Source organism: Nostoc sp. NMS4 (genome assembly GCF_017115095.1).
In the GTDB taxonomy this organism is placed as follows: Bacteria; Cyanobacteriota; Cyanobacteriia; order Cyanobacteriales; family Nostocaceae; genus Nostoc.
The window spans coordinates 1-50,659 of record NZ_JABXKI010000229.1 but is presented as its reverse complement, the minus strand read 5'-3'; the positions used below and the strand labels follow the sequence as shown (position 1 = coordinate 50,659).

At 41.2% G+C, this 50,659-nt stretch carries 45 protein-coding genes and 1 pseudogene; 7 read left to right on the top strand and 39 right to left on the bottom strand.

Annotation, left to right across the window (positions count from 1 at the left end):
- The first annotated feature begins 171 nt into the window (after positions 1-171).
- A complete protein-coding gene (gene ppsA / locus HWQ37_RS20445; protein WP_292750278.1) occupies positions 172-2,790 on the top strand; it encodes a phosphoenolpyruvate synthase in 2,619 nt (872 codons plus the stop codon).
- Between the two features lie 45 nt (positions 2,791-2,835).
- Here ppsA and HWQ37_RS20440 read toward each other — a convergent pair whose 3' ends face one another.
- From HWQ37_RS20440 to HWQ37_RS20380, 13 genes are all read right to left on the bottom strand, one after another.
- Entirely contained in the window at positions 2,836-2,994 is a 159-nt protein-coding gene (locus HWQ37_RS20440) for a hypothetical protein (protein WP_292750276.1), read from the bottom strand.
- Between the two features lie 120 nt (positions 2,995-3,114).
- Positions 3,115-5,508, bottom strand: coding sequence for a DUF6519 domain-containing protein (locus HWQ37_RS20435; protein WP_292750274.1), 2,394 nt, complete (start codon positions 5,506-5,508; stop codon positions 3,115-3,117).
- The gene (locus tag HWQ37_RS20430; RefSeq protein ID WP_292750272.1) at positions 5,486-7,990 is read right to left on the bottom strand and encodes a hypothetical protein; all 2,505 of its coding nucleotides are present in this window, start codon (positions 7,988-7,990) and stop codon (positions 5,486-5,488) included. Before HWQ37_RS20430 ends, HWQ37_RS20435 begins: the two co-directional genes overlap by 23 nt.
- Positions 7,987-10,875: a putative baseplate assembly protein gene (locus HWQ37_RS20425; RefSeq protein ID WP_292750270.1), complete on the bottom strand. Its 2,889-nt coding sequence runs from the start codon at positions 10,873-10,875 to the stop codon at positions 7,987-7,989. The genes HWQ37_RS20430 and HWQ37_RS20425 overlap by 4 nt, the downstream gene beginning before the upstream one ends.
- Positions 10,872-13,430, bottom strand: coding sequence for a baseplate J/gp47 family protein (locus tag HWQ37_RS20420; protein ID WP_292750268.1), 2,559 nt, complete (start codon positions 13,428-13,430; stop codon positions 10,872-10,874). Before HWQ37_RS20420 ends, HWQ37_RS20425 begins: the two co-directional genes overlap by 4 nt.
- Positions 13,427-13,831: a GPW/gp25 family protein gene (locus tag HWQ37_RS20415; protein WP_292750266.1), complete on the bottom strand. Its 405-nt coding sequence runs from the start codon at positions 13,829-13,831 to the stop codon at positions 13,427-13,429. The genes HWQ37_RS20420 and HWQ37_RS20415 overlap by 4 nt, the downstream gene beginning before the upstream one ends.
- Positions 13,831-14,382 carry a phage baseplate assembly protein V gene (locus HWQ37_RS20410; protein ID WP_292750264.1) on the bottom strand — a complete coding sequence of 184 codons (552 nt, stop codon included), beginning with the start codon at positions 14,380-14,382 and terminating at the stop codon, positions 13,831-13,833. The genes HWQ37_RS20415 and HWQ37_RS20410 overlap by 1 nt, the downstream gene beginning before the upstream one ends.
- Positions 14,379-15,539 (bottom strand): phage late control D family protein, encoded by a 1,161-nt coding sequence (locus tag HWQ37_RS20405; protein WP_292750262.1) that lies wholly within the window; start codon positions 15,537-15,539, stop codon positions 14,379-14,381. The genes HWQ37_RS20410 and HWQ37_RS20405 overlap by 4 nt, the downstream gene beginning before the upstream one ends.
- A gap of 120 nt (positions 15,540-15,659) precedes the next feature.
- Positions 15,660-15,944 carry a LysM domain-containing protein gene (locus HWQ37_RS20400; RefSeq protein WP_292750259.1) on the bottom strand — a complete coding sequence of 95 codons (285 nt, stop codon included), beginning with the start codon at positions 15,942-15,944 and terminating at the stop codon, positions 15,660-15,662.
- A 95-nt stretch (positions 15,945-16,039) separates the two neighbouring features.
- Positions 16,040-16,696 carry a hypothetical protein gene (locus HWQ37_RS20395; RefSeq protein WP_292750256.1) on the bottom strand — a complete coding sequence of 219 codons (657 nt, stop codon included), beginning with the start codon at positions 16,694-16,696 and terminating at the stop codon, positions 16,040-16,042.
- A 95-nt stretch (positions 16,697-16,791) separates the two neighbouring features.
- Positions 16,792-17,226 carry a hypothetical protein gene (locus HWQ37_RS20390; protein ID WP_292750254.1) on the bottom strand — a complete coding sequence of 145 codons (435 nt, stop codon included), beginning with the start codon at positions 17,224-17,226 and terminating at the stop codon, positions 16,792-16,794.
- Between the two features lie 94 nt (positions 17,227-17,320).
- The gene (locus HWQ37_RS20385) at positions 17,321-17,689 is read right to left on the bottom strand and encodes a hypothetical protein (RefSeq protein WP_292750253.1); all 369 of its coding nucleotides are present in this window, start codon (positions 17,687-17,689) and stop codon (positions 17,321-17,323) included.
- 24 nt (positions 17,690-17,713) lie between these two features.
- Complete coding sequence (locus HWQ37_RS20380; RefSeq protein WP_292750250.1) at positions 17,714-18,097, bottom strand: papain fold toxin domain-containing protein; 384 nt, start codon at positions 18,095-18,097, stop codon at positions 17,714-17,716.
- 120 nt (positions 18,098-18,217) lie between these two features.
- Between HWQ37_RS20380 and HWQ37_RS20375 the strand changes: the two genes are divergently transcribed.
- Positions 18,218-18,412 (top strand): hypothetical protein, encoded by a 195-nt coding sequence (locus tag HWQ37_RS20375; RefSeq protein WP_292750247.1) that lies wholly within the window; start codon positions 18,218-18,220, stop codon positions 18,410-18,412.
- A gap of 165 nt (positions 18,413-18,577) precedes the next feature.
- Here the strand turns inward: HWQ37_RS20375 and HWQ37_RS20370 are convergent, their stop codons facing one another.
- The 13 genes and pseudogenes from HWQ37_RS20370 to thyX form a co-directional block, all read right to left on the bottom strand.
- A complete protein-coding gene (locus HWQ37_RS20370) occupies positions 18,578-20,335 on the bottom strand; it encodes an eCIS core domain-containing protein (protein WP_292750244.1) in 1,758 nt (585 codons plus the stop codon).
- 72 nt (positions 20,336-20,407) lie between these two features.
- The gene (locus HWQ37_RS20365; protein ID WP_292750241.1) at positions 20,408-20,884 is read right to left on the bottom strand and encodes an N-acetylmuramoyl-L-alanine amidase; all 477 of its coding nucleotides are present in this window, start codon (positions 20,882-20,884) and stop codon (positions 20,408-20,410) included.
- A complete protein-coding gene (locus HWQ37_RS20360; RefSeq protein WP_292750239.1) occupies positions 20,881-21,138 on the bottom strand; it encodes a hypothetical protein in 258 nt (85 codons plus the stop codon). The genes HWQ37_RS20365 and HWQ37_RS20360 overlap by 4 nt, the downstream gene beginning before the upstream one ends.
- Complete coding sequence (locus HWQ37_RS20355; RefSeq protein WP_292750236.1) at positions 21,135-23,117, bottom strand: ATP-binding protein; 1,983 nt, start codon at positions 23,115-23,117, stop codon at positions 21,135-21,137. Before HWQ37_RS20355 ends, HWQ37_RS20360 begins: the two co-directional genes overlap by 4 nt.
- Positions 23,114-24,361 (bottom strand): Pvc16 family protein, encoded by a 1,248-nt coding sequence (locus tag HWQ37_RS20350; protein WP_292750233.1) that lies wholly within the window; start codon positions 24,359-24,361, stop codon positions 23,114-23,116. Before HWQ37_RS20350 ends, HWQ37_RS20355 begins: the two co-directional genes overlap by 4 nt.
- A 3-nt stretch (positions 24,362-24,364) precedes the next feature.
- A complete protein-coding gene (locus HWQ37_RS20345) occupies positions 24,365-27,442 on the bottom strand; it encodes a hypothetical protein (protein ID WP_292750230.1) in 3,078 nt (1,025 codons plus the stop codon).
- Complete coding sequence (locus HWQ37_RS20340) at positions 27,442-28,179, bottom strand: T4 family baseplate hub assembly chaperone (RefSeq protein ID WP_292750228.1); 738 nt, start codon at positions 28,177-28,179, stop codon at positions 27,442-27,444. Before HWQ37_RS20340 ends, HWQ37_RS20345 begins: the two co-directional genes overlap by 1 nt.
- Before the next feature lie 127 nt (positions 28,180-28,306).
- Positions 28,307-29,125 carry a hypothetical protein gene (locus tag HWQ37_RS20335; RefSeq protein WP_292750226.1) on the bottom strand — a complete coding sequence of 273 codons (819 nt, stop codon included), beginning with the start codon at positions 29,123-29,125 and terminating at the stop codon, positions 28,307-28,309.
- 278 nt (positions 29,126-29,403) lie between these two features.
- A complete protein-coding gene (locus HWQ37_RS20330; protein WP_292750223.1) occupies positions 29,404-29,883 on the bottom strand; it encodes a phage tail protein in 480 nt (159 codons plus the stop codon).
- Positions 29,884-29,893: 10 nt separating this feature from the next.
- Positions 29,894-31,510: a phage tail sheath family protein gene (locus HWQ37_RS20325; protein ID WP_292750220.1), complete on the bottom strand. Its 1,617-nt coding sequence runs from the start codon at positions 31,508-31,510 to the stop codon at positions 29,894-29,896.
- A 142-nt stretch (positions 31,511-31,652) separates the two neighbouring features.
- Entirely contained in the window at positions 31,653-31,808 is a 156-nt protein-coding gene (locus HWQ37_RS34675; RefSeq protein WP_363318158.1) for a hypothetical protein, read from the bottom strand.
- A gap of 157 nt (positions 31,809-31,965) precedes the next feature.
- Positions 31,966-32,088: pseudogene (locus tag HWQ37_RS20320) on the bottom strand (transposase); the annotation flags it as partial.
- A 90-nt stretch (positions 32,089-32,178) separates the two neighbouring features.
- Positions 32,179-32,901, bottom strand: a complete 723-nt coding sequence (thyX, locus tag HWQ37_RS20315) for an FAD-dependent thymidylate synthase (protein ID WP_292750218.1) — start codon at positions 32,899-32,901, stop codon at positions 32,179-32,181.
- A gap of 237 nt (positions 32,902-33,138) precedes the next feature.
- Between thyX and HWQ37_RS20310 the strand changes: the two genes are divergently transcribed.
- Together HWQ37_RS20310 and HWQ37_RS20305 are read left to right on the top strand one after the other, a co-directional pair.
- Positions 33,139-33,381 carry a high light inducible protein gene (locus HWQ37_RS20310; RefSeq protein WP_292750215.1) on the top strand — a complete coding sequence of 81 codons (243 nt, stop codon included), beginning with the start codon at positions 33,139-33,141 and terminating at the stop codon, positions 33,379-33,381.
- Between the two features lie 145 nt (positions 33,382-33,526).
- Positions 33,527-34,108: a thioredoxin family protein gene (locus HWQ37_RS20305; protein ID WP_292750213.1), complete on the top strand. Its 582-nt coding sequence runs from the start codon at positions 33,527-33,529 to the stop codon at positions 34,106-34,108.
- Positions 34,109-34,200: 92 nt separating this feature from the next.
- Here the strand turns inward: HWQ37_RS20305 and HWQ37_RS20300 are convergent, their stop codons facing one another.
- Positions 34,201-34,713 (bottom strand): hypothetical protein, encoded by a 513-nt coding sequence (locus HWQ37_RS20300; protein WP_292750210.1) that lies wholly within the window; start codon positions 34,711-34,713, stop codon positions 34,201-34,203.
- Positions 34,714-35,636: 923 nt separating this feature from the next.
- Here HWQ37_RS20300 and HWQ37_RS20295 point away from each other — a divergent pair.
- Entirely contained in the window at positions 35,637-36,830 is a 1,194-nt protein-coding gene (locus tag HWQ37_RS20295; protein ID WP_292750207.1) for an NAD(P)/FAD-dependent oxidoreductase, read from the top strand.
- A 179-nt stretch (positions 36,831-37,009) separates the two neighbouring features.
- Positions 37,010-37,657 (top strand): HAD-IA family hydrolase, encoded by a 648-nt coding sequence (locus tag HWQ37_RS20290; RefSeq protein ID WP_292750204.1) that lies wholly within the window; start codon positions 37,010-37,012, stop codon positions 37,655-37,657.
- Between the two features lie 253 nt (positions 37,658-37,910).
- Here the strand turns inward: HWQ37_RS20290 and HWQ37_RS20285 are convergent, their stop codons facing one another.
- From HWQ37_RS20285 to HWQ37_RS20275, 3 genes are all read right to left on the bottom strand, one after another.
- Positions 37,911-38,066 (bottom strand): hypothetical protein, encoded by a 156-nt coding sequence (locus HWQ37_RS20285; protein ID WP_292750201.1) that lies wholly within the window; start codon positions 38,064-38,066, stop codon positions 37,911-37,913.
- A gap of 154 nt (positions 38,067-38,220) precedes the next feature.
- A complete protein-coding gene (locus tag HWQ37_RS20280) occupies positions 38,221-38,391 on the bottom strand; it encodes a hypothetical protein (RefSeq protein WP_292750198.1) in 171 nt (56 codons plus the stop codon).
- Between the two features lie 156 nt (positions 38,392-38,547).
- Positions 38,548-41,568 carry a zinc-dependent metalloprotease gene (locus HWQ37_RS20275; protein ID WP_292750195.1) on the bottom strand — a complete coding sequence of 1,007 codons (3,021 nt, stop codon included), beginning with the start codon at positions 41,566-41,568 and terminating at the stop codon, positions 38,548-38,550.
- Positions 41,569-42,110: 542 nt separating this feature from the next.
- Between HWQ37_RS20275 and HWQ37_RS20270 the strand changes: the two genes are divergently transcribed.
- On the top strand, positions 42,111-43,880 hold the full coding sequence (locus HWQ37_RS20270; RefSeq protein ID WP_292750193.1) for a pentapeptide repeat-containing protein: 1,770 nt from the start codon (positions 42,111-42,113) through the stop codon (positions 43,878-43,880).
- Positions 43,881-44,056: 176 nt separating this feature from the next.
- On the opposite strand, the gene HWQ37_RS20265 is transcribed toward HWQ37_RS20270, so the two are convergent.
- The 9 genes from HWQ37_RS20265 to sixA form a co-directional block, all read right to left on the bottom strand.
- On the bottom strand, positions 44,057-44,239 hold the full coding sequence (locus tag HWQ37_RS20265; protein WP_292750191.1) for a DUF6887 family protein: 183 nt from the start codon (positions 44,237-44,239) through the stop codon (positions 44,057-44,059).
- Positions 44,236-44,412: a DUF6888 family protein gene (locus tag HWQ37_RS20260; protein ID WP_292750189.1), complete on the bottom strand. Its 177-nt coding sequence runs from the start codon at positions 44,410-44,412 to the stop codon at positions 44,236-44,238. Before HWQ37_RS20260 ends, HWQ37_RS20265 begins: the two co-directional genes overlap by 4 nt.
- 321 nt (positions 44,413-44,733) lie before the next feature.
- Positions 44,734-45,654 carry an NAD(+) kinase gene (locus tag HWQ37_RS20255; protein WP_292750186.1) on the bottom strand — a complete coding sequence of 307 codons (921 nt, stop codon included), beginning with the start codon at positions 45,652-45,654 and terminating at the stop codon, positions 44,734-44,736.
- Between the two features lie 6 nt (positions 45,655-45,660).
- The gene (gene nuoK, locus HWQ37_RS20250; RefSeq protein WP_006199065.1) at positions 45,661-45,966 is read right to left on the bottom strand and encodes an NADH-quinone oxidoreductase subunit NuoK; all 306 of its coding nucleotides are present in this window, start codon (positions 45,964-45,966) and stop codon (positions 45,661-45,663) included.
- A 60-nt stretch (positions 45,967-46,026) separates the two neighbouring features.
- Positions 46,027-46,641, bottom strand: a complete 615-nt coding sequence (locus HWQ37_RS20245) for an NADH-quinone oxidoreductase subunit J (protein WP_292750183.1) — start codon at positions 46,639-46,641, stop codon at positions 46,027-46,029.
- A 124-nt stretch (positions 46,642-46,765) separates the two neighbouring features.
- On the bottom strand, positions 46,766-47,350 hold the full coding sequence (ndhI, locus tag HWQ37_RS20240; RefSeq protein ID WP_099102630.1) for an NAD(P)H-quinone oxidoreductase subunit I: 585 nt from the start codon (positions 47,348-47,350) through the stop codon (positions 46,766-46,768).
- An 88-nt stretch (positions 47,351-47,438) separates the two neighbouring features.
- The gene (gene nuoH / locus HWQ37_RS20235; RefSeq protein WP_292750181.1) at positions 47,439-48,557 is read right to left on the bottom strand and encodes an NADH-quinone oxidoreductase subunit NuoH; all 1,119 of its coding nucleotides are present in this window, start codon (positions 48,555-48,557) and stop codon (positions 47,439-47,441) included.
- A 357-nt stretch (positions 48,558-48,914) separates the two neighbouring features.
- Positions 48,915-50,051, bottom strand: coding sequence for a citrate synthase (locus HWQ37_RS20230; RefSeq protein WP_292750179.1), 1,137 nt, complete (start codon positions 50,049-50,051; stop codon positions 48,915-48,917).
- A gap of 108 nt (positions 50,052-50,159) precedes the next feature.
- The gene (gene sixA / locus HWQ37_RS20225; RefSeq protein WP_292750281.1) at positions 50,160-50,654 is read right to left on the bottom strand and encodes a phosphohistidine phosphatase SixA; all 495 of its coding nucleotides are present in this window, start codon (positions 50,652-50,654) and stop codon (positions 50,160-50,162) included.
- Positions 50,655-50,659: the final 5 nt, after the last annotated feature.

Here is a 50,659-nt window from a genome sequence, read left to right as displayed (position 1 = left end):
GAAAATGATGCTACCTGTAGAGGTAGGGGTCTTAAACCCTTTGATTTACGATAAAATTTTAAATACTTTCAGCTTCCGATGTATATGCTCACCTAAAACCCTTTTCACTTTCCGGAAAGTGACACAAGAGGGTTAATTAGCAAAGTATGAATTGCCAAAGGAGCGAAACTGATGAGTTCATTTGTGCTTTGTTTTCAAGATATTGATAAAACAAAACTCAAGCTTATTGGGGGTAAAGGTGCGAACCTGGGGGAACTTTCCAAGATTGAAGGAATCCGCGTACCGGATGGCTTCTGCGTTTCTACTGAAGCCTTTAAAAGAATCATTGGGAAAACATCGTCGATTAACGAATTACTCGAGCAGTTATCGCTTTTAAAGGTGGAAGACAGACATAAAATCGGTGAACTTAGCGGTGAGATTCGCTCTTTCATCGAAGGGATAGCCATTCCTCAAGACATTAATGAAGCGATCGCCCGTCTCCTCTCCAAGCTTGATGAAAAAAATGCCTATGCAGTACGATCCAGCGCAACCGCAGAGGATTTACCAACGGCCTCTTTTGCAGGCCAGCAGGATACATATTTGAACATTATCGGCAAGGAGGCAATCTATCAGCATATCAGCAAGTGCTGGGCATCGCTATTTACCGAGAGGGCAGTAATTTACCGCCTTCAAAACGGCTTCGACCAGCGTAAAGTCCACCTGTCTGTGGTTGTTCAGAAGATGGTATTTCCGCAGGTGGCAGGAATTTTGTTTACTGCCGATCCCGTCACTTCTAATAGGAAGGTGTTATCCATTGATGCCAGCTTCGGACTTGGTGAGGCCATAGTTTCCGGCCTTGTGAATACTGATATCTATAAAGTGTGTAACGGCAAGGTTATCGATAAGAAGATATCCACCAAGAAACTGGCTATTTACGCTTTAAAAGATGGCGGTACGAAAGAACAGGAGATTGAACCTGAGAGACAGAACAAGCAAGCGCTGACGGATGAGCAGATTTTACAGCTTGAGCGCATGGGCAGAAAGATCGAAGAACATTTCGGTCGCCCCCAGGACATCGAATGGTGTTTAGTTGATGATAAATTTTATATTGTCCAGAGCCGGCCAATCACTACTTTATACCCGATCCCGGAAGCGAGCGATCGGGAAAATCACGTCTATGTATCTGTCGGTCATCAACAAATGATGACTGACCCCATCAAACCATTGGGATTGTCTTTATTCCAGTTAACAGCTGCTCGACCCATGTATAAAGCTGGTGGAAGGTTGTTTGTTGATATCACACCTGATCTGGCTTCACCTGTTAGAAGAGAATTTATAGTAGATGTCTTGGGAAAATCCGATCCGCTCATAAAAGACGCACTTATGACCATCATAGAGCGAGAAGATTTTATAAAATCGTTACCAAATGATAAAAAAGAACTGAGTCCTGGTAAAAGCAATAAAGGTATATCGTCTGCGGATTTTCAAACACAAATCGAATACGATCCGACAATCGTTCCCGATCTGATTAAGAGTAGTCAAAAATCGATAGACGATTTAAAACATAACATCCAAACGAAATCAGGATCGGATCTAATTGATTTTATTCTGGAAGATATCCAGCAATTAAAGAAGAGTTTATTTGATCCACAAAGTTTTGGTGTGATTATGACTGCTATGAATGCTTCATCATGGATCAATGAAAAAATGAAGGAATGGTTAGGTGAGAAAAATGCAGCAGACATACTTTCTCAATCTGCGCCAAACAATATTACTTCGTCTATGGGTCTAGCGTTATTGGATGTCGCAGATGTGATTCGTCCTTATCCTGAAGTAATTGATTATTTACAACATGTAAAAGATGATAACTTTTTGGATGAACTAGTTAAGTTTAATGGTGGAAAGGAAACCCAAGACGCTATCTATGCTTATCTCAACAAATATGGAATGCGATGTGCCGGAGAAATCGATATTACTAAAACTCGTTGGAGTGAAAAACCAACTACACTTGTCCCCATGATTCTCAGTAACATCAAAAACTTTGAGCCTAATGCCAGCAATCGGAAATTTGAGCAAGGGCAACAGTCAGCTTTGAAAAAAGAACAAGAGTTATTAGATCGATTGAAGCAATTACCGGATGGTGAACAAAAGGCCGAAGAGACAAAACGAATGATCAGTCTGATCCGGAATTTCATCGGTTATCGTGAATATCCAAAATACGGCATAGTTAATCGCTACTTCGTTTATAAGAAAGCTTTACTGAAAGAAGCCGAACAACTCGTACAAGCGGGCGTTATTCATGAAAAAGAAGATATATACTATCTCACTTTTGAAGAACTTCGTGAAGTCGTATGCACAAATAAACTTGATTACCAGATTATCAGCGAACGAAAAGACGAGTACAAATTATATGAAAAACTAACTCCCCCACGTGTTATCACCTCTGACGGTGAAATCATTGCAGGTGAGTACAAACGAGAAAATCTCCCAGCCGAAGCCATTATAGGTCTACCTGTTTCTTCGGGAGTTATAGAGGGACGAGCACGTGTCATCTTAAACATGGAAGATGCCAATCTAGAAGATGGAGATATATTAGTCACCTCCTTTACTGACCCTAGCTGGACACCATTGTTTGTATCCATCAAAGGTCTAGTGACCGAAGTTGGTGGACTGATGACACATGGAGCAGTTATCGCACGTGAATATGGCTTACCAGCAGTTGTCGGAGTGGAGAATGCTACCAAGCTGATCAAAGACGGACACAGAATCCGGGTGAATGGAACAGAAGGGTATGTAGAAATCCTATATTAAAGCCAAAATTTCAAAATTGGATTTTAAATCAATACCTTTGCTAATTTACGACGGTTCAACGCCCATAGAAACGGGATGAAAATTGATAAGTAGAGGTAGGAAAGAATAAGTGAAATTTACCATTTTTCCCCATTCGTGCAACAACGCCTTCATACAGGCGATCGCTCGATATCTACAGCGATCGCCAATGAAGTACCAAATCATTCAGCAAACCCTAATTAGGGTTTGCTGAAAAAGTCTTTTCGTGAGGGCTAAGAGGCAGGAGGCAGGAGGGGAGTTACAAACTACCTCTAAATCTCTTCAATCCGTTGATTTCGTCTATTATCAAGTTTTTACATGAATAATACTAACCCAGTCTCCTCCTTCTGACCCATTTCCACTAAACCGTTCAGGGACACCAGGCCAAATATTGTTGGCATCCAATGCCTGAATCTTGCTAACTGTTAATTTATTGTTATCCTTGGTAAGGATGTAAACTTTACCTCCATCGACTAAGCGCCATTTTAAATTTTCTTTTTCTGTAACCAAAATAATATTTTGAGAAAGCAAAATTTCCTTTAATTGAAACTGCTGACGTAATGCATCAGTAATAATCCCTTTATTTAAATCTCCTGAAAAATTTAAATTTTCTTCTTCAAATAATGGTTCTTCATTCAGAATCCAGTCACCATGCAATAGTACAGTAAACTGATATATATTGCTTTGGTTAAAAACGGCTTTTTGTGACCAATCATCAGGTGTAATTAATCGAACAGCTTCAGTATAGCCGTTATTTTGATTTGTCAAAGGTTCAACTTCTGTAATTAGATTGACATTACTATCTAATACATCAGTGCCAATTGCCCAACGGATAGATTTTGATTCAACTTTTTTAACTTGAACTGGTTCAACCTTCATGGGCAATATATAAAATACTTCACCTCTAAATACATTGTCTGTATGAGCTAAAACAGATACGCTACTCTTATGTAAGCTATCAATCCGTACTGGCTTTTGAAACTGAATTACTATACCTAGTTTCGTAAATAAATCTTTCAACTTCTGAGATTTTAAATTAAATAATTGATCGTCTGGTATATTACTAGAATTTTCCTCTTCTTTTCCAAGAGTCGCTTCCAAAACTTGATCGTGATGCCAGCTAGCATTGATTATGCAGTTGAATTCTTTAATTGTTTGTGTAGGATTTTGCTTAGTATCAACTGGCGCTGTAGAATTAGCTTTTGTGCTAACAGGTACTGTCGTAGAATCTTTACTACTAATCTTTCTTCGGCAATCATGAACTATTACTTTATCAGGATTACCTAAAATTACTGCTAGAGGTGCATAATAATGAGCTATACCATGCGGTGGTTGAGGTTGAGGCTCTAATTTTCCTTCTTTATTTTTTCGTTTAGGCCATTCTACATTGCCTGTAGCTGTCCGCACAGGAATTAACCAATAATCACCGACTTGATAAAAGTTATTTTGAGTATCTGCTGGAAATTGAATCTCAATTCCATCCTCAAGCGGAAACCATTTATTATTCACCTCAGATAAATTTACCTTGACTTCTCCAGAGTCCCAACGGCGTAATAGAGGGTGCTTTTCTGGAAGCAATGTGTTGCTTTTGCTATCTCCTGAGAGAATTACTTGATTCTCAATGCGATCTATTTGTTCAAGTTTTAGTAATTGGCGATCGCTATTTCCCAATACATAATCATCATCGATGATTTCCACCCAATCACCTGCTGATAAACTAGAATTTTTGTCCTTGCCTAAATGTTCTAGCTTGAATACAAGGACTGAGGAATTGTTCTCAGTAGATGTCACAATCGGAAAAACAATTGAGCTATTTTCGCGTGACCAAACAAATGATAGTTGATTATTATTATTAGCAGGGGAAACTCTAAAAATTTCTGCCCGATAAAGATGGTTTTCAGCACCACGAAATTTGGAATTAAACGGAATTACACATGGATCGTTCATGCCTGTAGAACTAGGCTTTGTAATTCTGGCAATAAGTTCGCCTTTTCCCGGCTTCAATAATTCTTGACCTAACACACTCTGAAAATAATCGCTATCCTTGGTAACTTGCTTGGCAACCGTTTCAATATCTTGATTATCTTTTAATTGTTTCAGCTTGACTTGCCAAACTAACTTAGATCGAGTTGCAGTATCCGCTCCCCCTAAAGCAACTTCACGAATATTAATTTTGCGATCGTCACGATCTTCAATCGGGGTTATATGTCGTTCCCAAACATCAAGATAAGCAAGATATGTGGCTCCATTTAATTGCACTTTACAAGGATCTACAACTTCCCGCGCAAAATCTGGCTGGTGAAAATAAGATACAAATTCCTCATTTTCACAAAGTATGCCATCTACATAATAGTTGCCTTTGCCAATTAAATACTTTTCAGATTGGAGCAGTTGCTTTAATTTCTGTTTTTCTTGCTCATTGATATTATTAATATTATTAATCTGCTCCTCAGTGGCAATAAATTCAAAACCACAATTCTGTTCTGGCCCACCTTGTAGTCCAAATACATCTTTGGCTAAAGTTTGCAGACGATTCAATAAAATCGATGTTTGTTCGTTAAAGTCTGCATCTAATTGCACTCGACCTTGTTGCATTAATACCCGCAAGAAATGCTTGCTCTTGTCGTAGGTATCACGAGTAAAATCGCCTCTAAATTCTCCTTGCATAAAATCCTCTTTAGCTAGTGTAAATAATGCCAATTTCAGTATTAGCAGGTGTATATTCGTCTAGACGGATGCGTAAGTTAGCCTCTTTTTGAGACTGATATAAATTATGAAAAGCACCCATTTCTGATTCATCATCAGCACCACGTTTGATTTCCTCAGCACAGGTTGAGGCTAACTGACAGTAAGTAGGTGTGCCATAGCGTGTACTGTTGAATTGAGGTTGTACGCGATTAGGGAAAAGTTGTTCCGCGTCTATCAGTTCTGTTTTTTGTCTAACCATCTGCTCGACTAAATCCGGTTGACAATTATATCGACGTGGTGTGCGTGAGTTGGGCATCACATAGCAGAAACGGATACAACCTTGTTGGCGACGAGCAACGAATATAATGCCGTTAAAAATACTGTTTTCTGCTAAATCAATTGCATGTACTTGAATCTGACCAATGACTGTACAACGTGCAATAGTCAACCGCACATGGGCTATAGAATAACCCACTGCACCGATCGCTTCACCTTCTATACTGATAGCATCTATAATGCTATCGCTAATATTTATGGGTAAAGGGTCAGCCTCTAGCTCATCTTGGTTAACCTGAATGGAGCCAATAATACTGTGTGCGATCGCTACACATCCATTGATATTAAATAACTCCAAACTTGGCTCGCTAGAACGTCTGGGTTCGCAGTCACAATGTAATGACCAACCAGGTACTAATGTAGAATGACGGATAATAATCGCAACTGGTTTTTGCACAATAGAATCAGTGAGATTACCTTCTATATGCACTCCCCGACCAGTAATCAATAAACCATCGAGAACAAAGCAACTTCCTGACTCGACTGTAACATTTAAAGCATCACCTAAAGAAGTTCTCCAATCGAGAATGCGTATCACTGGACGCTTGTGGTTAGCTGCGCGTAATTGCAGACTTTGATTTTTCTCCAGTTCAATATTAATTCGTTCTACATAAACACCACTATCAATAATTTCAATTACAGCATTATGGGGTTTATCTCGCTGCCACTGTGAGATTGCTTCAGTAATAGTTTGATAATACCCTCGTGAAGTTTGACTGACGCTGTAATGAGCATAATGCTTTCTGATTTGAGATGGAAAAGCTTCTTCTAATAGCAACCGATTACAGCGAATCAGTTCTTTCCCTTGGAGATTTTGCTGAACCAAACGTTTAGTTTTGGCACTCAAGGTGATAGATGCAAAACGTTGTTTATTATAAAGGCTTTCACCTAAAAGTAGTTGATTTAGCTCTGGGAGTAAAGCTGCAATTAAAGCCGGTTCGGGAGGAGGACTGGTGTAGGCATCCAAAAGCCTTTGGGTATTACTGGAAAATTGCGATCGCAAAAACTCAGATAATGCAGAAGCATCTTGCTGAGAGTTAAAAATTGCTGGCTCTTGAATATCACCAACATCAAGTAAAAAATGTGCCGTAGAATCTAACAAAGTTCGGTCATATTCGCCACCACCAATATCAGCACTGAAACCATAATGATAAGAAACCCAAACACCATTTTTTGGTAACTGGCGAATCGGAAAAATCATTCGCCCTAATTCTGGGTCAACTGCTATGTAGTCTTGCTCTGGTTGATAATTCCAATCGCTAAGATTGGTAATAATAATTTGCTCTGGAGAGATTGGATGCTGTTTTAAACCAACACCTTTCCAAATTTGCAAACTTTTGGTAAATTCTTCGGGATTTGGGTTTGAATCAAAATAATCGCTTTTGTGAGATTGCAAAACTTGCCGTTGAATGGGAATAGGTAAATTTAATTCACAATCAATTTTGGTTGCATCTTTTGCTAATTGGGGACGAGTGTAAAGCGGAGTGTCGTTACCCGTAATACTAAATGTATAACAGTTAGAACTAACTTCTTCCAAACAAAAAGCTGGCGTGAAAGTCATGGAATAAGCTTTTAATCGCCAAACAAAAATACCAATATTTGGAGTATTATACTTTCCCGGTTGATCTTGTGAGGAAATCTTGTGGATATCTACTGTATGAGCTAATTCATCGAATGGGCTATTTAACTTTGCAACTTCATCCACCTGACGCAGATTTACTGTTGTTGAAATTGACGAATGTAGGTGATTAATATGCTGTGTTTTACTAACTAGCCGATCAAATTCTATAACTCGTACCGGCCAGCCAGCGACTTTATCAGCCAGCAATTCCAACAAAGCTAGCGTCCCCTTGCGCCGTCGATAGCGAATAGTATTTGCTACTTCCCGACGGGGATTTAAAATCTTGTTATCTTGCTGTTTTGTACCAGAACCGCGAACGCTTTGATAACCAATTAAATCACCAATGTATGGTACTACCCAATCTTGGCAAGTTTCAATAAACCAGTTTTCATAAAGTTGAGTAATATCTGTTTCAACAATATCTACTTGTTCGGCAATGACACGTAATAAATCCCGTAGAGGATAGCCAAGTTCTGCATCGCGTATGCGGTAAACGGCTGGCAACAGTTCATAAAGACGGTCTGGGGAATTGCTCATGATTTCAACTCCTTTAGAATTAGTGTATCTGGCACTTTCGGGCTGAGAATAGCTAATTGAGCCGGAAAAAGTTGGTTTGTTGTTGAATCAAAAACAGCCAAGTTTACAGGAATCCATTGTTTTGGTTGTCCATTTCCACCAGTGCTGCCTACTTTTGCCAGTTCTTTAAGTTTGGTATTTAAAATGTCTGGATTTTGGGCTTCAGTTTCGGAAACGCTATCTAAAATATCTACATCCACGTAGTCTACGCCAGGTACTTGTTGAATCGTGCTGATAACTCCACTGAGGACAATATCTTCTCCTAGTTCCTGATTTTCAAAGCTAAATTTATCAAACAAAGCAGTGCGAATTTCTAATGCTACAGATGACCATTGATAATTTGCTAAAATTCGCACATTGGCGCTGATAATTAACAGCATTAGTTCCCGCATATCTATTTTTAGTGACTGATATGGGTCGCCAAACTGGTATAATGCTTGTACGAAACTACGATATAAATCTGAATTTCTATCAATATGGATATCATCAGCCCCAGCGATGGTAATATGCAGAATTTGATCCGAACCATTTGAAAGACGTTGAGCATTTGATTTGCCAATTCCAGTAAAGGTACGGGCAAAATTGGCATAATCCTGTACGGAAACTGCACGGTTGAGAGATGTTATGCTAACGGGTGCATTGCGGCGTATTTCATAATCGCTTTCTGGGTCTGCGCCTCCTGTTGCTGCTATTGGGTTGAGTACGCCACTCAAACCTAGAGGTTGCATTGCTAGCTGGTTAATTTTTTCTGCTGCAACGTTACCACTTTTGCCAGTGCCAGTGCGGTAGATTGCTTTGACATTTTCAATCCCACTAGGCAATCTAGCTCCATGTTCACCATTGCCAAAGATAATAGTTGTATTGCCATCACTATCAGTGTGGGTGATATAGGCGCGGTCTGTTGGACTTAAGTCAATCAAATTTTCTACTTTTTGCCAACGGACATCATTAACATATACTTCTAAGGTTAAGGTGCTAGCAACGCCACTAGGGATAGGTGCTGGTAGATAGGTAAGGGGCGATAGTGATAGAGTAAATTGTTGATTTGCTTTAGTACCATCACCACTGCCCAGTATTTCAGTATGAGTCTCGCCATGAGTGGCTTTGACTACGTTGCCATAGATAGTAACAGTCTCTCGTTTGTAAGAATAAGCTAAAGGTCTAGCAAATTTCAGGAATGTATGGGGTTTGTCATTGGATAAATTCGCACATATATCTTGTCTCACCCCGGCCAGCATGACAACTTCGCTAGCCCACACATCATCGACATCGGATATATCACTGCGTTCGCCAGAGATAATTAACCAACGTCCCGGTTGGAGATTTTCGTAGAGGTTGTCTAGTTCAATTTCCATCTGGTCAGATATATAATTTTGATCGCTTGGTGCATCTTTTAGGTCAACTGGTTTTTCCACCAAATTCAAATCTTCACTCTTGAGATACACTGTGGTTTTACGCATGACATCTAAAGATATATCCTGTTCTTTTAACCAAGGTTTATCTAAAGTTAGTTGGGTAATTCTTCCTACTATGCTATAGGCAATTTTAGAGACATTTTCAACTTTTATTACTTGATAAACCTCAATTTTATTAACATCCACCCGTTCAATCGCTAGGCGACTCCCAGGTGTAATTTCATCATATTGGGCATCTAAGGCTAAGATATTTCGTAATTCAGATGGTAGTGTGCTAGAGGAGCTTGATGTTGCCTCATTTACATCTGCAATTTGCCATTCTTCGTATTTTTCAATTCGCCCTTGCTGGTCAAAAATCGGCTTCAAAGCTACGTCGTGTCCGAAAGGTGCAGCTTTGATTCCTAAAACCTCAATTCGATTTAATTGATTAGTAGAATTAACTTGATTACTGGTTAAAATTTGATATATTGCTGTGTTTGAAGCAGGATTTAAAGTATTATTAATTAACCGAAAATTCATATCAATATTTTCGGGATCGAAGATTTGTTGTTTTGTCCGCTCCAGTTCTAGAGCATTCGCAGGTTGTAAGGATGGCAGTTTAATTAATTGTTTTATTCTTTGTTCTATTGTATTTACTGAATCTTTATTAGTTAATTTTTGTGTAACTTTTGCTGGTAATTGTAATGTAACTTTTGTCCGGTTTTCATCTGGTTGAGGCTCAATAATTTGAACTTTGTGAATGACTTGTTTAGCATCACCAAAGATCAGTAAAAGTGGATCGTTAGGTTTGAGATTCGCATTTATACCATCTAAATAAAGCTGATCAATTTCAGTAACGGTTGTTGAATTAACTTGTTGCGGTTGACTCATCCGGGGCTTAAGTTGATTCAACTGGGCATAAGCTCGCAGTTTTTCGGATGTTTCAAAAAATTCCGGCGATTCGTCAGAATCAGGTATACTCTGGCTACTCAAACCAACAGGAATTTCCAAATTGTAACCATCTTCTAGGGTAAAAGCTAAATAAACGCTGGCGCTGACACCGGGACTATGTGCATAGTCTACTAATCGAGCTAATTCTACTAAAGAACGTCGCTCGATCGCAGTGCGTAAGTAACCTTCATTGGCTATGCGTTCCTGATAAAATGTTAGAACGTCTGCGACAGTAGCCCAAGCATCTAGTAGAGCTAAAGACGTGTCTTGAGGATCACGGGTTTTTAAATGTTTGAGTGAGGGAAATTTGCTATCACCCAGACGCGCTTTCATTGTCTCGTAAAAGCTAGCATGAGTTCCAACTCGATAAGCTAGGGTATACAAACCAGGTTGATTAACTACCGATGTGGGAGTGAGAATTTCGACACCTTCACAGCAACCACAGCTAGAGCGATCGCTTGATTTATAGTTATGACAGTTACAGCTACAACTTAATTTCATCTACCACCTCGCAAATCGAGTGTAAATTTACCGTTTTCAGGGAAGTTTGGGTTGTTGTCGAGTCGGGCAATTTCCGAAGAACCAATGGGTAAAAAACCTGCTTCAATCTCCTGATTGGAATTTGCAAAAAGACGTTCTAACTTAGTTATAGAGACACTTTCAACGCCTGGAATAGTAGAAGCGATCGCTACAATCTGACTTAATGCAATTCCTTGCCCAAAAGTCAAGTTATCGGGATGGAAAAAACCACGCCGACCATCAGGTAAAATGCGGTTACTGAAAATATCCAGCAAAGCAGCTTTGATATGACCGCGTAAATAGTCAGATTTGACATTAACTCTCATCGCTATATTTAAACAAACGTAGGCTGCTTGTTGAACGATGACATCATGACCAATGCGACGATATTTTTTGAGGTCTGTGGTAATATTTTGCAGTAATTTGCGATCTACCGTTTCTTTGTTGAAGGGATCTACTGTAACCCAGACTTCATACCCACTACCTGTCCAGCGTAAGACGGCGGTGGCTTGTTGCACTTTTGTCGGGAAATGTTGCATTACTAATTCTGCATAATCATCAGGAGTAATAGCACGCTCTAATTTTTCATGAGATAGATGTGGTGCATATAATTTCACCTGAGATAGAGGTTCGGGTGCTGTCCCACCGATAGCGGGGAAAGGCTGGTGTGGCTGCAATGTCGAACCACTATTGAAAACATCATGAAAAACGATATAAGAAATCGCTTCAGCACTAATATTACCTGCAAGTCCATTACCGACTCGATAGGTTGCGTGAAAGTTAGTATTGGCTGCTGGTTTAATTCCTAATTCACCATCTCCAAAACGCAAATGAGCTTGTCCATCGTTGTCCATTTCTACAACAAAATGTCGATCTTCGTTGTTGCTGTCTATGAGGTCGTATTGGGGAGTCCAAGTAGAGTGATTTCCAGTACTCCTAAGTTGGATTTGCGGTAATGCTTGCTGGGGGTCTTGAATTAGGAGACTCTTAGCATCTTGGGTGAGGTTTTTTGTGGACAGAGGTTGACTGAAAATTAAAGGCGTTTTTTGCAAGGTAGGACGAAAGCGATCGCCAACTACTAAAATTTCTCTAGGTTCGCCTTCCTCTTCGCACTCGTGAATTATCTCTTTTCCCGGTACAGTTCCTAAATCTTCCTCCCGTTCAATAGTCCGTCCATGATCGACTAGAATCACATTGCCTCTGGCAACACTAATATCAACTAGCTGACAATCTGGTGGTACTATTGCCGAAATACAAAGAGGAAAAGTCAATGCGTCTTCTTCTCCCCACTCAATTTCTACAATTGGCTGATTGTAAAGTTCGTCTACACTTGCCTTGACATTTATCAAGCGTACTGCATGGCGATTTTTCATCGCCGCATCTTCGGAGATACCTGTTTTCGGGCTTCTAATTTCTTCAAAAATTAGGATGTCACCAATTTTCAGATGCAATTTTCGCTGATGTTCAAGTTGGGAAGAGGAATTTGCCTTCTCTGGTTGTGTGGGTATAAATTCATCCACTAATGTAGCGGTTGTAGAACCAGGAGGAAGACAGCATGAAGCATCGCCCCAAGTATAAAATAGGATTTTGTTATGAGCGTTGTAGAGATGAATCGGTAAGGACGTTAGCGGTTCAAAAACTTCATAACTGTTAGGAGGAACATCATCTAGGTGGCGAATATCTTCTAGGATAGTGCCAAGGGGAGGCGCGTTTTTATAATTAGTAATAAAGTAGAAATTTTTTGTTTCCAGGGAAGTATCAATACTTGTCTCCAGCCACAACCAAGTACGTGCATTACAACCTTCATGCATGGGATAATCGATCAGGCGGGCATGACGGCGGACAGAAATCCGTTGACGGGCAGTTTCTAGATAAGCTTCGGTGGCTACAGCGTCCTGATAGTAGCTGAGATAATCGCCAACATAAGCGAGAACTTCTACTAAAGTAATTCCTAAATCGGGAACGTGACGTTCTTCCCAATCCGGCATGACTAGGGAGAGGCGATCTAAAATTAAGTGACGAAAACTCGCATAATCTTTCGCCAAATAGTTGATAGCTGGTTCAACTAATTGTGTTGGCGGACGAGTTTGCTGTTCCAAGCAATCCATGTCAGTGTTACATATCCCATCTCGGAATTTAAATTCTACTTGGGAGTAGCGCGGGTCAAAATTGGGATATGGTTGCTTTGTGGGTTTGCCCTGTTCATTTAATGACACCAAGCGCAAAGTATACACAGAGAAATCGCCAGTTTGGTCAAGATTAACTGTTAAGTAACCTTCACAATTTTGGGGACTTTCTACCTGTAAACTAGTCACATGAAGATGGCGGATGCGCTGGCCGCCTTCAATACACAGATTTTCTTTTTTTAGGTTTTCTGGAATTGAACCTAAAAAGTAGACATATAGCGATGCTCCAAAGGAGCCGCTACGCGATCGCAAATCATCGCTAACTTCTACATAATCTAGCCCGTTTTTTCTTTGCCTACGAATTTCTTGGCGGCGCTGTTCGTTTTGAAAAGTAAGGGTGTGGCTGTTCATGGTACAGTCGTCCTAAAACTAGCTGTTTGTGTCTCCCCAGAACTCTGCACAAAATACTCCACTACTATATAAAGGCTGGAATCAACACTTGTTACTTGCAAAGCTTGCAGATCGATTAAATCACCCAACCATTGCTCAATAGATGCTTGAATACTAATTTCCATAGCTGTTGCTAGTTCCGCGCTATTGGGTGCAAAAATCAAAGACAATACACCACTACCAAAATCTGGGCGGTTGACTCGTTCGCCAGGAGTAGTAAACAGTAGTTGTTCAATTAAGTCGCGGATATGTTGATTTTCATCGCTGGTGCTGGCAGTGTGATGATATCTATCAAAGTGGAAGGGAAAATCGATGTTGATGACATTCCTCTGCCTGGGAAGATTTACGAGATATTCTGGCATTAAGTCACCTCCAAATCAAAGTTATTAATCGATACCTTCTTACCATTCAGATTCACAGTGGCATTGCTTCCGTTGTTGATTTCAATTCCCGAACTATTCATCACAATTGTCATAGTTTGCTTCCCAATCTTGGCTTCAATAGTTATGCTTTGCTTACCTTGTTTATCATTGATTTCAATCTTACCAATATCGGTTTTAAGTACCTTAGTTTCTGGGTCATAAGGATTAGCTGGTACTATATTTGGAACCTTTTCATCTGCCCAAAAGCAGCCACTCCAAATTGGGTAATCTGGATCTCCGTTTTCAAACTCCATCCACACTAAAGCACCTTTGGGTGGAATCAAGAATAACCCAACTCCTTGACCTGCATAGGGAACGCAAGGCAATGCCCAACCGCTAGGATCATTGCCAAAAATTTCTTCCACTTTTGCCTGTACGCGACCGAGCTTCCACGGGTCATTATTGTCAAATACTACGCCTCGGTATTTGCCGTAAAAAGAAAGTCTTTGTTGATTAATACTTCCACAAATATCAAGTTTTGATTGGTTCATACTTTTAACATTTGAATTGTTGCTCCTTGTCCTTCACGTTTCAAAGTAAAACTTTGTTTATATTCACCACGTTTGATGCGATGCGTTACCTGTTTGACGTAATAATAACCGCCGTAAGTTTTTCCCACACCCCGCACTCCCACCAATTGACGCACTTCTAAGACATAACCGTAGCGAACAGTATCTACTTCCCCAGAAGCAGTTACAGCATTTTCCTGGGAACGGCTAGCCAATAATTCGGTTTCCTTTTGCGCTAGGATTTTTTCGAGTTTATTGGTGCAACGTAGTATCTCTGTTCGTAATGATTTAGCCGGCTTGTTAGCTAAAGCTTGACCGGGCGATTTAGGAACCTTAATCGAAATTGATGCTCCACTCTTTTCATCGCTAATTGATGCTTCTGGTTTAATAGATTCTAGAGCGTTAAAATTGAAACTTATCGATGAATCTACATTAGTAAACGCCCCCATATTCATTGACAATGCTGGTTGATAAGGAGTAACTTTCTTTTTTTCCTCACCCCAATAAGCAATATTTTTACCAGGAGTTTTATCGGGCTTGATTTCAAAAATAAAACTATTACGTTGAGCTAGTTTCTGAATAAACTGTAAGTCTGTACTCTGCTGAGTGGTAATTTGTTCTTCTTTTTTGAATGAAAAATCTTTAGTAGTATCTTCTACATCTAACGTCAGCCCATATTTAACTTTGTATTTATTTAAAATTTGCTTAACAATTTTAGAATCAGATAAGTTGAGGTAAGTTTCATTTTTATCTTCCAGATCAAGCATCAGACTAACATCTTCACCAGTAACTATTAATCTTGATTCCCCTGGTTGATTACTCGGTGCAATTTGATGATCGGTAATAATGCCGTCAATTAATATAGGGCTTTGAATACTGCGGCTTACACCGACTTTGACATTAACTATAACTTGAATAACAATTCGATTGGGAGGATTCAAAAGACCTTTTCGGATTAACCAATAATCTGAGAAATTTTTTAATTCTTTACTCAAGCTAAAGGTCATTTGAAAGCCACTGCGATCGCGGTCTTGCTGAGTCACTTCTAAGTCTATCAGCGCGTCTATTACTTCATAAGGCGCGGGTTTTGGTATGGTGCTACCAATCATGAGTTTTAGGCGAATATCTGAGTCGGGCATAATACTAATTCGTAATTCGTAATTCGTAATTAATCAAAAATTGGCTATTGGTGGTTTACGATCTGTTACTATGCTGGTGAAATAATAGTTCCTTTTGTAAGTTGGCAGAAGTGAATCTTTTTAGATTAGAGGAATACGCAGTCGCCGACCAATTTGGGCAGTCAATTCGTTAGGGTGCATAGCGTTGTTAGCATCGCATAAATGCCAAAAAACTTCCGGGTCATGAAGATAATTTGCAGTGATATTATCTAGGCGATCGCCTTCGCTGACTTGATGTTCTTGAAGAATTTCAAACCTCTGTGATGACGGTAAAAATCTTCGCCGGAGATAACTGATAGTTTGATTTGATGCTGTTTGCCAGGTGGCAATTTTTGTATCGTAGTAGCGACTGCTTTCATTAAACATTTTACTCTTTTATCTTACAACTAAAAATCTATATTTACTGAGATATTTTTGAGAACCTTACAGGTAAAATAATTCATGGTTGTTAATAGCTAAACTCATAATAAAGAAGCAACTGTCTTGATAACACTTGCAGCCGTGTTAACCTTAGCTAAAATCTCTTTTTGCTTGTGATAAACTTGGAATAACTTACTACCTTTATGGTCGAATCTCAAATCATTTGTGCTTAATACTTGCATACCTAAACTGACTTTGGCACGAATGGGATTTAGTCTGGAATCGAATGCTTCTTCGGTAATGCTGAACTCAGATAGGCGTACTGGCATTACACGATTTAAGCTCCATATAAATACAGTGAGATTGGCCTCAATTGGTAAGATTTCTAAAACACCCGTGCGAGCAAGTTGATTGTTTTTCTTGATTTGGCTGCTTTTAGGATAGATCAGCGTTTCTAGGACTGCTAATTGAGGGTATATGCCAAATAACACTGTATCGGGATTTTTTGCCGGAAATTCCAGTTGGTCTGTAGCGTCAATTTCCGCCTCTAGTTGAATTGTCTCTAGCGGTGGTGCAACTAGACGCAAAGCTTCTAAGCGATCGCTTCCTTCAGTACCCGCACCTCGTACCTGTAAAGTGCGTCTGAGTGTTTCTGGATTGTATTGCAGTATAATCAATCCTTTGGGCAAAAAACTAACAGCATCAAGGACGGCAATTGTTGCTTTTAATAACTTTGGCGCACCGGGAAAGTGAGACATAAAATTATTCCTAAATCATTTCAATTCAGTAACAGATTTAACAACCGAAATATTATGCATTTATACTTCCAATTTCCGACTTCCAACTTCATTTATTAAGTACCTTTTGTTGTTGTATTTGTAGTAGTAAAATATCCCGTGCCAGGATAGAAGCGCATTGGGTCTGGTATTGCTGGTGATACTGGTGTTGGTGGTATCTCAGCTGGCATGATAACTTTAAATCTCGCTACGAAGGCAGTACCTTTAAGCAATACTGCTTTTCGGATAGATTTAACTTTTCTGGCTCTTTGATTGATGGCTAAGGATTGAATGGAAAGTATTCCAATGCCTGGTGTGAGAAAGGGCGGACTCGTATAAGAACAACCAGGAACCATAACTTTTTTCTCGTCACCAACAACGCAAATCTTCTTTTTGTTAACTGTTGCTTTACTAGTACCACTTAAGACACCAGGACGCACTACAACTATTGCTTTGGCAAAGGTAGGGTTGAACATAGCTTGATCGCCAGTGATGAGAATAAAGTCTAACATCAGCTTTTTGGTGAGGGTATATCGTCGAGTTTGTTATCTAGCGATCGCACTTTTATCTATAGTCAGAATGGAGAGGGTGATGCACCTACGCACTTCATGCCACCTTTTCAGTATTTTGTGCGGTTGATTCAGACAAAATTGGATCGATATCTTGGCTTTTGTCTCGTTGAATATACTCATCCAGAAGTTGAAAAAAATAATCAAACGCTGCTTTCTCATCAATACAGGTGAGCAAAATGATTTTGTCCCAAGCGTTAACAGTACGGATTGATAAGCGGTTTTGCAGCCAGGGTTGGAAGTTTTTGTAAAAGTCACTTTCGGCTTCAGTATTAGTGATACCTACTTCCGATCGCGCAAAGCGATAGCCAAGAATAAACATTCGCAGATTTGTAATGGAGGCTGTTCCCAGGAATAACCCTGGTTTGCTTTTGATTTTTTCCAGTAGCTCAAATAACGTACTCATTCTTAGCTCCATCAAATCGCATCTCTAAAACTCTTCAATCACTTCAGCAACAAATTCATTAGATAGAGAGGGAAAATCTTTAACCCAATTTTCTGGTGAAAGTCCAAGCCTTGAAAGGTTGTCAAAGATTTTTCCATAGACTTCAACACCATAGTGAACACCATTTTCAGTAATACTTTCAGAGCAACCTTGTTGTTCGAGGCGATCGCTGAGGATAAAATCTTCATGGTCGTATCGGGTGGAAATTCGCCAAAGTTTTCCCGGTAATCCACGTTTTTTGAGCCATCTTTTGAGCGTACCAGCACATTCCAAACAGTGAAGCAGAGGAAATCGGATGACAATATTGCCTATGGCTTCGTAAAGTTCTGCAATGGCTGCATCGTCTAGGGGTTCTGTCAGGCAAAGCACCTCCTGAACAAAAACTTGGTTTTATTATAGCCTCTGAGCGATCGCACTTTATCAACCATTATCCATGAGCATCGCATTATCTTTTTACACTGTCACTACAAGAGTTTGTCAGATGAGGCGATGTCTACGACGGGCGTAGCTGCGGCACCAAATCAAACCTCCTACATGAGCGATCGCATTTTGAGTGAGAATGGACAGTGTGTTAATATTCATCCGAACATGATATTAGGCGATCGCATTATCTTTTTACACTGTCACTACAAGAACTTTGAATATGACGCGATCGCACGTTCATCAACCTTCATACATGAGTGATCGCTTTGAGGTCAGGTTGAACCAGTAAATAATAGCGCGTTCGCACGTTCATCAATATTTATGCGTGGGCGATCGCTTGACTTTTAAGACAGTCACTACGAGAGTGGAGATATCACTCCTTCCATTCCCCAATTTTGCTCCCTTTTTTGCAGATATCTTATTCATTCACGATTTCAACAAAACAACGCTTTTAACTAGGAGACTAAACAATAAATTAGTTGCGTTTCCGCCAACGCTTAAGGAGAATGACTCACCTCCCCTTTTTTCTGGTTTGACTCCTATGTATCCACTTAACGATCCTTCGTTGTCGTTCGCCTTAGCGTACTCTTCCTGCGATGGCTTTCTCCCTGCTCTTATCAATCTTGTTATGCTTGTATCCATACCCAACGCCATAATTTTAGGATCAAACAGAATTTCTTCCGCTCCTGGCTTTAGTGTGAATTCAAGCATTCTCTGTTTGTTATCATCTCCATTAGGCTTATCATTATCATAAGTCTCCGCCTGTAATTCTCCTCCCAGATGACCCGATATCGGCATAACCACAGGATTTTCTGCGTTATTAAAAATATTGGCCAGTTCTTCTGTAGACTTATTGTCAAACTCTTTTGCTTCAATCCTTTCTCCTAAGCTTTTTCCACTTTTGTTCATCCATTCTATGATACCTAATGCGTTTTTCTCATCCCAACTCTTATATATCTTTAATCTACTTTGAAATTGCTGTTTTGCTTTTGTTTTTAGCTGCTGTATAACATAACTCGGCACACCCTCATCGAACAGGTTTTTGAGAGTCCTTGCCTTTGCTATATTCTTATTATTTTCTTTTTGTGTACGAATATCAGCTATCTCCGTACTGTTTTTTCCCTTTTTTGTCAATTTTGTGATCCAATAGTCTTGTTGAAACTCTGTATGTCTTTCGCCACCATCACCTTCTCTAATAATGTCCCTTGCCCTCTCTAAAAGGTTTTTCTTATTATTAAATTTTCCATAATCTTCATTAGAGATTCTCATAAACTCCAGGACTTCCGATAAATCTTGCTGATCCCTCCACCTTAGATCTAAATCTGCCAACATCAAGGATTTATTGTTATAATTTTTGTCTAAATATGTGAATGTACCCTGGAGCATTTTTCCCTCTACCTTCGCGTCTACTAAGTCGGTCTTTCCTAATGATGCCTGTCCACTCCCTCCTCTACCCTCTTTTCCTCGCCTCCTCGTGCCTTCTTGCTGTACCACATGGGTCAACTCATGCGCCAACAATTCCTGCCCCCCAAGGCTCCCTGGCTCATACGCCCCCTGTCGAAAGAACACTTCCTGCCCCGTGGTAAACGCCTTCGCCTGTATCGATTGATTCAACTGGTCTGCCTGAGTATCTGTGTGAATCTTTACTCCACTAAAATCAGCCCCAAACGCTTGCTCCATAGGGTGACGAATATTGTTAGCGAGGGACTGTCCACCACCTTTTGCCTGATTGATGGAAGTTTCCAGGTTGGGCGTAGCTACAATCCCACCATCACTAGACTTACGCTGTAATATTGGTGATCGCATCAGTCTTGCTTGGTTATCTTTTGTCTCCATCTCCTCTCGCTGAACAGTTCCATCTTCACCTGACTGCACAGACGCAGGTGCATTTATTCGCTGCACCACCTGCGCCGCTACCCGATCCGCTTCCTGTTCGTATTTATCCCCCACTGCGCCAATCATTAGCTTCGCCATAATCGGCTGTGGTTTAGTTGTGTTGATAGGCACTCGGCTAAAGTCTTTTGATAAAGCTGAATTACTTAATGGCTGTGCTTCTAAATCATCTGTTGATTGCACCTCTGTATCTGAAACAGAACGAACGGCAGCACGCTGTAAAATTCCACTCGCCTCGGATGTCTCACTTTTTTGCTGCTGATTAGTTTGGGCAATTCTTTTACTAGTCATGGTTTCATTCCTCAATATTCAACATGCCGTTCATTCTGCTGCTCAGTCGCTTAAGAAATGTCTCGTTAAGTGTCAGGCTATTGTCTCTTTAAACTTTTCAAACGATGCTTCATCAGGCCAAATCCATTTGGGACAATCAGTACCACCAGAGATTGTATCTACTGTACGGTGCGTATGAATGTGAGACTTTTGAATTTTGTACTTATCCACCAAATATCCAATCAGGTTCAACGAACACTGTTGTTGCTCTTGTGTTATACCTAAATTATTTTTGTCAGCAACGTGTTCGATTCCGATAGAACGATGATTCATAGCTCTGTCACCTGCGTGCCAAGCTGTATGATCTTCTAACACCATCTGGATGCACGTACCGTCACGAGCAACAATGTAGTGTGCAGAAACTTGCGCTTCAGGGTCTTGGAACGTGGCTATAGCAGCTTGCAATGAACAGTCGGTGTTGTGACACACAATAGAATCAATTGTCGATTCGCGGTAATCAGTCTGATTTTTAGAGCTTGCAGGAATCCATTTTACGTCTGGTCTACTCATGATTTTTCTCCTAATATTTTGATAACTATTTCTTGTGCAATGTGTTGCCCCATTTGGGTAGAGTTAGTTCCAGGCTTCACTTGAATCGCACCACCAGGCACTACCCCACCTGAGCGCAAGTTGTCTGGTAAACCTTTATTAGCCAGCAACTTCGCCAATTCACTCTCTAGCTCTGCTTGCAATAACCGCGCCTGACTGGGAGAAATCGGCATCCCCTCTAAAATCAGCTTCTCTATATCAATATTGATATTCATACCGTTACACCCGTAAGTACTGAAACCCGAAAATCTGCCTCATTCACTGGTCGATCCAATTTGCGAAACTCAGCCCGCGCCGCCGCTAACATCAACTGCATCGTTACAGGTGTGCCAGCCCCAGCAGCCAGAAACGCCGCATTTAAAGCAATATTGTGAATACTGCCCCCCGTCATATTCAGACGTGCCAAACGGTTAAAATCTAAATTCTGTATTGGTGTCTCTAGTGGAAACACCTTCTCCCACATCACCTGACGTTCAGCCACACCCGGAAAGGGAAAATTCACAATAAACCGCAAGCGACGCATAAAGGCATGGTCTAACGAACTCTTGAGATTCGTTGCTAGAATTGCCAAACCGCGATAATTTTCTAACCTCTGCAACAGGTAATTCACCTCAATATTGGCGTAGCGGTCATGGCTATCCTTCACCTCAGAACGTTTGCCAAATAAGGCATCCGCTTCATCAAAAAATAGAATCGCTCCGCCATCTTCCGCCGCATCAAACAAACGCCGCAGGTTTTTCTCCGTTTCTCCAATGTATTTGTTGACCACAGATGAAAGGTCAATGCGATAAAGATTTAGCTGTAAATCATTGGCTATTACCTCCGCCGCCATCGTTTTCCCTGTGCCGCTTTCCCCGGCAAACAAGGCGCTGATGCCCATTCCCCGATTCATGCGGTTGTGAAAACCCCACTCTTGATAAACTAGGCTGCGCTGCCTTATTTGGTCAGCAATTTGATGCAGCAAGTTTGTCTCTTCTGCTGGTAAGACGATATTATCCCAAGTCGCTTTGGGGTCGAGGCGTTGAGCTAAAGTATCTAACTGCGGACGAGTACTAGCAAGACACGCAAACCATAAACGATTTTGGATTTCAGAGTTGGGTGTTTCAGCTAGCACTTGCTGGGAAATCTGCTCAATCTTGACTAAATTGAGGTTAAACTGAGTCGCTAGAAGCTGCGGACTACTATCTGCGACTGCTCCTAATGCCTCAGCCCAAGTTGCTTTTTGTTCGCCGGGTGTTGGCTTTTCAACATCTACGACAATTGTGGGCAGACCCAAGTTTTGCCTAACTTCACGAGTGCTAAGGAAAAGTAGACCACCACTGCGGGTCAGAAACCGATGCAAGGGAAGTGCTTGTCCTTCTGTAGTTGGTTTAGTGTCAATTTCTTGGGCATCTAAATACAGCGCAAGCGGTAATAGCAAGTTTTCCCGATGCCACAAACGAGCAATTGTCTCTAATTCTCCTGCCTGGGTGGGTAATAATTCCACTGGCAAACGATAGACATATTTATCTAGTTGGGCTGCTACATGTTGGGCTATTAGTTGCTTGCTGAGGGAATCTGCCCCCACTAGCTGAATAATTGGTAAACGTTGTTCTCTGTGCTTTTGATGCAGTTGCAGAATAATTGTTTTGACAACAGCATTTTGAGATGGGGGTAATTTTACATTCCATTCTGCTGTTTCCATCGGCATCAATAATGATACCAAGCGATCGTCTAGAGAATTTAATCCTTTGATATAATTTAATATACGTTCATCTACCCGTAAACCACTCGTAGTCAGTGCTTGAACTCCTGACTGATGAATTTCAATTAATCGCCAGTAACGCAAAGGGCGTTCCCAAGAAAGGGCATCCCAAGCAGGTTGCTCGAATAGTGATAAAGCCAAGGCAAAGGTAGGATAAGGCTGATGAGAATTATCTGAAGCTTTGGCGCAAAGACGAGCCATACTCGGATCTAATTCCATTGCAACGCATAACAGTAAAACCTGTTGTTCAAAGTCAGATAAATCTAATTTTTGACTTAATAGAATTAGCGCTGGCGGAGGATTAATCCCTTCTGCCGTTGTCATTTCTGTGATTTTAGGCTTTTCAATATCAGGTAATTTTGCAAGCTCACATAAACGCCAGCGCAACCAAGCCAGTGCATTCGCTAGGTATTCTTCATTGTTTGCTATCCACAAATCGAGGTTGTTCATAAAATCACCACCTTCTGATTTTGGTCAAAAATAGGCGGTGTCACTGTACGATCCACTAGCAAACTATCTACTCCATCAATCCGCACTCGTACATAATACTCACCCGATGTAACACCTGCAATCCTAAACTCCAGCCTGTCTGTTTGAGTTGGACGTGCTTGAGCCAGCACTTCGCGATCGCCTAACAATAACGCTACTCGCTGTCTTGGTCGCACTTGAGGGCTTAAAATCAGAGTGAGGGTTACTTCGCCATTAGCGTCTGCTGTTACCTCTCGTGGTATAATGTCTAAGATTTTTGGTGCTAAGGCAAAAGATAATTCATTGGTAGTCCGACTTGGTTCGTTAGTCCGCGTTACTTTAACTACGACGGCATAAAAACCCGCCGCCCAGTTTACAGGCTGATCAGGTAATTGAACTCTAATATCTGTTGCTGTCCTCTCTGCTAAAGCTGGCACTTCTAGAGAAATTTCTAAACGATTATTTGTAAAAGATATAACTACATTTTCAGCATCTAAGTGAAAACCATTAAGAATCAGAATATCGCCTAATCTGGCGCTAGCTTGCTGGTTAGGTAATTGCAAAGAAACTAGTGTGGGTAAAGGAGATAATAGATTTGATTGTAGAATGGGGCCGCGATCGCTAGCTTGACGTTTAATAATCGGTAGCGGAGTTTTTGCAGGTAAACTGCTCTCAATCAGCACTACTGACACTTCATAAGCAGCTGAAACTCGATAGGGTGCTTGAAAAGTTGACCAGAGATTAAACGCCTCTTCCACAGATAGCGGTTGGTAAACAATTCGCAACTGTTCTTCTTGTAAGTCAAGGTCGTACTCTTGAGGATCGGTAGTAGGCAAAGCTGCCCTAATATCCGCAGAAGTAATCATCGCATGGTCATTAAAAACACTCATCGCCACACCTAACAACCGATGACTCGTAGGTTCTGGGAAGTCATCATTTTGGGCGTAAGCAGTCAGTAAGTAGTAGAGGTTCAATGGCAAAAGCTGGTTTCCTGTCTCACCAGGCTTCACTTGAGAAGGAATATCCATATTTCGCCAAGTTGGGTTTATTTGAGTATCGTAGAGAAATAAATTAACTTGATCGCCACTACTAACAGTATTATCTCGTACTTTATCTAATGGTCGTGTCGTCACAGTGATTCCCCCCGAGCTCTGAACGTCAAACCTTTGCTGGAGCAAGTGACGCAATGTAATTGTGACAGCCGCAATAGCTAAAGCGTTGCTCATCACTTACCTCCTTCTGGCAGCACGTCGCTGCAAGTATTCATTCAAACTCATCACAGATGTTGCTGGACGGGGCTTTGGTCGAGGCGGAGGTGGTGCTGGAGCTGCATTGCGAATTTCCAGCCGACCAATTGTGACTTGAATAGGAGGTGGTGCGTCATATTTTGGTGGCGATGTCTGCGACGGGCTTCGCCAACGCTTTTGGACTTTTTTGTTACTAGCTGCGATGACTGACAAATTTTTCACAGTCAGGTCATTGATAGACCCAGATAGCGGTCTGAAATCAGATTCCTCTAATTGCCTAAAGTATGAAGACCTTTTCTGGATAGAAATATCTTGGCGCTCTTTGAATTTATCCGCAGACATAGATAAGTTAGGGAATGGGTTCTGAGGTAATATTGAGTTTTCAACTGGGCTGGTCAATATACCTTCATTAGGATTGATTTGCTGGCGTTGCATATTTGCGGGATGATGGGCGTAATTAACGAATTCATCCCACTGTTCTACAACGCCAATTTTCTGGATATGAATATCTTGGCGCTCTTTGAATCTATCCGCAGACATAGATAAGTTAGGGAATGGGTTCTGAGGTAATATTGAGTTTTCAACTGGGCTGGTCAATATACCTTCATTAGGATTGATTTGCTGGCGTTGCATATTTGCGGGATGATGGGCGTAATTAACGAATTCATCCCACTGTTCTACAACGCCAATTTTCTGGATATGAACATCTTGGCGATCGCTCCTATTATAGTTTTTTAAGCCGACTTCCTGAGTAGAAGCTCTTTCCCCACGGAAATAAGACAAGTGAGAGTCAGAAAAGTTGACTTGCGATTGTATGTTATTTTCTGCGGTTGAAGGATATAAAGCAGGAGTTGATATTATATCTGAATTAATAGGAGTTAGCTGAGTTGTCGGTTGTGAAGCGACAGATGATGGTAAATTATTTACGAATGGTGCAGTAAAACTGTTTGTCTGAAGCGAAGATAGTTTAGAAGATGCATTTGCGATAAATGGCTGCATTGATGAAAGATTTTTGTGGACAAACCTCTGCTGATTTTCTGGCACATTAGGGACTTCCAGATAGAAAAACATCCCAGATTTTCTTGTGGGATGGGTGTCCTCACCCGTCCCATTATTAGGGCGGGTAAGATGCCCACCCCACAAGATAGATAATTTATTTCTTGGAAGTCCCTTAGACGTAAGTTTTTCCTGTGGTTCGGCAATTGTTTCTATAGCAATTGTAGGTATTAAGCTCTGTTTGTGTGAATTCGCTAAGGTACTATAAATAGTAGATGCCTTAGCGGAGCTTACCGTACCCCTACGGGGAAGCAAGCTATGCGTAGCGTCTCGCAGAGAAGGTATCGCTCCATGTTTTACTTGTGGTTGAATTACAGAACTTAAAGCGGAATGACTAGTATCTATAGTTGTCACAGGTGTTAAAGGCAAAACTTGAGTAATAGCAGGTGCGATCGCTGTTGGTTGTTCTATAATCTGACTTAATAATATTTCTGAAGTTGAGATATTCTCTGCTTGTAGCGATCGCCCTTGGCGTTGGCGCAGCCATCGCTTTTGTGATAGTTCACTCACAAGTTGTTCCTGTGGTTGAATTACAGTAAAAGCAGGAGTGCTAGTTTCTACTGCTAGCATAGATGTTAAAGGCAAAACTTGATAAATATCAGATGCGTAGGCGTTGGTGTAGCCTCTCGAAGAGTTTCCCGTCGTAGATATTGTTGTTGATTCTGATTGAAGTTGAGGAGGAAAGTCCTCAGAAATTTCGGACTGTGGTAACTGAGAATGGATAAAGACTGGATTAATTTGTATAGGTTGCTTATGTAAGTTTTCAGTTACAGATTTCCCTGGTTTTAGAATGCTAGGAGTTGATAGAGAAGTGCTGGTTTTTGCTTGTATTTGCGGGAGATATTCTCTTAAATACAATACTTTTGGTAAGCAATTAGGAGAAGCTAATTGATTAATTTCACTTGATTGGTTATTTAATGATTGAGTTGTAAGCGCGCCTGATTTTTTATCAAATAGCTTTGAGATATGAGTATTGTTTTTCTTTGCGATCGCAGGTTTTAAAATTGTAGGATTTAGATTTGGTAAAGAAAATGTTTTATCTTGGGGAGTAAATGAAAAAATAACTGGCTTTGTTAGGTTTTCGGTGAAATATGTTTGCACATCTGACTTTAACGGTGATTGCAAAGATAAACCCAAACGATTGATTGTAATTAGTTGCTGGGAGAAAGATTTAGGTGGAATCTGCCTCTGTTCAAAGATGGGGTTTGAGAGAGAAGTATTTGACTCTGTGTTGTGTACATAAACGAGATTATTTGATAGGTAAGTCTTTCTCTGTGGTACAACTATAGACTCTGTATTGGGATTAATTACTGCTTGGTTTGCAGTTGGTAAAAGTATTTCTGATTCTACAAAAGGTTGAGTTATCAATCGTTCCCAATTGACTATATTTGAAGGTTGAACATAAGAAATAACAGGATTGATTTTAGTTAGTTGTTTCTGTGATAATTGATCAGGAATAAGATTCGGTGGGGTAGTGCTTGTTTTTTGCTCTGTGTTTGAAGGTTGAACAGAAGAAACAATAAGATTAATTTTATTTGATTCTTTCTGTAATAATTGAGCAGGAGCAAGATTCGGTGGGGTATTGCTTGTTTTTTGCTCTGGCTTTGAAGTCAATTGCTGATTATCAGTGCTGATTTGAGTCAGTACTGAATCAGAAAAAAGCCAATTGGGGGATAATTCTAAGTTAGGTTTTTGTGCCAAATTAGGAATTAATTTTAGTATTTGTTGGGAAAATTGAATAGGTGTCGAAGTTAAATTAGTTAAGAGGGGGTTAGTTATCTCTTCAGATATTTGCCCTATTGTTACAGGCGATCGCGCAATCTCAAATTTACGAAATCTATCTGTTTGTGATATTGTTTCCAACTCAGTTGAGTCTGTGGCGATCGATGCCTCCCAGTCAACGTTAGACTCTGGTAACGGTTCAAATACTGATAAGATAAGAGGTTGAACTGTATCGATTAAGTTAAAGCTTTTAGCTATCAAATCAAAGAGATAATTGCTCATCAGTCCGTCACCATCTCTAAATATAATTGTCGCCGTCTGGGACTCATCGCCAAAATATCAGCTTCACGCCAACTGTAAGCAGCAGCCAAAGTATGTACCTCTCGCAACACTCGAAATCCCCAAGCGTTAATCTCAGCCCAGAAGAACGACACAATGTCAAATAACGATCGCCATTGGTGGTTGCAAGCCGAACAGGAAATATCAATTGGCACATTTGCTTGAGGATCTGCTTCAGCCATTTGGGTAATAATTGCATCTCTGGCCTCAGATGGCAATTGCTGAAACGGCAGATATTCACCCTTGCACACGGCTTGCAAAATACAGCTTTCTAATAAAATATCTTGAGCAATCTCTGGTTGTTTGTGTTCAGCGATCGCTATCATATCTAAACTGTTTGGTAGACGAAAACTCACCTGATAATCACCAAGCTCAAGACAATATTTCTCAACTGGTTCAAGTGACAGTGATGCTACACGCATATCTGCAATATCAAAATTGAGTTCCAAGACTTCACCACAGCTTGGACAGGTGACTTGACTAAGCATTTGCGAACCAAATGTCCACTCTCGCAATGTCAGCAGCATGGCATCACGCTGACCGAGACTGAGTTGAGTAAGCATATCTATGGAGGTTTCAGGACAAGCACCAGCTAGTAGCTTGATTGCTTTAGACCAAGATGGCTGATTACATCCCCATTCCCAGATATTTAACAGTTCTGAGGCTGATAGCGATCGCATATACAAATCCTACTTGAATCTTGCTGAGTATATTGAGAACTGAACCTTTATATGGTAGATTTTGAACTGGCTTGGATTTTCAAAAATCAAATACGAGTTCTATAACAGCTTTAAGTCTTTCATTGATTTAATTACTACCAACAAAACCACCAGTCTCCTTACCTGCCCAACAATTTTTGTTCATACAGGCTTTAGGTAGTTTTTGGTCAAATAATTTCTTAAAGTAATCTAAACTATCGATTTTTTTTCCTTCATACCCTTTTGGCTCGCAATTTTTTCCCTCATAATGTCCAGGAACCCTTACTTGACCCATAACATAAACATTGCCCCCTACTGAATTAACGCTCATTTTCTTTTGATGTGAATAGGCAGCAATGTAGCAACCTGGAGATCCAGTGAAATCATTAACTGTTGGTAAATAGAAATCGTTAGGGAGAATGGACTGATTAGGATCTAAAATTTGACTTACATAGGACTGTGGAACTTTACGATTTTGTATTAAACTCTCTAACTTGGAAATAATAAAAGGGTCTTTGATTAAGCCAGCATTAATATTGAATTGGAGTAATTCAATTCTTTTTTTCTGATCCTCAGATTTCGTTGCATTGGTTATAAGTTCGGACTGAAACTTAAGTTCTTCAAGTTGGAGATTAGAACTTCCCTGAATAAATGCTACAATACTCGATGTCAAAAACCCAGCTAAAGCAGCAACAACAGCCGTAGTTGTTGGATTACTCAAAATACTGTTGGGAAATCTATTCTGTTTAGCTTTTATTATATTTTCTTCTTTTTTAATCTCCTGCTCATTTTGATTTTTTTGTTCTTCTAAAGCCAGCTTTTTAATTTCAATTAAGTGATTCAAGTGAGTATCATCAATTTTGCCATTATTACTAGCAATAAAGTGATTAATGATTTGATCGATGTTTTGCTTATTTTCGGAATTCATAGCTGATGTACCTCATTACTCTAACTGCCTTGTCTAGGCAATTTCTGTAAGATCCAACTAACAAAGGTTTCCTTCAAGCTAAATTGATTAACAAGAGTTGGCAAGTTAAACGCAGTGACCTATAGGAATCCTATTTTTTAAATCTTGCTAAGTATACTGAGAGCTAAACCTTTATAGAGCATACTTTTAGCTAACTTGGCTTTCTTAAAAATCAAATAGGAGCCCTATAGTTAATTTCCTGCTGATTTAATAAAGCTTGATTAATTCGACTTATTTAATCAACCACTACCCTCGCGCTCCCAACCTTCGTTTTCTATCTTTATGTATTCGATAGCGACAGCATTAGCACTAGCATCCAGGTCTGGTAAAGCCTGATATTCGGAAACCCAGCAACCATAAACGTTATATGAAGTCGCTTTTTTACCAGCTTCATCACGAACCTCAATAGTGATATCTTTACGGAAATCTGCTAGAGACACTTCTGAACCGATCTTACCAAGCGCCCAGACCTTATTTACCCATTCTTCAAAATCAGGATCTTTACTAACACCTCGTTCTAAGGTGATGGGATCGTACTTGCTTTGTCCAGGGGACTTATAGACTGTGCTAGGATCGCCACCTGTGCGGTGTTCTATGACCTCAGTGGTTCGCTTAAGACCACTGACTTTACTTACCCCAGCCACGTCTTTACCAGCGAATTTCACAACAAATTTAAAGTTTTTGTAGAGGTCTAAACGCTTACCTGAAATAGAAGGCATATATTTCTCCTTAAACTGCTATTTGTCCGGCTATTTGCTGAATCTTAAGAATGACAAATTCAGCAGGTTTGAGAGGAGCAAAACCAACAATGATATTGACAATTCCTAAGTTAATATCATTTTGGATTGTTGTTTCTTTATCACATTTTACAAAGTAAGCATCTTCCGACTTACTACCTTGAAAGGCTCCTTGAAGGAAGAGAGTATGCATAAAAGCCCCAAGATTCAAGCGAATTTGCGCCCACAATGGCTCGTCATTCGGCTCAAAGACAACCCATTGGGTACCGCGATAAAGACTTTCTTCTAAGAAAAGTGCGAAACGACGAACCGGAATATACTTCCATTCATCGGTAAGACGATCATCTCCCTTCCGCGTCCGCGATCCCCAAATCACACGACCAAAAGCCGGTAGAGTTCGCAAACAATTGATTCCCAGAGGATTTAATTCCCCATTTTCTGGATCTGTTAGAGGTACACTCAATTGTGGTACACCCGTCAATGTTGCTTCTGTACCTGCTGGAGCCTTCCACACACCGCGTTGAACATCAGTACGAGCAAATACACCCGCGATCGCACCACAAGGAACAAATTCTTCTAGTTGATTTTCCCGTAAAGGATTTGGCTGTTTGATTCTCGGAAAGAAAACAGCAGCATAACTAGTCGGTTCACCAATGCTCTGAATACCATCTTTGGCCTTATTCTTATCAGTCCAATTAGTAGGCGGATCGATGATGAAAAACGCGCGACGGTCTTTACAAAATTCTGCTGCTTGATCGACTAAAGAATCATAATCTATATTGCCATCATTTTTATAAGGTGGAATACAAAGGATATTAAACAGGTCGGCTTTGTTTAATGCATAAAGACCCTGTTTATTTGCTTCCTTATTTACCCCTGTGAAGTCGTTTACATCTAGATCGTCTCCATCCGTACCACTGTTTTCTTCCGCTTTGGTGTTTGTATCGTTGTCATCCCACAATTTTTTATTTGGTGCTGGTTGAGCATGAGCAGCTGGTCTGTCTGCTGGCAGAGATTCATCTCTAAATCGAACAAAATAAGACTCATTCAACAAGACTTTATCTACTCGTCTGGGATGATTTGGTAGCACCGATACGTTGCGAAATAATTCTAGTTGACCTGTATTGTTATCCAGCAGAACTGTAATGTTGAATAGTTTTTGTGAATCTGCATCACGTTTTACTTTATTATCTACGTATTCAATCCGCACTTTTAAAGCATTTCCCCAACTGCCTTCATTTGCTGCTTCTAAATTCAGACCATTAACATTTAGTTGTGCCTTCTTAGCAGTGGCTTCAGTTTGTGCTGGAGCTTGGTCTTGACCTTCTGGCTGTTTAGATTTAGAGTGAATGAGTCGGACAATAATTGCTTGGCTACCACCGTTGAGGTAAAAGTCTCGTAGAGCATAGCCAAGGGTACTATTTAGCCACAAGCCTCCAAAAATACGTTCAAAGTCGCCATAATTGTTGATAGTAATTGGCTCATCTACAGGCCCTCGTAAGGCGCGACCAATAAAGGCAGTAATAGAGGTAGATACGCCTGTAATCGTGCGTACTCCACTAGGGATTTCTTCTACGTAAACGCCTGGATAAGTTGGTTGTATGGGCATTGTTCATTCTCTGATTAAGAATTAAAACCTACAAATTGACAAAATAGTCAACTTTTAAATAAAAAAATTAAGAAGGGTTGTAAATTTTAATGTCATTAATAAGTTATTTGAGCAAGTCAGCTAAATCGCATTAGATATAACATTACAGCGAATTACTTTTAATATTAGTTGTCTCATAGGCTCTGAAACTCATAAAACTCATCCCATAACTCATAGTAAAACTCATGAAAAATAACATCCCTAAATACCTATCAGCACTGCGACTCGCTAAAGTCCGTCCAGCAGGGCTAAAAGTCACTGAGCGCACGGCTTGTGAATGAGCATTCAGGATTTTTAGAACAGCACCATCAATGAGCCGCCAAATTTTGAGTTCACCACCCTCATTTCCACTAGCTAAGGTCTGCCCATCGGGGACTTTCAGCCTGAATTACAACATCGCTTTGTCGGCTAATCTATTGAAATTCTGGATTTAAGATTTCGCCTGTAACAATGTCGGGAATTCCTGTCACCCATTTTGCCCAATTATTTGGTGCAAGGCTGATTAATTTTTGAGTGCTAACATCGGCAGCTTTGTTCATCAAAAAAAATAGATGCGATCGCTCTAAATCAAACCCAATAAATCCGAAGATAGTCGCTTCGCTTTATCCTACCGCAAATTAAGCCATTATCTAAGGTGCTAACCTGGCTTTACCTAGACGCTGCTTTTCATACCATTGTGCGATCGCAGGTGTCCAATCTTCAAAATGAGGCCACATCATTTCACACAACTTTTGAATTTCCAGTTGAGCATCTTTCTTATTTCTCAGATCACAAAAATGCAAGAAAGACCTTAAATTAAAACTAACTACAAAATGCTGGCGATAATCAAAAGGCACTTTGCCTCTAGCGTGTTCTTCAGACATTCCCGCCTCAAAATCAGCTTTATATCGTTTAGCTGCTTCTAGACACCACTCCAAATCTGCTGTTCGTTGCTCTGGTGAATAATGATATTTTTTGCCCTGTCTATCAGTGTAATAACCAACGGGACGTAGGTAAAAAACATCTTCTATGTCTTTCTTACCTTCTACTACATCAATAAATTGGTTGCCTGTGTATCTAAAAGATTGTACATCAAATGATACGGAAACACGATGAGTCCGGGCCTGCTGCATGACACTGTGGGGAAAGTAGCCACAGTTAAAAACAATCTGGGGATGCTCTAAAGGCCCATAGTGTCCCCTCTCACCCGCTAAAAGCCGCTTAACAATAACTTCGCCGCTTTGTGACTCCGACGGCCAAGAGTCGCGCTCATCAAACACAAACCCATCAGTATAGTCCTGGTGCATCGCGGCATAAATCACCTGCTGCGGGTTTGGTGTTTTGGCAATAACCTCTACTCGAAATCGATGCATTAGTTTTTGGGAAATGGATTTGTGAGGTAGTTTCTCATGAAGGTTTCCCCATGAGAAACTACCGTGATTGAAAGTACTTACGCAGAAGGAGCGGAGCCTGTTTGTTAGACATAGCTTTGAACTCGATCCATCATCATATCTCTGGCTTGGACTTCTGCTCGATCGCATGAAGATACTTTACAAAAATTAACAAGCTTGTTACAGTTATTTACATAAAGAGAAGACAGGGGAAAATCCATGCGTACAAGTACTGCTATAATTGACGACCAAGGCAAACTGAACAACTTTGCGATCGAGCCAAAGGTTTATATAGATGAGCAAGGCGATGTCTGGCGACAAGCCGCTACGCGTCTACGCACTGGATTCACCCCTTATGCAGAAATGCTCAACGGTCGTTTAGCAATGATTGGTTTTATCTCTCTGATAGCATTAGAAGTATTCACAGGACACGGTATTATTGGTGTTTTGGCAAGACTGTAAAAATTAATTTCTTTAAAATAACTCTCAAAAAATATAAGAGACAGTAAATTTACTGTCTCTTATTTTATGGAAAACTTAGTGCTAAAGTGAAAATATACTGATAACAAAAGCCGTTAGTTATCAGCGTAAAAATATTGGGTGAACTATGGCTTTAACTGCTTCAACTATGTTGCCACTAGGCACTAAAGCGCCAGATTTTAATCTACCGGAAGTAGTATCTGGAAAGGCAACTTCACTTTCTACTTTTGCAGATAAAAAAGCACTCTTAGTAATGTTTATTTGTCGGCATTGCCCGTTTGTAAAGCACGTCCAAAAAGAATTAGTGCAGTTAGGAAAAGATTATTTTACAAGTGATTTAGCGATCGTTGCCATCAGTGCTAACGATGCAAAGAATTACCCAGATGATGCGCCAGAATCGTTACAAGCATTTTCCACAGAACAAGGGTTAAATTTTACCTTATGCTACGACGAGAGCCAGGAAACGGCGAAGGCTTACACAGCAGCTTGCACACCAGATTTTTTTGTATTTGATCGCCAACGTCAACTTGTTTATCGGGGACAATTAGATGATAGCCGTCCCAGTAATGATAAACCCGTAACAGGTGCAGATTTACGCGCAGCCATTGAAGCAGTGCTGGCGGGTAAACCTGTTACGAGCGAGCAAAAGCCGAGTGTTGGTTGCAATATTAAATGGAAACCTGGAAACCAACCTAGTTATTTTGGTTAAGAGGGATTAGGCATGGGGCATGGAGAAGAGACAAGGTAGACAAGGAAGAAACTTGTCCCCCTTATCCTCCTCATCCCCACCCCCCATAACTATCAATGTTTAATTTCCAAATTGAGTATGTAGCATCCTAATTGGACTTTTTCTGCCCACAATTCATATTCCAGGCGCAAATGCTCTGGTAGGGGATGTCCGTTGAGAGTTAGGCTAGTGGTAAAATTTCGTAACCGAATCGGATCGTTAGGTTGCAATGACTCAGTTGGCAACCAATAGCGACTAATGCCATAAACGCCCTGTTCCCAAAAGTGACGGTAACTCACTTGAGCGTTACCTTGCATAGTCATGATGACTCGGTAAGGGGAAATCTCCAGCCACAAAATTCTGGGACTGTTAGGGGCGTAAGCTTTGCTCTTAGTTTGGGGAAGTGTGTCTTCTGGACTTATGACACTCTCTACTTCGCAGCTAATTAAGGGCGGTGCAGTCATCAGTAAATGGAATCGATTGGTATCTTTTTGATACAAGGTCGCGGCAGTTTCGACAACAGACCAGATCGGTAGGTCAGTGGAAATAAGTGATAAGCACACGGGCTTGCGGTGATGGGTCAGCATGGGAGCGATAAGGGCTAAAAGCTATTGAACAAAATGAAATCAACACTAGGTAGTCTAATAAGTCGGGGTAAGAAACTAAATAGTAAAACAGGCTTAATATTAATGAATCCGTTGATTTGTTAATAAGCTACACAAATCTGGATGAAACAGGTAGAATGTCAGCTTACACAGCAAAAACGGTATTTTTATCTAGAGAAAGCTAATTCGTAAGTAAAGCTTGTAAATATTCTAAGGCTATAGCCTCAAAACAGTGGCAGTCGTTTTAGATGTTAAAAAACCTTCTTGAAGGAGACTTACCGTAGATTGGAGTAAGTTTCATACAGCCAAAACCGATAGGATACAGGGAGGAAGTCACCAGAAGCGACAAACTAAGTCGCTAATGAACTTCCGGTGTATTCAAAAGCCAGTTTATCCTAATGTCGCCTTCTGTTATAACCGTAGAAACTCACGAAAACCTTTCTCACCTAAACAGTGCTGAGTAAATTGTGCGTCTGGCAAAGAAGAAAGAGCAAGAATTTCCATCTTAAAACAGCAAAACATGAGTAACCGTGTGAAGCGAAAGTTTTATGTACGGTTTCCGGTGAGTGAGGTAAACCAGCCTTGAACTGTTGAATCAGAATATTAATTACAAGTTTTCGTGATGAAAACTAAACTTCAAAGTTAATGTAAAACTAATGCGATGCTTGCGGTGGTCACTGAGCGCAGCCGAAGTGCGGGCTACGCCGACGCTAAATTTTGTTAGTTTGCTTTTATCCCGGTTAGGGTAAGTAGTTATACTAGAAATTGTGTAAAGTTGTGTAAATTAATTCCCTGAAGCTAATGTTCAAACCCTTCATCCAAACGAAGGGTTTTGAAACTTAAAGTTTCAGTTACCCTGAAGTTAGTTGCCCAATTAATATTGATTGTTCCATAACATAGAATAGATGACTGAACAAACTTCTAGAATTTGTATCCTTGGCGGAGGCTTTGGTGGTCTATACACAGCCCTGCGGTTAAGCCAATTACCTTGGGAATCTACGCAAAAACCCGAAATTGTTCTGGTAGATCAAAGCGATCGCTTCCTATTCTCTCCTTTACTTTACGAATTACTCACCGGCGAACTGCAAACCTGGGAAATTGCCCCACCCTTTGAAGAACTTTTGCAAGGCACAGGAGTGCGTTTTTATCAAGGGGTTGTGTCTGGAATTGACATCGACCAGCAACGGGTAAATATCCAAGAAGGGCCGGAAATCCCTTATGACCGATTAGTGTTGGCGCTAGGAGGTGAGACACCGCTAGATTTAGTACCCGGTGCAACATCTTACGCCTACACATTCCGCACAATTTCTGATGCCTATCGTTTAGAAGAACGTCTGCGATTTTTAGAAGAATCGGATGTAGATAAAATTCGGGTAGCGATCGTTGGGGCTGGCTACAGTGGTGTAGAGTTAGCCTGTAAGTTAGCCGACAGACTAGGCGAAAGAGGACGCTTTCGGATAATTGAAATTGCTGACCAAATTTTGCGAACTTCCCCAGAGTTTAATCGAGAAGCAGCAAAGAAAGCAATAGATGCCCGTGGTGTGTTTCTTGACTTAGAAACCAAAGTCGAATCAATCGAACAAAATAGCATTTCCCTAGAGTATAAAAACCAGTTAGATACAATTCCCGTAGATTTGGTAATTTGGACTGTGGGAACTAGGGTTGCACCCGTAGTAAAATCTCTTACTCTCAAGCAAAATCAGCGTGGTCAAATCACCACTACATCTAGTCTGCAAGTCCTCGATCGTCCAGAAATCTTTGCCTTGGGAGATTTAGCAGACTGTCATGATGCTGAAGGACAGCAAGTCCCCGCTACCGCACAAGCGGCTTTTCAACAAGCTGATTATACTGCTTGGAATATCTGGGCAACTCTGACTAATCGCCCTCTCCTTCCCTTCCACTACCAGCAGTTAGGAGAAATGATGGCACTAGGAATAGACAATGCTACTCTCACTGGTTTGGGAATTAAACTAGATGGCCCCTTGGCATACATCGCCCGTCGTGCTGCTTATTTATATAGATTGCCAACTTTAGAGCATCAACTTAAAGTTGGTTTTAATTGGCTATTCCGTCCGATTATAGAAACACTTTCTCGATAACTTTCAAGGTTGGGCATTGGGCATTGGGAATTGGGCATTGGGAATTGGTAAAAAAACCAATAGATTTACGATGATTTGTTTAATTTCCGCCAATCTACTTAGCAGATGCTAGACTCTACCCACAGAAGCTCTTAACAAGCCAAAATCTAAAATTCAACATTCAAAATTTTCAAAGTTTAATGGAACAACCGAAAGTTATTTTTTTAGATGCTGTGGGTACACTATTTGATGTCAAAGGTAGTGTGGGCGAAGTTTATAGTCAGATAGCCCAGGAATTTGGTGTTACAGTTTCAGCCGAAACATTAAATACAGCCTTCATCCAAAGCTTTAAAGCAGCGCCACCGCCAATATTTCCAGATGCAGAACTGCAAGATATTCCCCAGCGTGAGTTTGATTGGTGGCGGATAATTGCCCTGAACACTTTTGAAAGCGCAGGTGTTCTCAAGGAATTTTCTGACTTTTCGGCTTTTTTTAGCGAACTTTACATCCACTTTGGCACTGGCGAACCGTGGTTTGTCTATCCTGATGTCTTACCAGCTTTAATTAACTGGCGGCGGTTGGGAGTTAGTTTGGGGGTGCTGTCCAATTTTGATTCTCGAATTTACTCAGTATTGCAAAGTTTGGGATTGAGAGAGTTTTTTACCTCCGTTACTATTTCTACCCAGGTACGTGCAGCCAAACCCGATCCGCAAATTTTTGCCATTGCCTTAGATAAACATAAATGTTCCCCAGAGGCGGCATGGCATATCGGCGATAGCATTGTAGAAGACTATCATGCAGCGAAAGCAGCTGGACTCAGAGGCGTTTGGATCGATCGCGGAAAATGAGGGGATACTTTAGTCAAATGGATGTGATGCTTCTGGTGGGCTATGCCTACATCACTCTTCTAGAATACTGTAATACACTAAAACATAAAGTATCCCCTCAAAATTTCGGGGTAGGAATTATTCTGGTATCCATGAGCAACCAAAGGAATTAAAAGAAGATTTCTCTCGAATAATAGCTCCCAAAGATGGAATATGACCGATTTCCGATACTTTTGCAGCAGTTAATCGTTTTCGCTCATCCAACTGTTCATAACTAACCGATTAATGCTGCTATTTCTTCTTGCGTTCTACCATCATTCATCAATAACAGTATCAAAACTCGCTCTCTCATTTCAGAGCGGACGCTCTGTTTTAACAACTGTTGTAGATGTTGTTTTTGTTCTAAGCTTAGAAAGCCAATAACCGGCATAACAACCTGTACCCGAAGTTATATTTATTTTTATTATATGCAAATTGTAGGCGCAACAGCTTATCTGCGATCGTGGCATCAGTTTCGCCCTCAGAAGAATGTGGGCACGAGTAATAGTTCTTGCTTTACTCTTACCTGTTTTGATTAGCGATGCCTACGGCGGGCTACGCCTACGCAGTTTTTCTACTTCTTCATTACTCAAATTTACTGTATACTTCTTTGCCATGATGCTAACTGTAGCCAATACTTCAATTAGCTTACCAAAAACCTGTCTCACTAAGCATTGTTGCCTTGATGGAGTACTAGCAGTCTTTCTGAAAGTCATTTTTTTAACGTAGACGCTTCTCTACGAGACGCTATGCGTAGCTTGCTTCCACGAAGTGGTACGGCTTGCCGCAGGCTACCGCAGAGGCGCAGAGGACACAGAGAAAAGAAAGAGAAGGAAAAAATTGCTTAACTGAATTATTCACCCTTAACTTTTTTAATTTGTTTGCAAGGGTGCATTCAAAACTTTCTCAATGCGATCGCGCGTTTCTAATAAGTGCGCTTTGGTATATTCATCCTCAGAATTAACCCCCTTGAGTTTCTCATCAAGCTGTTTTAGTTTATACCAAGCTAGAGTCCGAGCATCTTCTGGAACATTTTCTTTTCGCAATACCATACCAGTCAAAATGTCAAGATATTGACGCTGCAAGCCTCGCCGTAAACTGGCAATCTTCATTGGTTTACCTTTGGGTTTGATCACTTCCGTCCAGATATCCGACTGTAAGGTATCAAATAGTTCTGGCAGAGTCAATGCTTTTCCTTCGGGAGTTTTGAGTTCAATATCCTTAAGACGAGAGAGGCGATCGCCTGAGAGTAAATCTCGCAACACAGAACCCTGCATCATTAGCACCAAATTATGAATAGGAAAATCCAAACGGCCAACTTGCGGCGAACTACCCCAATGTCGCCAACGAGAAGGTGCTAATTTATTCAGCAATTCTGGTGAAAAACTTAGGGCATCTTCTGCAAATACATATTTTTGCAGCGTTTCTAAAGCTTGCCGTTGTTCTTCAACTGGTACTGGTTCAAATGGTAAACGGTGTTGGGGGACTCCAGAAACTTTCTCCGAAGGTATCTCGTTAGGGTGAATGCGATAGAAAGATTGTCCCCCGATGTATTTTGTGGTGTAATATATTTGCTGAAAATAGTTACCCAATACTGTACTAAAACGTTCGCTGACATCGCTGTAACTATCACCAGCCAATGGGAAACGCTTATCAAGACGTTCCCACATCACCCGCGCATTATTTAATTGCCACTGAGAATAAAGCAGCACATTACTGCTATTATCCCAAGCATCAGCAGTTGGGTCGAGGTCATACACATCTTCATCGGTGGAATAACTCAACTCTGGCTTGTAGGATTGTGCAGCAATTTCCTCTAAAATTGGCTTTTCCGCGATGGGAGTTGATGTCTGAATTGTTGTGTAGCCGTACTTAATTGCCCATTCATCATAAAGCCCCACCATACTCGGAAAATAATCTCCTTGTTTTGTACCTTGAGGGGCGATATTTGGAGGAATATAGTCCATGACAGAACTTGTCAGACCTTTATTTTTGGTAATTTCTGTATTATTCATCTCCTGTGGTGGTAGCAGTGTACTACCACGGAAGTTATGACGTAAACCAAGAGTATGTCCAACTTCATGAGCGATGATTAAACGTAAATATTGATTGATATATTCTTTCACCTGGTCTGGTGTGGCCATAGTATCAGGCAGCAGTGACATCGCCAGGGAACCAAAGGCAAACTGATTAGCAGCTTCCATCCCATAGCATAAATCGTATTCACCAGCCATTTTCGATAAACGACTCAATAACCCCTGTTGTTGTTGCGTCTTCTGGGGCACACCATTGTTTTTCGCATCTAAACCGTTAGCACAAAGTAGCCGATTTTGCATCAAAGCTGATAAAGTCGTGCGATTTTCTGTTTGGCTGGGTTGGACTATTTTGCGATATTCACTCTTGAGTGCGCGGATAAAACTAGCATCTACGAGAATATCTGCATCCAAAATTTCCCCTGTCAATGGGTTAACGCGGGATGGTCCCATTGCAAAGTAGCCATCGACTGTATTAATCCAGCGAATCGTGTTGTAACGAATATCTGCCGGGTCCCAGGTAGCATCATCTGGCATTTGGCGGACTTCAATTGCATCCTTAAATCCGGCTTTGAGAAAGGCTTTGTTCCACATCAGAACGCCTTCTTTCATGGCATCGCGGTATTCTAAGGGTACAGCGTTATCAATCCAGAAGACAATCGGTTTTTTGGGGCGAGAAATCACTGCTTTCGGGTCTTGTTTTTCTAAATGCCAGCGATTTATGTAGCGGACAAAAGAATCGCCGCGATCGTCGTCTTTGGATAAATCTTGGTAGGCGGTGATGAAATAGCCAACGCGATCGTCAGCAAGGCGCGGTCGATAATCTTGATCGGGTAGTTGGGAGAGACTGTAGTGGACGCGCAGGGTAAAGCCACGGTTGTCAGCTAGGGATGCAAAGCTTGCTACTTCACTGTCACGGTCAAGGCTACCAGAGTAATTCAAAATTGACTCCAGTTCTAAGTTTTGGGGAAAGGCTTTAGCAGTACCAAAATAAGACTGGTCTGTGCTTCCGGGGACTCCTAAACTTGCAGATAATCCAGCTAAATCTGTGAGTAACAAATCTCCCAAGTCAATGAGAAGAGTTTTGCGTTCTGGATGAATGCTTTTAATGGAAATGGTGTAGAGAACAGAGTCACTAAATGATCGCGTCAGCGATCGCACCTGGGGATCTCCCTCACGAGTGCGAAAATTCACATTGCGGATCACAAAATGTAGTTTATCATCCACTCGTTGGAAATAAAACAAAAAATCTTGCAGAGGCATCCCACTGTAAATACCCCGTTCGCCAATACCCGATTCTAGGGTTGCTGTAGCTAAGTAATTTTTATTAAGTTGTTCTGGCTTAATTTCTAGATAAATCTTATTCTTTTCTTTATTGCGATAAAGAGTGAACAATCCCCCTGATTTTTGGGTATTTTTAATTACTTCGTTAAATGGCTCTAAATCGTCCTTTGTTGCTGGTTTAGCACTAGAACTAGGCTTGGCATCCGGTTTCTCTGCGGTTTTTGCAAGTTGCAAAAATGGTTGCTGACCTACTTGTTTCAGGTTTTTTACGATCCAAATAAACGGTTTAGCTTGTGCCTGGTTTTTTGGATTAACTACCCAAACTTGACCTGACCGTAGCTTCTGTTTTTGAGGAATATTAATATTGTTTACTGATAAAGCTGAGATTTTAGTTGCAGAAGTTTTTGTGGATAACTGACTATTAGATTTATCTCCACTTCTGGCTGTCACCACATTTTCTAAAACAATCTGCTTGCCTGTGTCAACATTGTTAACAAACGGTGACTTAGCGTTAGCTGTCGCTATTCCTAAAAACAAACTATGTAACAAAATCATATAAAAGGTTAATCTGTTCATCGCATTCATTCCCTGATAACTATCTCTCGTTAATTTTTAACTTTTGCAAAGCCATATAGCCTGAACTCTGCCAATCTCTTAGCTGCTTTATATTAGGCAACAAACTTTTGGCTTAAACTTTAGTTGCCCTTTTTCAGCTTTGTTGTACGGTTTTAGTGTAGGATTCTTCCTAACAATTGCATCTCCAATAAACAGTAAGTATGATTTTTGCATCAGACTAGTAAGTTTAGGGAAAAAAATCTAAAAAATTAGCTAAAGCATGGAATTTACTTGATTTTTGAAAGGATTTTTAAGTTAACACTTAATTTACATTATGAGAAGAAGCTTAAGGTTACTACAAAAGAGCCAGAAGCTGCCATCCAGGAACGCCGTTGCCAAATTTACAACAAGTCGCCTGTCGTAAACATCGCCAACTGATGATTTTTTTACTATAGTATTTATTTATACTATTGACTATTGGAAATGAAAATCAAACTAGCATAGAAAAATTTCTATTCAGGATTATCAAAAACAGTTATTTAAATGTAACAACGGAAACAAAAATGTCAACATATTTATCTCAAGTTTGGCAGATGCTGAGAAATTATGTCAGGGTTACAAGGTTGCAAAAGATGCCAAAGACCGCATCGCCAGAAACCGAAGCAGTTTTACCTCTAGGAAAAAGTATTAAAGAAGCAGAGAAAAGCGTTAAATTTACTCAAGACAATTTGCAGGAATATTTATACTCTCCAAAACTGCAAAAAAGCTTAGAAAAATGGATAATAACAAAAAGCGGTTTGACTTCTCAGATAGACGATCGCACATTGGGTACTTTACCCACTGGGTTTGACTTTAAAGTATGCGATCGCCAGATGCATGAAGAGATTTATGATTTATTGGGCAATGCTGCCCTGAAACCGGAAATAGTCAACCAACTAATGGAATTGGTTGTTACCGATCAAAAAATTCGCCCAGAATTGCTTTTTTGGCGGCTAGAAGATTTTTATCGTCGCTGGTGTCAGGGAGAATTTATCGATGGCACACCAGATGATAACCTGCCTCAGAAAACAAAGTTACAACTAGCGACACAAAATATTGCGATCGGGTTGAGACAGGTAGATATATATACAGGGTTGAACGTATTGATTTTACTATTAGAGTTACACCGCTACGCCCAAGGGCAAGATCAACTCAAACAAAAAATCATCTTCTATCCATCTGCCCAACCAGACACAGACAATTTTTTCACATCCCAACTACTGCGGATTATCAACTATAGCGATGCTCTGGAAATTGGTAACTTTAGTAATATAGTTGGACAATTCCTCAAAGGGGGCAACTTTCGGGGTGCTTACCTGGGCGATGCCAACCTCACTGGGGCAGACTTTAGCGGCGCTGACCTCAGCCTTGCTTATCTTGGCGATGCCAACTTAACAGGCGTAAACTTCAGTGGTGCCAACCTTAGCGGTGCCAACCTCGGCGATGCCAACCTTAGCGGTGCTAACCTCACTGGTGTTAACCTCAGCAGTGCCGACCTCAGTAGTACCAACCTCAGTGGTGCAAACCTTAGCTGTGCCAACCTTAGCCGCGCCGACCTCAACCGCGCCGACCTTAGCAATACCAACCTTAACCGTGCCGACCTTAGCCGCGCCGACCTCAACCGCGCCGACCTTAGCAGCACTAACCTCAGCCATGCTGACCTAAGTAACGCCATCCTTTTCGGTGCCAATTTGAGTGATGCCAATCTTAGCAGTGTCAGCCTTAGCCATGCCGACCTTTGCCGCGCCGACCTCAGTGGTGCTGATTTGAGTCACGCCATCCTCAACGGTACAAACCTCAGTGACACAATTCTTTTCAGTACCAACCTCAGCGATGCTATCCTTGTGGCCGCAGACCTCAGCTATGCCAAACTTAACGGTGCGAAACTTAATAATGCCAGACTTAACGGTGCAATGTTCTTAGGTGCCGACCTCAGTGGTGTAGATTTGAGTCGCGTGATTCTCAACGAAGCTGACCTCAGTGGCGTGATTCTCAACGATGCCGACCTCAGTGGTGCTGACCTCACCGACGCGATCCTATTTGGCACAGACTTCAGCTATGCCAACCTTAACAGTGCTAACCTCAGTGGCAGTAACCTCAGTGGTGCTATCCTCAATGGCGCGGATCTCAGCCATAGCAACCTCAGTTATGCCATTTTGGTTGGTGCAGACCTCAGTGATGCCAATTTAGAAGAGATGATTTGGGGTAAAAAGCAGCAGTGGGAAGGTGTGCAGGGATTAGAGACAGCAGTTAATATACCGGAGGCGTTGAAGGAAGAACTGGGACTGAATTGAGATGAGGCGAGATTTTATCCTAAACTTTACCCAACTAAGTGCAACCCCTAATTAATTCGTAGCGAATTCTCCGCGTACCTTTGCGCTCCTTTGCGTTTAAATTTCCACCCTCAATTCGCCACAATTTTACGCAAAGCTGTACTAAGTGCAGTCATTCTGTAAACGGGATAGTTTTATCATTCATTACTTATTCCTAACCGTTTTTTAAGTTCGGTTTCTATTTGTTCTCCAGTGCTAACAACCACGCCTGGTTTTGTTCTCATTTGTTTTAAAAAATATTGAAAGGCATCTTCATCTTGGGGATGGGTTTTGATGTATTCTTTTAGTTCTTGATAGGAAAGATTTAAATAATTACTCATCTGATTAATACCTCGCCACTACTAAGGATTTCTACTTCTATTGTTTGACCTACTAAAACTGCTATTCGGTTGTTTCTCTGATCGTATCTAGTCAGTTCGATTGTCTGTAACAATTCACTTGCACGAATACAGAAGTCAAAAAATGCTTTAAGTTGTTCTATTGTAGGTTCCATTTTAAATTCATATTACATAGTCATTTTACTTTTTTGTTTGATTTAAATAAACGTGAGTTCGACAGGACTAAAAAAATTTCTACGATATCTCGCCCGGAGACGTTTCCGTTGCTCCGGGCGAGATACAATGGTAGACTAAGCCCTAACCCTGATTTTTGTTAGATATTTTTAGTCTCGGCTTTTTTTGTGCCTTTTTTGCCGATTTTCAATCAATCTTAGCGTAGGCGTAGCCCGCCACAGGCATCGCCATACCTACCTAGTTTCTCATGGTTCATATCTAGCAAGGTTTTTGGCTTTTTTTAACCGTCGAACTCACGTTAATTAATTACGGTGATTATTGCTGTAGTGAACCCTTGTACCTGCCCATAGCAACTTCTCCCGCAGCGTCTGATAGTAGGAATTGTTCTCGCGCAAAATAATAAATTTAGCCCGACAATCTGCCATCCGCACATCAACGCGGTGTCCCGGCCAAATTGAAGTCCCCAAAACCCCATCTGTCCACAGCTTGGTACTCAAATCGTAATCCCCCAAAGGCCAAATACTCACCACAGAACCAGGGGGTAAAACGAGGGGGCGACTAGAAAGGCTCATTGCACAAATGGGAGTGACAGTAATCGCCTCCATACCATCATGCATAATTGGCCCATTCGCAGAAACGGTATAACCAGTAGAACCTGTGGGAGTAGAAATAATCAACCCATCCCCGACGTATTGATCGACTACCTCACCATCAATTTCCATTTCCAGAATTGAGGTGATCATTCGGTCAGCAGAGGCGGGTTTGACACAGAATTCATTCAAAGAGAGGTAACGTTCACTCACTGGTTCCAAGTTAGATCCGTGACCCTCATACACCGCAGCTTGTAACATCATCCGTCGTTGGATAGCATAGCGATCCTCAAACAGCCGATCCCAAACTTTCTCCGTATCTTGAAACTCTTCCACCGACTCAGTTAAAAACCCCAGATGACCTCCCACATTCACTCCCAGAATTGGGATACCAGCTGGGGCTAAATGTCTGGCACCAGTTAAAACAGTACCATCGCCACCGAGTACCAAAGCGAGATCGATTGGTTGACCCGCCGAAGCCAAAAAGACTGGATAGGGGTTGTCTTTCGGCCCGCTAGGTCCCATCAACACTTGGCAATCGCGGCTTTCTAGTTGTTTCGCACAGATTTCTGCCCATTCTTTACTTCGGGCATCCCGCGCTTTATAAGCAATGATTACCTGCTTTAGTTGCACGCACAATTACCATTTCAGGAGATTAAACTGCTCCATATCGACGGTATCGCGGTTGCGATAAATGGCCAGCACGATCGCTAAACCCACCGCCGCCTCGGCTGCGGCCACGGTAATCACAAATACTGTGAAAACCTGACCCTTAATTAATGTTGAGTCGAGGAAGTTGGAAAATGCCATTAAATTCAGATTAACAGCATTGAGCAGTAACTCAATTGACATCAGCACCCGCACAGCGTTGCGGCTGGTAATTAAACCATAGATGCCAATGCAAAATAAAGCGGCTGCTAGTAATAAAAAGTACTGGAGTTGCATGAATCTGAGTATCCCTCCTGAAAAAATCCGCCTGTTTATCTGCAACTGAAGTCACAAATATTACTCTTTTGTTTCGCTAGTTGTTGATACTAGTTCTCTGGGGCGTTCTGGCAAAGTCAAAACAGTTTGCCCTAGTTCGGATGGTGTCAATAGGTCTGGCAAATACTCGCGGCGTGCCAAAATAATTGCTCCTACCATCGCTATCAGCAGCAAAATGGAAGCCAATTCAAAAGGTAGTAAAAAGTCAGTGAAGAAATGCTCTCCAATCAAAATTATAGAACTTTCACCACCCGCTACAGCAGGAGTTGAGTATGCCCAAGGAGTAGCCAGCACCATCGTACTTAAAAGACCAAACAATCCGACACTGACTACACCCGTAAGTACTTTACGCACCCAAGAGTTGGGAAATGCGACAAAATTCTCCCGCTTGTTCACCAACATAATGGCAAACAAAATCAGCACGTTAACCGCCCCAACGTAAATTAATATTTGTGCAGCTGCAACAAAATCAGCATTTAGCAACAGGTAGATTCCCGCTATGCTGATGAACACACCCCCTAGCAAAAAGGCAGAATAGACGATGTTAGAGAACAGCACCACACCAATGGCTGCCCCAATCATCATCACGCCCAGTATGCCAAGTGATACTAACTGTACTCCTTCTGCTAGATTCACTGTTTTTTGTCCTTAGTCAATTGTCATTGGTCATTGGTCATTAGTCATTGGTCATTGGTCATTGGTCATTAGTTATTGGTCAAATAACAAAGCACAAAGGATAAATGACAATGGACAAATGACATTATTTTTCTGTTTGTTCTACCAAGTCTTCTGGACGCGCACCTGCACGCGGCGCATCCGCAGGTAGTCCGTGGGGTTCGAGTACGCCTTTGGGTAGGTAAACTAATTCGCGCAGTGGTGTAACCATTGGATCATCTGTTACCTTGTAAGGCAGACGACCTAGCGCTACACTGTCATAGTTCAATTCATGGCGATCGTAAGTGGCAAGCTCATACTCTTCTGTCATGGATAGACAGTTAGTGGGGCAAAATTCCACACAATTACCGCAAAAGATACAAACTCCAAAGTCAATGCTGTAGTGGTTGAGTTTTTTCTTTTTGCTGGCTTTGTCGTATTCCCAATCTACTACAGGCAGGTTGATTGGGCAAACGCGAACGCAAACTTCGCAAGCGATGCACTTATCAAATTCAAAGTGAATTCTACCGCGAAACCGTTCGCCAGGAATCAGTTTTTCGTAAGGGTACTGTACAGTAATTGGCCGCCGCCGCATGTGGTCGAAGGTGACAGAAAGTCCCTGACCAATGTAACGCGCAGCTTGTACCGTTTCTTTGGCGTAATCACCAACTTGTTTCAGGAACTTTAGCATTTTGTGTCTCTCTGTTTTGGATTTTGGATTTTTGGATTTTAGATTTCAGATTCAATCTAAAATCTAAAATCTAAAATCTAAAATTGGTTTACCCGCCGAAGGCGAAGGGAAAGGCTAGTTTCAGGGCGGCAGTTAATAGAAGATTAACTAAACCAACTGGTAACAAAAACTTCCATCCTAAATCTAACAGTTGGTCAATCCGTACCCGTGGGACTGTCCAGCGCAACAGGATGGCGACAAACACTAGTAAATAGGCTTTGAAGACGGTCATCGAGATCCCCAAGGCCGCAGTTACTATCTGGAAGATGGGATTTAGTTCACTGACTCCCAGCCAACCAGCGATGAGGTTGAGAGGAATAGGAAAGTCCCAACCGCCCAAGTAGAGAATTGCTACTAGTAAAGAAGAAAGAATCAAGTTAACGTAAGAACCCAGGTAGAACAGCCCGAATTTCATCCCTGAGTATTCAGTCTGATAGCCAGCGACGATTTCTTCTTCTGCTTCTGGTAAGTCAAAGGGCAATCGTTCGCATTCAGCAAGGGCGGCTATCCAAAAAATCAGAAAACCGATTGGTTGTCGCCAAATGTTCCAGCCGAGAATGCCGTAGCCAGACTGTTGATTGACAATATCAACAGTGTCGAGGCTATTAGACATCATAGCGATCGCTAACACCGCCAGTGACAAAGGAATTTCATAACTAATAGATTGCGCTGCTGCCCGCAAGCCCCCTAAGAGGGAGTATTTGTTATTAGATGCGTAGCCAGCCATCAATAAACCAATGGGTTGAATGCTTGACAAGGCAATCCACAAGAATACGCCCATGCCCACATTGCTAATTACGATATTCTGCCCAAAGGGGACAATCAGAAACGACAGAAACACCGGAATTACAACAATAATTGGCCCCAGAGTAAACAGCCAGGGGTCAGACTTGGCTGGTACGATATCTTCTTTAAATACCAGCTTCAGACCATCCGCTACAGGCACCAGCAACCCAAAAGGCCCCTGGTATTCTGGCCCAATTCGCTGCTGTGCTGAGGCAGAAATTTTCCGTTCTAGCCAAGTAGCAACTAATACCCCCACTGTTGCCCCAATCAGCATCAGTATCATTGGCAAGGGCATCCAAATCGCTTTGGCTGTTCCTGCTGGTATACCTAAATCCCGGAGGGATTCAATAAAAGTTCCTTGGAGGTCAATTCCTGAATTCATGTTTCCGCTCTTTAAGACATGGAGTCATGGTGAGTTACAACTATTAGTTGAATTAATAACTGTAAATTCACCCATTTATAATTTTTGCTGTGATAACGCCCGATTGATGATTTGTTGCCAATTCCCATGCCTAGTATATCGTTGGATGGTTTGACCACCCTGAAGCGAGATGAGAAGTTCTACTTATGGTTGGCATTGAGATTGGCTATTGAGGGGACGGGGGGATGAGGGGAGTAAGAATTTTAGATTTTAGATTTTGGATTTTAGATTGAAATTTAATCCAAAAGACGCTCGCGGACTCGCTAACGCTGCGCTATCGTCAATCCAAAATCCAAAATTGAATTGCCCCATGCCCAATTACCGTTGCTCAATCGGTGTATAAGTAATTTCGTGCAGACCGTTGTAAACTTGGGTAGGGCGGAAAATCCGGTTTTCTGCTAGTTGTTCTTTCCAGTGGGCTAACCAACCGGCAACACGTGCGATCGCAAATATTGGCGTAAACAAGTCTGTAGGAATCCCCATTTTCCTATACACTAAACCTGAATAAAAGTCAATGTTGGGATAAATCCCCTTGCTACCGAGTTTTTCCTCTACCACGTGTTCCATCTCTTGAGCAATGTCGTAGAACTTGTCATGCCCAAACTTCTCAAACAGTTGCTCTGCTAGACTTTGTAAAATTATGGCTCGTGGGTCTTTTACTTTATACACACGATGTCCAAAGCCCATAATCTTAGATTTAGTTTCTAGACAATGCTCTATGTAGGGACGGACATTTTCTACAGAGCCAATTTTCTCCAACATCTGAATTACTTCTTCATTGGCTCCCCCATGCAGAGGCCCACCCAAAGTTCCGACGGCACTAGCAACCACAGCATAAGGATCGGTTAAGGTGGAAGCTGTCACCCTAGCACTGAAAGTAGAAGCATTCATTGTATGCTCAACTTGAAGTATCAAGCAGATATCAAAAATCCGCGCCATCAGAGGATCGGGTTCTCGCTCATCAAGCATGTATAGAAAGTTGGCGGAGTAATCTAAGTCATCACGGGGACGTACTGGGTCATTGCCTTTTCGCATCAGTTGGAACGCCGCCACCATCGTCGGAATGGTTGCTATCAGGCGCACCACCGAATCTCGAATGTAGACAGGATTGTGTAAATCGCGGAGCGAATAAAATAAGCCTAAAGCAGCAGCAGAAGCTTGCAAGGCATCCATTGGGTGGCCGCTTTCTGGAAAGCATTTCATCATGTCCCGAATGCGGTATTTTATCCGCCGGTGGTAACGAACTTCATGCTCAAATGTTTCCAGTTCTTCCTTGCTTGGCAGTTTACCCCAGATTAAGAGATAAGCAGTTTCCAAGAATGTACTTTTTTCTGCTAGTTCTTCAATCCGAATGCCACGATATTCTAGTATTCCCTTTTGCCCATCAACATAACTGATACTTGATTGAGCGGCGGGAATGCCTTCTAGACCAGGCTTGTATTCGCACACCATCATGGCAACACCATTCGCTTTGTGAAATATCTGATCAAGCTAACTTACCAGAAATTTATTGTCGCCATAACAGTAGCCGTTCTAACAACAATCGAAAATGTTGAAAAACTGTTATAGCAGGTACTTGGGTGGTGTCAACCAAAACATCTGACTCCGACCCAGAGGAGAACCTGTTTCTGGTAGTTTTATCCCAATCATACCTGCTTTTTTCAAGACTAAGCTTTCTTTGACTTCTCCCCACAGGAGAATTTCTGCCCAATTGGTCAAATCAGGTTCGTGTCCAACCAGCGCCAGTTGGGTATTTTGGGAATAATTTTTTGGTTCTAACCAGTCTTTGAGCCAACTAGAAATTTGACCATCGGGCGCGAGGTGGCTTGATTCCTCTAATTTTGAGCTTAGTTTTTCTGCTATGAGGATTTCAGCCGTTTGGCGGGCCCGCACTAAGGGACTGGTGAGAATTAAATCAAAACTTAAACCTAATTTAACAAGTTTTTGGGCAACTTTCTCAGTTTTTTGCCTTCCTTCTTTGGTTAGGCTGCGTTCCTCATCCTTGATACCTAATCCCTGGTCTTCGGCGATGCCATGACGAATTAAGTATAGTTCCATATTTT

Coding starts and splice junctions, on each gene's coding strand:
- ppsA (WP_292750278.1), top strand. CDS start 172: ATGAGTTCATTTGTGCTTTGTTTTCAAGATATTGATAAAACAAAACTC.
- HWQ37_RS20440 (WP_292750276.1), bottom strand. CDS start 2,994: ATGATTTGGTACTTCATTGGCGATCGCTGTAGATATCGAGCGATCGCC.
- HWQ37_RS20430 (WP_292750272.1), bottom strand. CDS start 7,990: ATGAGCAATTCCCCAGACCGTCTTTATGAACTGTTGCCAGCCGTTTAC.
- HWQ37_RS20425 (WP_292750270.1), bottom strand. CDS start 10,875: ATGAAATTAAGTTGTAGCTGTAACTGTCATAACTATAAATCAAGCGAT.
- HWQ37_RS20420 (WP_292750268.1), bottom strand. CDS start 13,430: ATGAACAGCCACACCCTTACTTTTCAAAACGAACAGCGCCGCCAAGAA.
- HWQ37_RS20415 (WP_292750266.1), bottom strand. CDS start 13,831: ATGCCAGAATATCTCGTAAATCTTCCCAGGCAGAGGAATGTCATCAAC.
- HWQ37_RS20410 (WP_292750264.1), bottom strand. CDS start 14,382: ATGAACCAATCAAAACTTGATATTTGTGGAAGTATTAATCAACAAAGA.
- HWQ37_RS20405 (WP_292750262.1), bottom strand. CDS start 15,539: ATGCCCGACTCAGATATTCGCCTAAAACTCATGATTGGTAGCACCATA.
- HWQ37_RS20400 (WP_292750259.1), bottom strand. CDS start 15,944: ATGTTTAATGAAAGCAGTCGCTACTACGATACAAAAATTGCCACCTGG.
- HWQ37_RS20395 (WP_292750256.1), bottom strand. CDS start 16,696: ATGTCTCACTTTCCCGGTGCGCCAAAGTTATTAAAAGCAACAATTGCC.
- HWQ37_RS20390 (WP_292750254.1), bottom strand. CDS start 17,226: ATGTTAGACTTTATTCTCATCACTGGCGATCAAGCTATGTTCAACCCT.
- HWQ37_RS20385 (WP_292750253.1), bottom strand. CDS start 17,689: ATGAGTACGTTATTTGAGCTACTGGAAAAAATCAAAAGCAAACCAGGG.
- HWQ37_RS20375 (WP_292750247.1), top strand. CDS start 18,218: ATGTCTACGACGGGCGTAGCTGCGGCACCAAATCAAACCTCCTACATG.
- HWQ37_RS20370 (WP_292750244.1), bottom strand. CDS start 20,335: ATGACTAGTAAAAGAATTGCCCAAACTAATCAGCAGCAAAAAAGTGAG.
- HWQ37_RS20365 (WP_292750241.1), bottom strand. CDS start 20,884: ATGAGTAGACCAGACGTAAAATGGATTCCTGCAAGCTCTAAAAATCAG.
- HWQ37_RS20360 (WP_292750239.1), bottom strand. CDS start 21,138: ATGAATATCAATATTGATATAGAGAAGCTGATTTTAGAGGGGATGCCG.
- HWQ37_RS20355 (WP_292750236.1), bottom strand. CDS start 23,117: ATGAACAACCTCGATTTGTGGATAGCAAACAATGAAGAATACCTAGCG.
- HWQ37_RS20350 (WP_292750233.1), bottom strand. CDS start 24,361: ATGAGCAACGCTTTAGCTATTGCGGCTGTCACAATTACATTGCGTCAC.
- HWQ37_RS20345 (WP_292750230.1), bottom strand. CDS start 27,442: ATGAGCAATTATCTCTTTGATTTGATAGCTAAAAGCTTTAACTTAATC.
- HWQ37_RS20340 (WP_292750228.1), bottom strand. CDS start 28,179: ATGCGATCGCTATCAGCCTCAGAACTGTTAAATATCTGGGAATGGGGA.
- HWQ37_RS20335 (WP_292750226.1), bottom strand. CDS start 29,125: ATGAATTCCGAAAATAAGCAAAACATCGATCAAATCATTAATCACTTT.
- HWQ37_RS20330 (WP_292750223.1), bottom strand. CDS start 29,883: ATGCCTTCTATTTCAGGTAAGCGTTTAGACCTCTACAAAAACTTTAAA.
- HWQ37_RS20325 (WP_292750220.1), bottom strand. CDS start 31,510: ATGCCCATACAACCAACTTATCCAGGCGTTTACGTAGAAGAAATCCCT.
- thyX (WP_292750218.1), bottom strand. CDS start 32,901: ATGCATCGATTTCGAGTAGAGGTTATTGCCAAAACACCAAACCCGCAG.
- HWQ37_RS20310 (WP_292750215.1), top strand. CDS start 33,139: ATGCGTACAAGTACTGCTATAATTGACGACCAAGGCAAACTGAACAAC.
- HWQ37_RS20305 (WP_292750213.1), top strand. CDS start 33,527: ATGGCTTTAACTGCTTCAACTATGTTGCCACTAGGCACTAAAGCGCCA.
- HWQ37_RS20300 (WP_292750210.1), bottom strand. CDS start 34,713: ATGCTGACCCATCACCGCAAGCCCGTGTGCTTATCACTTATTTCCACT.
- HWQ37_RS20295 (WP_292750207.1), top strand. CDS start 35,637: ATGACTGAACAAACTTCTAGAATTTGTATCCTTGGCGGAGGCTTTGGT.
- HWQ37_RS20290 (WP_292750204.1), top strand. CDS start 37,010: ATGGAACAACCGAAAGTTATTTTTTTAGATGCTGTGGGTACACTATTT.
- HWQ37_RS20285 (WP_292750201.1), bottom strand. CDS start 38,066: ATGCCGGTTATTGGCTTTCTAAGCTTAGAACAAAAACAACATCTACAA.
- HWQ37_RS20280 (WP_292750198.1), bottom strand. CDS start 38,391: ATGACTTTCAGAAAGACTGCTAGTACTCCATCAAGGCAACAATGCTTA.
- HWQ37_RS20275 (WP_292750195.1), bottom strand. CDS start 41,568: ATGAACAGATTAACCTTTTATATGATTTTGTTACATAGTTTGTTTTTA.
- HWQ37_RS20270 (WP_292750193.1), top strand. CDS start 42,111: ATGTCAACATATTTATCTCAAGTTTGGCAGATGCTGAGAAATTATGTC.
- HWQ37_RS20265 (WP_292750191.1), bottom strand. CDS start 44,239: ATGAGTAATTATTTAAATCTTTCCTATCAAGAACTAAAAGAATACATC.
- HWQ37_RS20260 (WP_292750189.1), bottom strand. CDS start 44,412: ATGGAACCTACAATAGAACAACTTAAAGCATTTTTTGACTTCTGTATT.
- nuoK (WP_006199065.1), bottom strand. CDS start 45,966: ATGCAACTCCAGTACTTTTTATTACTAGCAGCCGCTTTATTTTGCATT.
- ndhI (WP_099102630.1), bottom strand. CDS start 47,350: ATGCTAAAGTTCCTGAAACAAGTTGGTGATTACGCCAAAGAAACGGTA.
- nuoH (WP_292750181.1), bottom strand. CDS start 48,557: ATGAATTCAGGAATTGACCTCCAAGGAACTTTTATTGAATCCCTCCGG.
- HWQ37_RS20230 (WP_292750179.1), bottom strand. CDS start 50,051: ATGATGGTGTGCGAATACAAGCCTGGTCTAGAAGGCATTCCCGCCGCT.
- sixA (WP_292750281.1), bottom strand. CDS start 50,654: ATGGAACTATACTTAATTCGTCATGGCATCGCCGAAGACCAGGGATTA.